The 57,671-nt window shown below is 59.7% G+C and carries 51 protein-coding genes (1 of these 51 running past the window's edge); 26 read left to right on the top strand and 25 right to left on the bottom strand.

Going from position 1 to position 57,671, the window contains the following annotated elements:
• Positions 1–234: 234 nt before the first annotated feature.
• The 3 genes from HCK86_RS15415 to HCK86_RS15425 are packed head-to-tail and all read right to left on the bottom strand — an operon-like array spanning position 235 to position 3,436.
• Entirely contained in the window at positions 235–1,059 is an 825-nt protein-coding gene (locus HCK86_RS15415) for a transglutaminase family protein (RefSeq protein WP_176085374.1), read from the bottom strand.
• Between the two features lie 37 nt (positions 1,060–1,096).
• Entirely contained in the window at positions 1,097–2,035 is a 939-nt protein-coding gene (locus HCK86_RS15420; protein ID WP_176085375.1) for an alpha-E domain-containing protein, read from the bottom strand.
• Positions 2,036–2,038: 3 nt separating this feature from the next.
• Positions 2,039–3,436, bottom strand: a complete 1,398-nt coding sequence (locus tag HCK86_RS15425) for a circularly permuted type 2 ATP-grasp protein (protein WP_246739634.1) — start codon at positions 3,434–3,436, stop codon at positions 2,039–2,041.
• A 394-nt stretch (positions 3,437–3,830) separates the two neighbouring features.
• Between HCK86_RS15425 and HCK86_RS15430 the strand changes: the two genes are divergently transcribed.
• The gene (locus HCK86_RS15430) at positions 3,831–5,009 is read left to right on the top strand and encodes a sialidase family protein (protein WP_210259926.1); all 1,179 of its coding nucleotides are present in this window, start codon (positions 3,831–3,833) and stop codon (positions 5,007–5,009) included.
• Positions 5,010–5,082: 73 nt separating this feature from the next.
• On the opposite strand, the gene HCK86_RS15435 is transcribed toward HCK86_RS15430, so the two are convergent.
• Both HCK86_RS15435 and mnmD read right to left on the bottom strand, forming a co-directional pair.
• Positions 5,083–6,495 (bottom strand): DEAD/DEAH box helicase, encoded by a 1,413-nt coding sequence (locus HCK86_RS15435; protein ID WP_176085377.1) that lies wholly within the window; start codon positions 6,493–6,495, stop codon positions 5,083–5,085.
• Between the two features lie 279 nt (positions 6,496–6,774).
• Positions 6,775–7,527, bottom strand: coding sequence for a tRNA (5-methylaminomethyl-2-thiouridine)(34)-methyltransferase MnmD (gene mnmD / locus HCK86_RS15440; RefSeq protein ID WP_176085378.1), 753 nt, complete (start codon positions 7,525–7,527; stop codon positions 6,775–6,777).
• Between the two features lie 22 nt (positions 7,528–7,549).
• Between mnmD and HCK86_RS15445 the strand changes: the two genes are divergently transcribed.
• The 9 genes from HCK86_RS15445 to HCK86_RS15485 all read left to right on the top strand — a co-directional run bounded on the left by HCK86_RS15445 (position 7,550) and on the right by HCK86_RS15485 (position 14,652).
• Positions 7,550–8,722, top strand: coding sequence for an FAD-binding oxidoreductase (locus HCK86_RS15445; RefSeq protein WP_176085379.1), 1,173 nt, complete (start codon positions 7,550–7,552; stop codon positions 8,720–8,722).
• A gap of 95 nt (positions 8,723–8,817) precedes the next feature.
• The gene (locus tag HCK86_RS15450; RefSeq protein ID WP_176085380.1) at positions 8,818–9,552 is read left to right on the top strand and encodes a DUF1045 domain-containing protein; all 735 of its coding nucleotides are present in this window, start codon (positions 8,818–8,820) and stop codon (positions 9,550–9,552) included.
• 116 nt (positions 9,553–9,668) lie between these two features.
• Positions 9,669–10,601 carry an allantoinase PuuE gene (puuE, locus tag HCK86_RS15455; protein ID WP_176085381.1) on the top strand — a complete coding sequence of 311 codons (933 nt, stop codon included), beginning with the start codon at positions 9,669–9,671 and terminating at the stop codon, positions 10,599–10,601.
• A complete protein-coding gene (uraD, locus tag HCK86_RS15460; RefSeq protein ID WP_176085382.1) occupies positions 10,601–11,098 on the top strand; it encodes a 2-oxo-4-hydroxy-4-carboxy-5-ureidoimidazoline decarboxylase in 498 nt (165 codons plus the stop codon). The genes puuE and uraD overlap by 1 nt, the downstream gene beginning before the upstream one ends.
• Complete coding sequence (gene alc, locus HCK86_RS15465; protein ID WP_176085383.1) at positions 11,099–12,130, top strand: allantoicase; 1,032 nt, start codon at positions 11,099–11,101, stop codon at positions 12,128–12,130.
• A gap of 3 nt (positions 12,131–12,133) precedes the next feature.
• Positions 12,134–12,634, top strand: a complete 501-nt coding sequence (locus HCK86_RS15470) for an ureidoglycolate lyase (protein WP_176085384.1) — start codon at positions 12,134–12,136, stop codon at positions 12,632–12,634.
• Positions 12,631–12,987 (top strand): hydroxyisourate hydrolase, encoded by a 357-nt coding sequence (uraH, locus tag HCK86_RS15475; RefSeq protein ID WP_176085385.1) that lies wholly within the window; start codon positions 12,631–12,633, stop codon positions 12,985–12,987. The genes HCK86_RS15470 and uraH overlap by 4 nt, the downstream gene beginning before the upstream one ends.
• 43 nt (positions 12,988–13,030) lie before the next feature.
• On the top strand, positions 13,031–13,771 hold the full coding sequence (locus HCK86_RS15480; RefSeq protein ID WP_176085386.1) for a metallophosphoesterase family protein: 741 nt from the start codon (positions 13,031–13,033) through the stop codon (positions 13,769–13,771).
• A 116-nt stretch (positions 13,772–13,887) separates the two neighbouring features.
• The gene (locus HCK86_RS15485) at positions 13,888–14,652 is read left to right on the top strand and encodes a hypothetical protein (RefSeq protein ID WP_176085387.1); all 765 of its coding nucleotides are present in this window, start codon (positions 13,888–13,890) and stop codon (positions 14,650–14,652) included.
• A 161-nt stretch (positions 14,653–14,813) separates the two neighbouring features.
• Here HCK86_RS15485 and HCK86_RS15490 read toward each other — a convergent pair whose 3' ends face one another.
• The 7 genes from HCK86_RS15490 to HCK86_RS15520 all read right to left on the bottom strand — a co-directional run bounded on the left by HCK86_RS15490 (position 14,814) and on the right by HCK86_RS15520 (position 24,200).
• Complete coding sequence (locus tag HCK86_RS15490) at positions 14,814–15,962, bottom strand: alpha-hydroxy acid oxidase (protein ID WP_176085388.1); 1,149 nt, start codon at positions 15,960–15,962, stop codon at positions 14,814–14,816.
• Positions 15,963–16,087: 125 nt separating this feature from the next.
• Positions 16,088–17,398: a guanine deaminase gene (guaD, locus tag HCK86_RS15495; RefSeq protein WP_176085389.1), complete on the bottom strand. Its 1,311-nt coding sequence runs from the start codon at positions 17,396–17,398 to the stop codon at positions 16,088–16,090.
• The gene (locus tag HCK86_RS15500) at positions 17,395–18,636 is read right to left on the bottom strand and encodes a urate hydroxylase PuuD (RefSeq protein ID WP_176085390.1); all 1,242 of its coding nucleotides are present in this window, start codon (positions 18,634–18,636) and stop codon (positions 17,395–17,397) included. The genes guaD and HCK86_RS15500 overlap by 4 nt, the downstream gene beginning before the upstream one ends.
• 132 nt (positions 18,637–18,768) lie before the next feature.
• Positions 18,769–19,575 carry a xanthine dehydrogenase accessory protein XdhC gene (gene xdhC / locus HCK86_RS15505; protein WP_176085391.1) on the bottom strand — a complete coding sequence of 269 codons (807 nt, stop codon included), beginning with the start codon at positions 19,573–19,575 and terminating at the stop codon, positions 18,769–18,771.
• Entirely contained in the window at positions 19,572–21,929 is a 2,358-nt protein-coding gene (gene xdhB, locus HCK86_RS15510) for a xanthine dehydrogenase molybdopterin binding subunit (RefSeq protein ID WP_176085392.1), read from the bottom strand. The genes xdhC and xdhB overlap by 4 nt, the downstream gene beginning before the upstream one ends.
• A gap of 1 nt (position 21,930) precedes the next feature.
• Positions 21,931–23,391: a xanthine dehydrogenase small subunit gene (xdhA, locus tag HCK86_RS15515; protein WP_176085393.1), complete on the bottom strand. Its 1,461-nt coding sequence runs from the start codon at positions 23,389–23,391 to the stop codon at positions 21,931–21,933.
• A 32-nt stretch (positions 23,392–23,423) separates the two neighbouring features.
• Complete coding sequence (locus HCK86_RS15520) at positions 23,424–24,200, bottom strand: 3-hydroxybutyrate dehydrogenase (RefSeq protein ID WP_176085394.1); 777 nt, start codon at positions 24,198–24,200, stop codon at positions 23,424–23,426.
• Positions 24,201–24,471: 271 nt separating this feature from the next.
• Between HCK86_RS15520 and HCK86_RS15525 the strand changes: the two genes are divergently transcribed.
• The 6 genes from HCK86_RS15525 to der all read left to right on the top strand — a co-directional run bounded on the left by HCK86_RS15525 (position 24,472) and on the right by der (position 30,930).
• Complete coding sequence (locus HCK86_RS15525) at positions 24,472–25,515, top strand: LLM class flavin-dependent oxidoreductase (RefSeq protein ID WP_176085395.1); 1,044 nt, start codon at positions 24,472–24,474, stop codon at positions 25,513–25,515.
• A gap of 40 nt (positions 25,516–25,555) precedes the next feature.
• Positions 25,556–26,314 (top strand): type I methionyl aminopeptidase, encoded by a 759-nt coding sequence (gene map / locus HCK86_RS15530; RefSeq protein ID WP_176085396.1) that lies wholly within the window; start codon positions 25,556–25,558, stop codon positions 26,312–26,314.
• A gap of 126 nt (positions 26,315–26,440) precedes the next feature.
• Positions 26,441–27,727, top strand: a complete 1,287-nt coding sequence (gene sbmA, locus HCK86_RS15535) for a peptide antibiotic transporter SbmA (protein WP_176085397.1) — start codon at positions 26,441–26,443, stop codon at positions 27,725–27,727.
• 138 nt (positions 27,728–27,865) lie between these two features.
• Positions 27,866–28,453, top strand: coding sequence for an NnrU family protein (locus HCK86_RS15540; RefSeq protein ID WP_176085398.1), 588 nt, complete (start codon positions 27,866–27,868; stop codon positions 28,451–28,453).
• 123 nt (positions 28,454–28,576) lie between these two features.
• Positions 28,577–29,359, top strand: coding sequence for a tetratricopeptide repeat protein (locus HCK86_RS15545; RefSeq protein WP_176085399.1), 783 nt, complete (start codon positions 28,577–28,579; stop codon positions 29,357–29,359).
• 143 nt (positions 29,360–29,502) lie between these two features.
• Positions 29,503–30,930 carry a ribosome biogenesis GTPase Der gene (gene der, locus HCK86_RS15550; protein ID WP_176085400.1) on the top strand — a complete coding sequence of 476 codons (1,428 nt, stop codon included), beginning with the start codon at positions 29,503–29,505 and terminating at the stop codon, positions 30,928–30,930.
• Here the strand turns inward: der and HCK86_RS15555 are convergent.
• On the bottom strand, positions 30,927–31,973 hold the full coding sequence (locus HCK86_RS15555) for a glycosyltransferase family 1 protein (RefSeq protein ID WP_176085401.1): 1,047 nt from the start codon (positions 31,971–31,973) through the stop codon (positions 30,927–30,929). The genes der and HCK86_RS15555 overlap by 4 nt on opposite strands.
• Positions 31,974–32,188: 215 nt before the next feature.
• On the opposite strand from HCK86_RS15555, the gene HCK86_RS15560 reads away from it, so the two are divergent.
• Both HCK86_RS15560 and HCK86_RS15565 read left to right on the top strand, forming a co-directional pair.
• Positions 32,189–33,835: an alpha-glucosidase family protein gene (locus HCK86_RS15560; protein WP_176085402.1), complete on the top strand. Its 1,647-nt coding sequence runs from the start codon at positions 32,189–32,191 to the stop codon at positions 33,833–33,835.
• A 75-nt stretch (positions 33,836–33,910) separates the two neighbouring features.
• Positions 33,911–35,539 carry a hypothetical protein gene (locus HCK86_RS15565; protein WP_176085403.1) on the top strand — a complete coding sequence of 543 codons (1,629 nt, stop codon included), beginning with the start codon at positions 33,911–33,913 and terminating at the stop codon, positions 35,537–35,539.
• 25 nt (positions 35,540–35,564) lie between these two features.
• Here HCK86_RS15565 and ade read toward each other — a convergent pair whose 3' ends face one another.
• From ade to HCK86_RS15605, 8 genes are all read right to left on the bottom strand, one after another.
• Positions 35,565–37,268, bottom strand: a complete 1,704-nt coding sequence (gene ade / locus HCK86_RS15570; protein ID WP_176085404.1) for an adenine deaminase — start codon at positions 37,266–37,268, stop codon at positions 35,565–35,567.
• A 92-nt stretch (positions 37,269–37,360) separates the two neighbouring features.
• Positions 37,361–38,233 (bottom strand): aldose 1-epimerase family protein, encoded by an 873-nt coding sequence (locus HCK86_RS15575; protein ID WP_176085405.1) that lies wholly within the window; start codon positions 38,231–38,233, stop codon positions 37,361–37,363.
• A 117-nt stretch (positions 38,234–38,350) separates the two neighbouring features.
• Positions 38,351–39,679: an aspartate aminotransferase family protein gene (locus HCK86_RS15580; protein ID WP_176085406.1), complete on the bottom strand. Its 1,329-nt coding sequence runs from the start codon at positions 39,677–39,679 to the stop codon at positions 38,351–38,353.
• 134 nt (positions 39,680–39,813) lie between these two features.
• Positions 39,814–40,152, bottom strand: coding sequence for a metalloregulator ArsR/SmtB family transcription factor (locus HCK86_RS15585; RefSeq protein ID WP_176085407.1), 339 nt, complete (start codon positions 40,150–40,152; stop codon positions 39,814–39,816).
• Between the two features lie 93 nt (positions 40,153–40,245).
• Positions 40,246–40,977: a pyridoxamine 5'-phosphate oxidase family protein gene (locus HCK86_RS15590; RefSeq protein WP_176085408.1), complete on the bottom strand. Its 732-nt coding sequence runs from the start codon at positions 40,975–40,977 to the stop codon at positions 40,246–40,248.
• A gap of 89 nt (positions 40,978–41,066) precedes the next feature.
• A complete protein-coding gene (gene choV / locus HCK86_RS15595; RefSeq protein ID WP_176085409.1) occupies positions 41,067–42,122 on the bottom strand; it encodes a choline ABC transporter ATP-binding protein in 1,056 nt (351 codons plus the stop codon).
• Entirely contained in the window at positions 42,119–42,964 is an 846-nt protein-coding gene (gene choW / locus HCK86_RS15600; RefSeq protein ID WP_176085410.1) for a choline ABC transporter permease subunit, read from the bottom strand. Before choW ends, choV begins: the two co-directional genes overlap by 4 nt.
• Before the next feature lie 76 nt (positions 42,965–43,040).
• Entirely contained in the window at positions 43,041–43,991 is a 951-nt protein-coding gene (locus tag HCK86_RS15605) for a choline ABC transporter substrate-binding protein (RefSeq protein ID WP_176085411.1), read from the bottom strand.
• A gap of 182 nt (positions 43,992–44,173) precedes the next feature.
• On the opposite strand from HCK86_RS15605, the gene HCK86_RS15610 reads away from it, so the two are divergent.
• Both HCK86_RS15610 and HCK86_RS15615 read left to right on the top strand, forming a co-directional pair.
• Positions 44,174–44,755: a thymidine kinase gene (locus HCK86_RS15610; protein WP_176085412.1), complete on the top strand. Its 582-nt coding sequence runs from the start codon at positions 44,174–44,176 to the stop codon at positions 44,753–44,755.
• A 35-nt stretch (positions 44,756–44,790) separates the two neighbouring features.
• Positions 44,791–45,186, top strand: coding sequence for a c-type cytochrome (locus HCK86_RS15615; RefSeq protein ID WP_176085413.1), 396 nt, complete (start codon positions 44,791–44,793; stop codon positions 45,184–45,186).
• A 75-nt stretch (positions 45,187–45,261) separates the two neighbouring features.
• Here the strand turns inward: HCK86_RS15615 and HCK86_RS15620 are convergent, their stop codons facing one another.
• Positions 45,262–47,202, bottom strand: a complete 1,941-nt coding sequence (locus HCK86_RS15620) for a hypothetical protein (RefSeq protein ID WP_176085414.1) — start codon at positions 47,200–47,202, stop codon at positions 45,262–45,264.
• Between the two features lie 356 nt (positions 47,203–47,558).
• Between HCK86_RS15620 and HCK86_RS15625 the strand changes: the two genes are divergently transcribed.
• From HCK86_RS15625 to HCK86_RS15635, 3 genes are all read left to right on the top strand, one after another.
• The gene (locus HCK86_RS15625) at positions 47,559–49,445 is read left to right on the top strand and encodes a DUF2264 domain-containing protein (RefSeq protein WP_176085415.1); all 1,887 of its coding nucleotides are present in this window, start codon (positions 47,559–47,561) and stop codon (positions 49,443–49,445) included.
• A 77-nt stretch (positions 49,446–49,522) separates the two neighbouring features.
• Entirely contained in the window at positions 49,523–50,512 is a 990-nt protein-coding gene (locus HCK86_RS15630; RefSeq protein WP_348641089.1) for a LacI family DNA-binding transcriptional regulator, read from the top strand.
• 103 nt (positions 50,513–50,615) lie between these two features.
• Entirely contained in the window at positions 50,616–51,257 is a 642-nt protein-coding gene (locus tag HCK86_RS15635) for a class I SAM-dependent methyltransferase (RefSeq protein ID WP_176085417.1), read from the top strand.
• A gap of 117 nt (positions 51,258–51,374) precedes the next feature.
• On the opposite strand, the gene HCK86_RS15640 is transcribed toward HCK86_RS15635, so the two are convergent.
• The 3 genes from HCK86_RS15640 to HCK86_RS15650 form a co-directional block, all read right to left on the bottom strand.
• A complete protein-coding gene (locus HCK86_RS15640) occupies positions 51,375–52,148 on the bottom strand; it encodes a FadR/GntR family transcriptional regulator (protein ID WP_246739630.1) in 774 nt (257 codons plus the stop codon).
• A gap of 129 nt (positions 52,149–52,277) precedes the next feature.
• Positions 52,278–53,066: a carbohydrate-binding protein gene (locus HCK86_RS15645; protein ID WP_176085419.1), complete on the bottom strand. Its 789-nt coding sequence runs from the start codon at positions 53,064–53,066 to the stop codon at positions 52,278–52,280.
• 12 nt (positions 53,067–53,078) lie between these two features.
• Positions 53,079–54,869 (bottom strand): heparinase II/III family protein, encoded by a 1,791-nt coding sequence (locus tag HCK86_RS15650; RefSeq protein WP_176085420.1) that lies wholly within the window; start codon positions 54,867–54,869, stop codon positions 53,079–53,081.
• A gap of 280 nt (positions 54,870–55,149) precedes the next feature.
• On the opposite strand from HCK86_RS15650, the gene HCK86_RS15655 reads away from it, so the two are divergent.
• The 3 genes in view from HCK86_RS15655 to HCK86_RS15665 are tightly spaced (at most 13 nt apart) and all read left to right on the top strand, a layout consistent with a single transcriptional unit that may run on beyond the window.
• Complete coding sequence (locus HCK86_RS15655; RefSeq protein WP_176085421.1) at positions 55,150–56,094, top strand: sugar ABC transporter permease; 945 nt, start codon at positions 55,150–55,152, stop codon at positions 56,092–56,094.
• A 13-nt stretch (positions 56,095–56,107) separates the two neighbouring features.
• Positions 56,108–56,944, top strand: coding sequence for a carbohydrate ABC transporter permease (locus tag HCK86_RS15660; protein ID WP_176085422.1), 837 nt, complete (start codon positions 56,108–56,110; stop codon positions 56,942–56,944).
• Positions 56,945–56,949: 5 nt separating this feature from the next.
• A protein-coding gene (locus HCK86_RS15665) for a glycoside hydrolase family 88 protein (protein ID WP_176085563.1) crosses the window boundary here: on the top strand, positions 56,950–57,671 show its 5' portion. The gene runs 454 nt beyond the window's last position; the window shows 722 of its 1,176 coding nt (coding positions 1–722); its start codon is at positions 56,950–56,952; its stop codon lies beyond the right edge, outside the window.

A 57,671-nucleotide genomic window follows, 5' to 3' on the forward strand; every position in this document is an offset into this window, starting at 1 on the left:
CAGATTGCCTGTTGGGGGCGGAATAGCCGTCCCCCCCCGTCGTCATCCCCGTGCCTGTCACGGGGATCCAGTTTCATATGGCACTGAACAGAGACGGTGACCTTCGCCGCGCGGACGCGCGTCGGCTGGATGCCTGTGACAGGCACAGGCATGACGTTGGAGAAGGGGGCAAGCTTTGTGTCAACGGTCTTCCCCCGGATCGCATGATCCGGGGCCTTTTCGTTTCTGGCTCTGTCAGCTCTGACTTTGCGACTGGCTCTGACTTTGGCTGATGACCTGCAGGTTGACTGACATCTGCCCGAGACCGCCGCCAAGCGTCATGCCGACGACGGGGGCGGCATCGGTGTAATCGAGGCCGCAGGCGATCCGCACATAGCGTTCGTCCGGGCAGACCTTGTTGGCGGCATCGAAGCCGACCCAGCCAAGCCCTTCCAGATAGATCTCTGCCCAGGCATGGCTTGCCGACTGGTCGGTGGTGCCTTCCATGAAGAGATAGCCGGAAACATACCGTGCCGGCAGTTTCATCTGCCGCGCGCAGGCAAGAACGATATGGGCATAGTCCTGGCAGACGCCGGCTTCATGGTCCAGCGCCTCTTCTGCCGTGGTCGTCGTGCTTGTCACGCCGGGCTTGAAGGTCATGCGCTCATGAAGCTTCGCCATCAGGTCATGCAGACGTGCGAGGTCGCTGTCGCCGTCCAGCGATGCCACCAGCGCGCGGGTTTGCTTGCCGATTTCCGTCAGCGGCGTTTCCCTGAGGAAGAGCCACAACGGACAATCGGATGAATGCGGGCCGTAAATACCGTCGGTATCGCGCGTTTCCACGGTGCCGGTGGCAATCAGCCGCATGGATGACTGTTCGCCATCGACGGAAACGAGCCGGACCAGGTTCTCATACTGGTCGCTATAGCTCACCTCGCTTTTGGCGCCCTCAATGGCAACGCTCCAGTCGATGACCGTTTGACCTGCCGAATTGACCGGCGTCAGCCTCAACCGCTGCAGTGAAAAGACGACCGGCTCCTCATAGCGGTATTCGGTCACATGGTTGATCTTCAAAAACATCGTCGTTTCCCGATCCCTGTTTGTGCCTGTTGCCGCTTCACTGGTAGAAACGGTAGCCGTCGCTGATCTGCTGGCTCAGCTGGTTGTTGTGGCAGACGAAATCCTCAAGAAATTCGTGCAGGCCATTATCCATGATCGTCTTGATCTTCTGGCTGCGCAGCTTGTTGCGGATCGCGTGCGCCGTGTCATGGGCGGGAAGCCTGCTGCCATAGTCATTGGCCAGATAGTCGAGATTGGTGACGATCTTTTCGTAGCAATAGGCGAGCGATCGCGGCAACTGGACATCGAGGATCAGGAAATCGGCGATCTGGCTCGGGATATATTCGCCATTATAGACCCAGCCATAGGCCCGGTGCGCCGAGACCGAACGCAGGATCGATTCCCATTGCAGATTGTCGAGCGAAGAGCCGACATGATGCACGGATGGCAGCAGGACATAATATTTCACGTCGAGAATGCGGCTGGTATTGTCAGCACGTTCGATGAATGTGCCGATATGGGCAAAATTATAGATCTCGTTGCGCAGCATGGATCCATGAAACGTGCCGCGAATGAGGGCCGTGCGGTGCTTGATCGAATCGATCACCTGCGGCAGATCGGCGGCCTTGACCTTGCCGGACAAGATCCGCGTCACCTCGATCCAGCATTCATTGGTCGCTTCCCATATTTCGCGGGTCAGGGCCGTGCGGACCAGGCGGGCATTGTTGCGTCCCGCGTCGATGCATGAGAGCACGCTTGACGGGTTGCGCCGGTCGCGCAGCAGAAAATCGACAGCGTTGTCTGCCGTCAGTTCGTCATAGGCATCCTTGAAGGTGTCGGCGACGCCTGCACTTTGCAGAATCCCGTCCCAGTCATCCGCCCCCTTGGAGCGGGTCAGCGAGACGCGTTGACCGGCATCGATCAGGCGCGCGATATTCTCGGCCCGCTCGATGTAGCGGAACATCCAGAAGAGGCCGTTTGCGGTTTTTCCCAGCATCGATCAGTCCTCCAGAACCCAGGTGTCCTTGGTGCCGCCGCCCTGGGAGGAGTTGACGACGAGCGACCCCTCCTTGAGCGCAACACGGGTCAGTCCGCCCGGCATGATGCGGACGCGATCCGAGACAAGGACATAGGGGCGCAGATCGACATGGCGGGGGGCGATACCCTTCTTCACCATGATCGGAACGGTCGACAGCGACAGCGTCGGCTGGGCGATGTAGTTGGCGGGCTTTGCCTTCAGCTTGTCGGCAAATGCCTCGCGTTCCTTCTTGCTGGCGGTCGGGCCGACCAGCATGCCGTAGCCGCCGGAGCCATGCACTTCCTTGACAACCAGATCGGCCAGATTGTCGAGCACATAGGCAAGGCTCTCCGGCTCCGAACAGCGCCATGTCGGAACATTTTCCAGCATCGGCTTGGCACCTGTGTAGAATTCGACGATCTCAGGCATGTAGGAATAGATCGCCTTGTCATCGGCAATGCCGGTGCCCGGCGCATTGGCAATGGTGATGTGCCCGGCGCGGTAGACATCCATGATGCCGGGAATGCCAAGCGCGGAATCCGGGCGGAATGTCAGCGGATCGAGGAAGGCATCGTCAACACGGCGATAAAGCACGTCAATTGCCTCATAGCCGCGCGTGGTGCGCATCTTGACCTTGCCGTCGATGACACGCAGGTCAGATCCCTCGACCAGTTCCGCACCCATCATGTCGGCAAGGAAGGAGTGTTCATAATAGGCGGAGTTGAATATGCCTGGCGTCAGCACGCCGATGCGCGGCCGCGTGCCGGTGAAGCCAGGCGGGGCGAGCGTCGCAAGGCTCTGGCGCAGCGCCAGCGGATAGTCTTCGACGCGGCGAACCCGGTTCTGGTAAAAAAGCTCCGGGAACATCTGCATCATGGTTTCACGGTTTTCCAGCATGTAGGAGACGCCGGACGGTGTGCGGACATTGTCTTCCAGCACATAGAACTGGTCTTCGCCGGTCCGCACGATATCCGTACCGCAGATATGCGTGTAGACCCCGCCGGGCGGTTCAAAGCCAATCATCTGCGGCAGGAAGGCGTCGTTTTCTTCGATCAACCGGCGCGGCACGCGGCCGGCCTTGATGATTTCCTGCTTGTGATAGATGTCCTGCAGAAAGGCGTTGAGTGCGATCACGCGCTGTTCGATGCCGGCGGCAAGTCTGCGCCATTCCTTGCCGGAAATAATGCGCGGGATGATGTCAAAAGGGATCAGTTTCTCAGACGAATCCGCATGTCCGTAAACGGCGAAGGTGATGCCTGTTTTTCTGAAAATATTCTCTGCCTCGCGGGATTTCGCCAGCAGATGTTGTGGATTTTGTTGGGAATACCAGTCGTAATAATCTTTATATGGCTCACGTGGTGCTGAGCCGTCGCCCATCATTTCATCGAAGGTCAAAGCGTTCTTCCCCCGTTTGTTATTTTTGTATAGAAATACAACATCAGCACCAATGCAAGCACCATGCCTGATTGAAAATCGCTTTCTGTTCAAGTTTACCCAGCACCAAAGGTTCTGAAAAAAAGGCATTTTTCGAAATTCGCCAAACAATTGGGCAAAGTGGGGTGCAGGTCGGGCGCGCGGCGAATGAACGTGGCGACCGATGGTTGAGACTTTTCGTGTTGGCTTTCGATAATTTGCAGCGCGATTGCGCCCACGCCGCCGGCGGTTGCGCCGCCTTGGCCTCTTTGCGCTTGTCTGATCTCTGATCATATCAGTTGTTGAATATGTGCTCATGTCTGCTTTATGATCAGTATGCATGTATCTGGGAGGACTACATATGCTTTCGACATTTCGGATGACGCTGGCTGCTGCCGGCGCCGTTGTTGTTGCCGCGTCCGCGCCAGCGCTGGCGGGCGAGATGCCCTTCACCGTGAAGGACGGACTTTTCGATCTTGCCAATCAGGATACGCTCGGGCTTTCAAAGCCAGAGGGGGTTGAAACCGTAACGGTGTTCGCGCCGGGGGATGATGACTGGCAATTCGTAAACGGCATTGTGCTCATTCCCTTCAAGGGAAAGCTCTATGCACAGTGGCAAAGTTCGAAAAAGGATGAGGATGCCACCGAAACCGTGGTGGTTTATGCGGTCAGCGATGACGGTAAAACCTGGTCGAAACCGGTGGCGCTGACGGCGCCGTGGAATGAAGGCTATCACAGCAATGGCGGCTGGATCACTGATGGCGACACACTGGTTGCCTTCATCAACACATGGCCGGATGCGGTCAGTCCGCGCGGCGGCCACGCAGAATATATGACCAGCACCGATGGCGAGACCTGGAGTGCGGCTCAGCCGGTGATGATGGCAGATGGAACGCCGATGCCGGGGATTTTCGAACAGGATCCGCATCGGCTACCGTCCGGCCGCATCATCAATGCCGCGCATATGCAGCCGGGTCTGACCGCCAAGCCGATCTATACCGATGATCCGCTCGGCCTGTCGGGCTGGCATATCGGCAAAATGGATAATCTTCCCCATGAGGGAGACATCACCCGTGAGCTGGAGCCAAGCTCCTATCTGCGTGGTGACGGCGCCGTGGTGATGATTTTCCGCGATCAGGGCGATACGTTCCTGAAGCTTGCCTCCGTCAGCACCGATAACGGCGAAACCTGGAGCCTGCCGGTTGAAACCGCCATGCCGGATGCCCGCACCAAGCAGAGCGCCGGCAATCTGCCGGACGGCACGGTCTATTTCGCCGGCAGTCCGACGGGCCACAAGGGGCGTTTCCCCCTGGCGCTGGTCACATCGTCAGACGGTACGGATTTTGATCAGGCCTATCTGCTGCGCGCGCAAAGCGACATGCAGGCCCAGCGTGGTGAGGGCAAGGCCAAGCGGCCGGGCTATCATTACACCAAAAGCATCGTCTGGAATGACAGCCTATGCGTCAGCTACGCCACCAACAAGGAAGATGTTGACGTGACCTGCGTGCCGCTTTCGGCGATCAGCCGCAACGGCCAGTAAAAGCGAAAGATGCAAGCAAAAGGCCCGCCGGCAGATATGCCAGCGGGCCTTTTCATTCATTGATCAATCCGCTTCAGGCCGAATGGCGGGCCTGACGGCCATTGCCGGAAAAGCGGCGCTTCTGGCCCTGACCGGGCTTGCGCGGCCGCTCGCTGCGGTTTTCGTTGCGACGGCCAGCGGCGTGATGCTCGCCGCCATTGCCGCGTTCGCCATTGTTGCGCTCTCCATGGCTGCGCTCGGAATGGCTGCGTTCGCCATTATTGCGCTCGCCGGCAAAGCGGGAAGGCTTGCGCGGGCCACGGCCATTGCCGCCGCCGCCGCGGCGCTTCTGCTGCACCGGACGATCTGCGCCGGCATGCGGCTCGCCGCTGGCAACGGCAATCTCGACACCGGTCAGCTTCTGGATGTCGCGCAGCAGACGGGCTTCGTCAGGGGCGCAGAAGGCGACTGCGATACCGGCCTTGCCGGCGCGTGCGGTCCGGCCGATGCGGTGAACATAGGCGTCCGGCACTTCCGGCAGGTCATAGTTATAGACATGGGTCACGCCGGGCACATCAATGCCGCGGGCGGCAACATCGGTTGCGACGAGCACGTTGACATCACCCTCGCGGAAGGCCTTCAAGGCGCGTTCGCGCTGCCCCTGGCTCTTGTTGCCATGGATCGAGGCCGTGGCGAAGCCGCGCGAATCGAGGAATTTCATCAGCTTTTCGGCACCATGCTTGGTGCGCAGGAACACGATGGCGCGGCCATCGGGATGTTCCGACAGTGCGGTCTTCAGCACTTCGGTCTTTTCGGCCTTGCCGGCGACGAAATGGACATACTGATCGACACGGTCAGCCGTCTTGCCGGGCGGGGTTACCTCGACGCGGGCGGGCGACGACAGGAAGCGGCTGGCGAGGTCCGAAATCGATTTCGGCATGGTGGCCGAAAACAGCAAGGTCTGGCGCTGATCGGGGACCAGACTGGCGATCTTCTTCAGATCGTGAATAAAGCCGAGGTCCAGCATCTGGTCGGCTTCGTCGAGCACGAGATGTTCGACGGTGTCGAGGCGCACGGCGCGGCGGTCGATAAGGTCAAGCAGACGGCCGGGCGTGGCGACCAGGATATCGGTGCCGCGCTGCAGCTGGAAGGACTGGCGGTTGATCGAGGCACCGCCAACGACCAGCGTGACCTTCAGCGGTGTCTTGCGGGCAAAAAGCTTCAGATTTTCAGCGATCTGGTTCACCAGTTCGCGGGTCGGGGCGAGAATCAGTGCCCGCACGGTCGTGGGCGCAGGCTTGTGCCCGCCACGCAGCAGCATGTCGATCAGCGGCAGGCCGAAAGCGGCCGTCTTGCCGGTGCCGGTCTGCGCCAGGCCCATAAGGTCGCGGCCTTCGAGAACGAGGGGAATGGCCTTTTCCTGGATCGGGGTCGGCTTTTCGTAACCTTCGTTAGCGATACGGTCGGAAAGCTTGGCGGAGAGGCCGAGCTCGGAGAAATTTGTCAAAACAAAGCGCCTTTCAAGGCAAAACCAATCGACCCGGACGAGGTCGTCAGACCTTCCGGTATCGTCTGGTTTCAAGAACCCCGCGTGAAGTGGGAACTTGTCGGGTGAAAACGGCTTTCCCGCGCGCCGGAAGACCGGCCTTACGTCAGTTGCGCTTGTCCCAGACCTGCCGGCGATTCCGATGAAGGAAAATTCTGTCCGGCCGGCATGCTCACGCGGCATGCGGAAAAGGAGGAAAGCTGCGGCCTAGATGCGTGTGAACCTTCAAAATGTCAAGTTTTATTTCGGCATGGTTGCATTGCATCGCCGCCCCGCCAGCATCTCGCGCTTGCCGGCAAAGCCCGCTCGGCGTTCGACATTGAACCCTGCAGCAGCGAGATTGCGCCGGACGAAGCCGGCGGCGGTATAGGTGCCGAAGGTTCCGCCATCAGCGGTCAGGCGGAAGACGTGCTGCAGCAGTTCGCGTGACCACATTTCGGGATTTTTCGACGGCGCGAAGCCATCGAGAAACCAGGCGTCAAAGGTCTGATCAAGCCGGGACAGGCATTCCAGCGCATCACCGCAGTGAAGGGTGAGGCTGGTCTGGCCATCGACAGGCAGCGAGAACGTTCCGGACGGTTGCTTCGGCCAGAGCGAGACAAGCGTCGCACGCTCGCCGTCGATTTCGGGCCAGCGGCGAAGTGCCCGGTCAATCGCGTCAGCATTGATCGGGAAGCGCTCGAAGGAGCTGAAATCAAGCCGGGCGCCGGGCGGGCGGCAGCGCTTCCACTGCCGGAAGGTTTCGCAGAAATTCAGCCCGGTGCCGAAACCGAGTTCGCCGATGCTGATCGTGCCAGCGGCGGCAAACCGGTCCGGCAGGGCATTGGCATTGATGAAGACATGACCGCATTCGGCGCGGCCGTCATGGGTCGAAAAAAAATGATCGCCAAAACCCTTGGAAAACGGCAGTCCATCCTCATCCCAGGACAGGGAGAGAATGTCACCATCGGTTTTTCTTGCATCGCTCGCTTGTTTGTGGTCCGCATCGCTCATGATTGATGGCGATAAATCCGGAATGGCCGCCGGTCAAACGGCTTCTTCGAAAATAACGGCCGATCTGGTGATTGTCGGCGGTGGCGTTATGGGGCTTTGGGCGGCGTATCACGCCGAGAAAGCGGGTATCGAAACGCTGCTTGTCGATGCCGGCATGCCGGGCCAGGGGGCCAGCAATGGGCTTGTCGGCGTGCTGATGGCCTATATGCCGGATCTCTGGGACGAGAAGAAGCGCTTCCAGTTCGACGCGCTTTTGCGGCTGGAAGGCGATCTGGCCAGGCTTTCCGCCGAAACCGGGGTCGAAACCAGCTATCGGCGCAGCGGCCGTATCATGCCGATCAATAGCGAGCGCCAGCGCAACACCGCGCTCGCCCGTCAGCAGGAGGCCCGTATCAACTGGAAAGCGGGCGATCGCCAGTTTCGCTTCGACGTGCTGGAGGATACACCGGTTGTTGGCTGGCCGGCTGCACGAACGGACCGGTTCGGCTATATTTTCGATGATCTGGCGGCTCACGTCTTTCCGCGCGATGTGGTTGCAGCGCTTCTGGCGTTCCTGGCTGGTGCCCGACATGTGCGGATCATGCCGGGAATTCGGGTTTCAGCAATCGATGCGGCAGGTCACGCCATCCGGCTGAACGATGGCGGAACAATCGGTTTCGGGTCCGTGATCATTGCCGCTGGCACAGGGGCTTTCCCGTTGATGCAGCCGCATCTGGCGCCTGAGGGCCGGAGTCTCGGGCGTGGTGTGAAGGGGCAGGCGGCGTTGATGGCCGCTGATCTCGATCCGGCGCTGCCGATCCTTTACGACGAAGGACTTTATGTCGTTGCCCATTCCGGCGGGCGCGTTGCCATTGGCTCGACCAGCGAGGACCGCTTCGATGACCCGTCATCGACCGATATGCAGCTGGAGGCACTGATCGCGGCCGCCCGGCTGATCGTTCCGCAGCTCGCCGAGGCTCCGGTGGTGGAGCGCTGGGCCGGCCTTCGGCCGCGGGCAATCGCGCGTGATCCGGTCGTGGGTGCCTTACCCGGTCTTGATCACGTGATTGCGCTTGCCGGCGGCTTCAAAACCTCTTTCGGGCTTGCGCATGTGCTCGCCGAATATGCCGTGCTTGCCGCAACGGGTAATGTTTCGGTTGCGTTACCATTGAAATTCCATCCGCAAATCCATCACAACTGGGCGATGAAAAAGTAAAGTTGAAGTATTTCTCCGGTTTCTGTCGTCTTGCTGTCACCCAAATCACCTATTTCGGGCGCGAGGGAAGGCACTCTATTTGAAAGCTGACGACAATGGCCGAGGCCCGGCGCTATGCGATTTGTTTTTCGCCCGCACCTGATGCTGCATTAACCGGCGTCGCAGCCAGCTGGCTCGGGCGCAATCCCTATTCCGGTGCGCTGATCGATCCACCGCTGCTCCCGGGCATCGGCATGCACGAAATCGCCTATCATACGGCGCTGCCGCGCCGCTACGGTTTTCATGCTGCGCTCAAGTCCTCCTTCATGATTGCGAGTGATGAAGACGAACAGCAGCTCTTGCGGGCACTGATGCATTTTGCCTTCATCTCCGATCCTTTCGTTCTGCCGCCGCTGACTGTTGCGGCCATCGGCGATCTCCTGGTGCTTGTCCCCGCTGCAGATTGTCCGCAGGTCAATGCACTGGCAGCAGACATCGTTGCCCGCTTCGATCACTTTCGTGCGCCTCTTTCCGAAGCCGATATCGAGCGGCGCGATCCTGATGGCCTGTCGCCGCAGCAATTTGCCAATCTGCACCGCTGGGGCGAGCCGAATGTGATGGAAGCCTTCCGATTTCACATGGCGCTGACGGGGCCGCTTTCAGCGCGCGATCTCGCCCGCTTTAAGACTGCAGCCAGCGGGTTTTTCGCGCCGGTTCTGACCGATCCGGTGACCGTCGACAATATTGCGCTCTTTGTCGAGGAAGAACCGGGCGCGCCCTTCCGGGTTCATTCGCTCCATCCCATGGGGCCGGTTCGCACCCGGCGCAGCGGCCGGCGGCGTGTTGCCTAATCGCGACTGGCCTGCGCCCTTTTTTGCTGCGATATGCAGGCTGATTGGTCCGCTGTGGCGCTTCCCCTTGGGCGGGAAAGGCACTAACCTCGCCCTACGTTAACATGGGTGAATCGATGAGCGACTATCTTTCCAACTATCCCCGCGATCTTGTCGGCTTCGGCAGGACCACGCCGGATCCCAAATGGCCGGGTGACGCACGTGTTGCCGTTCAATTCGTCATCAACTACGAAGAAGGCGGCGAAAGCACCATCATGGATGGCGATCCGGCGTCGGAATCGCTTCTTTCGGAGATCGTCGGTGCCGCGCCCTGGCCCGGGCAGCGCAATCTGAACATCGAATCGCTCTATGAATATGGTTCGCGCGCCGGCTTCTGGCGGCTGTGGCGGCTGTTCACCAGCCTGAAAGTGCCGGCAACCGTCTATGGCGTGACCATGGCCATGGCCCGCAATCCGGAAGCCGTCGCGGCAATGAAAGAGGCTGGCTGGGAGATCGCCAGCCACGGCTATCGCTGGCTGGAATACAAGGATTTCGACATCGAGGCCGAGCGCAGGCATATTCAGGAAGCGGTTCGTCTTCACACGGAAATCACGGGGGAGAGGCCGCTCGGCATCTATCAGGGCAAGCCGTCTGACAATACGCTGAAACTGGTGATGGAAGAGGGCGGTTTTGTCTATTCCGCCGACAGCTATGCCGATGATCTGCCCTATTGGGTCAAAACGCCGGAGGGCAAGCCCTTCCTGATCGTGCCCTATACGCTCGACACCAATGATATGCGCTTTGCCACGCCGCAGGGTTTCAACTCTGGCGACCAGTTCTTCACCTATCTGAAGGATGCGTTCGACACGCTTTATGAGGAAGGCCGGGAAGGCCATGCCAAGATGCTGTCGATCGGGCTTCACTGCCGGCTCGTCGGGCGCCCGGCGCGTGTCGCTGCGTTGCGCCGTTTCATGGAATATGTGCTGTCTTTCGACAAGGTCTGGGTGCCGCGCCGCATTGATATCGCCCGCCACTGGCACGATAACCATTATCCGGAGATTGCGCCCTGATGATTGCCCGTGACGTCTTCGTCAGCCGCTTCGGCGGCGTTTTCGAGCATTCTTCCTTCATTGCAGAACGCGCCTATGATCAGGGGCTTGTTGCAGAACCGTTGACCGTCAAAAGCGTTCATCAGGCCTTGTGCACGGTGTTTCGTGCGGCCTCCGGCGCCGAACGGCTGGATGTGCTGCGCAAGCATCCCGATCTCGCCGGAAAGCTCGCCACGGCGGGCAATCTGACCATGGAAAGCCATCGTGAACAGTCCGGTGCCGGCCTTGACCGGCTGACCCCCGAAGAGCACGTAGAGTTTACGAAACTCAATTCCGCCTATATAGAGAAATTCCAATTCCCTTTCATTATTGCAGTCACGGGGCTCAATAAGGACGATATTCTTGCTGCGTTCAAACAGCGGGTCGCAAATGACACCGAGGTTGAACTGGCGACTGCCTGCCTGCAGGTGGAGAAGATCGCCGGCATCCGGCTGCAGTTCCTGCTGCCGGAGTCGTAAATGTCCGATCAAGAAATGAGTGTGTCCCTGCCGGATTTCGCCGTTGGTGCGATCAATCTGGCATCGGCCAGACTTGGCGCGCGCGCGCTTTATGCAACTGACCAGTTCTTCGCGCCGCTGTCGCGCATGCTGAAAGATGATGCGGCCGTTTTCCTGCCGGGTGAATATGATGAACACGGCAAGTGGATGGATGGCTGGGAAAGCCGCCGCAAGCGCGTACCCGGCCATGACTGGGCTGTGATCAAGCTGGCCATGCCCGGCCGGATCCGCGGCTTTGATGTCGATACCAGCCACTTCACCGGCAATTTCCCGCCGCAGTGTTCGATCGAAGGCTGCTATCTGGAAAAGGGCGACCCGGACGACAATTCCGACTGGCAGGAGGTGCTCGACCGCACGAACCTGAAGGGCAACAGCCACCATTATTTCGAGATGGATCAGGAGACGCGGCAGAAGGTCTTCACCCATCTGCGGCTGCATATCTATCCCGATGGCGGCATTGCGCGTCTGCGCGCCTATGGCTCTGCCTATTTCAACTGGGACAAGGTGGGTGACGGCGAAGAGGTCGATCTCGCCTATATCTTTGGCGGCACCCATGCGCTGCACTGGTCCGATGCCCATTTCGGCCATCCCGACCGCATGTTTGCGCCTGGCCGCGGCATCAATATGGGCGATGGCTGGGAAACAGCCCGCCGTCGCGGTCCCGGCCATGACTGGGTGATCATGAAGCTTGGCCATCCGGGCATCATTCGCCGTGTCGTCGTCGACACCGCCCATTTCAAGGGGAATTTCCCCGATAGCTGTGCGCTGTTCGGTGCCTATCTGCCGGATCAGGCCGATGTTTTCACGGCCGAGGAGATCGCGGCTTCGGAAAACTGGCAGCCGATCCTGGAACAGACCAAGCTTTCAGCCGATCATATTCATGAGTTCGGATCGGATCAGGTCAGAAATATCGGCCCGGTCACCCATGTTCGGGTCGCCAATTACCCCGATGGCGGTATCAGCCGGCTTCGTCTTTACGGCGTGAAGGGATAAGCCATGAGCATTCCGGTCAGGGTCGAGCCGCTGACGCCAGAGGCATTTGCTCCGTTCGGATCGGTGATCTTCGCTGATCCGTCCACCATCCGGATGATCAATGGCGGCACGACGACCCGGTTTCATGGTCTGGCAAAAGCCGAGGCCAGGGGACTGGATGCGGAGGTGATCATCAGCATCTTTCGCGGTGAGGCACGCAGTTTTCCCTATCATGTCGACCTGATGGAACGCCATCCCGACGGCAGTCAGAGCTTCTCGCCGCTGTCAGGCCGGCCCTTTCTGGTGATCGTCGCCGAGGATATGGGTGGAACGCCGGGCAAGCCGCGCGCCTTTCTGGCGCGGCCGGGCGAGGGGGTGAACTACCGCGCCAATGTCTGGCATCATCCGCTGATGGCACTTTACGAAACCAGCGATTTTCTGGTTGTGGATCGTGCCGGGCCGGGTAACAATCTGGAAGAGTATTTCTATCCCGCTCTGTTCGTGATTGAGGAGGAGCCCAAGTGACCGGCCTGACGACACATGTTCTTGACACCGCGCTCGGCCAGCCGGCGGATGCGCTCAAGATCGATCTTTACCGCATCGGCAAGGATGGCCGCCAGTTCCTCAAGACCGTCTATACCAATGATGACGGCCGTATCGACGGCGGCCCGATCCTCAGCATTCACGAGATCGAGACCGGACAGTATGAACTGGTCTTTCATGTCGGTGATTATCTGCGCCGTACCGGGGCCGCCATGTCGGAACCGGCCTTCCTGGAAGATATCCCGATCCGCTTTGCGATCGCCGACGTGACGGCGCATTATCATGTGCCGCTGCTCCTCTCGGCCCATGGCTACTCGACCTATCGCGGTAGCTGACCTCTGTTCTTTTAACCGCACTGACAAGACAAGGAGCGTGACCATGCGGATAGCTGTCATCGCCGATATTCACGGCAATTGCGATGCCCTGGAGGCCGTTCTGGACGATATCGCCCGGCGCGACGCCGACCTCATCGTCAATCTCGGTGATTGCCTGTCTGGTCCGCTGCAGGCCGGCGCGACCGCTGAACGGCTGATGACGCTTGATCTGCCGACTGTGCGTGGCAATCATGACCGGGCGCTGATCGACCGTGCTTTCGAAGAGATGGGTGACTGGGAGGAGCCGGCCTTCCGCCAGCTTTCTCCCGAGCAGCTCGACTGGGTGCGGAGCCTGCCGGTGACGCGGGTGGTGGCAGACGAAGTCTTCATGTGCCATGCGACACCCGGCGATGACAATATCATGTGGACCGAGGCGCTGCATGAGAGCGGCTCCTTCACACTGCGACCGCGCGCTGAAATCGAGGCCTATGCACAAGGCACAGACTATCCGCTGATGCTGTGCGGTCATTCACACATTGCCCGCTCCGTGATGCTCGCCGACGGCCGGCTGATCGTCAATCCCGGCAGCGTTGGCTGTCCCGGTTTCGACTACGACGTCCCCTTCTATCACAAGCTTGAAACGGCAACGCCGTTCGCCTGCTATGCGATCATCGAGAAACGGGTGTCGGGATGGATGCCGAGTTTTTACCAAGTGCGCTACGATACCACGCGCGTGGTGGCGCTGGCGACAGAGAGCGGGCTTCAGGACTGGCCATCGGCTCTGGCGACGGGGTTCGTGGCATAGGCTGTTGGCTCCGCAGCCTGCGCCGGTTCGGCACTGTTATCGATTTTTCTGAATTTGTAACGCAGCTTTCCTGATCTAGCTTCCTTACGTGTTCTCAGAAAGAAGGGGGAGGCTGCATGCCTGTTGATCCAGCCCGGATATCCGTCGATGGTTCCCGCGCGGTGCCGGCGCAGAGTGAATCTGCGCCGCATTCGCAAACACGCAAGCGCGGTAAATCTTCAGCGTCCGTGAGGAAAACCGTCAGAGTGGACACGCCCGCGCCTTACCCTAACCCCTCGGCCTTGCATGCGGATCGCGATGACCGGCGGCAGGTGTTTGCAGGCCAGCGCGATCCAGGGCGCGCAGAATCTCAGGCGCAAAGCCTGCGCGAGACTGATGTCGAACGCGACTTGCACGACCATATCGATAGGACGTTCTGGCGCACGGGCAAAAAGGTCTTTATTCGCGAATGCCAGAAAACTGGCAGCGGGCACGTTCTGACCGTAATGCAGAATTTGGATGAGCAGGGGATCATGGCTGAATGCAAGCGGCAACTGAATTGGCTCAAATGGATACGGGGTGCGCGGGAAAGGCAGGCCCGGGCCGGCAGCAGCAATCCCGGTCCGTCCGCGACGGTCGCGAGCCAAGGCGCTGCTGTGCCATTGCCGACTCCCGCGCAACCGGGACCATCCAGGGGAACCGATGCTCCGCCCACTTACGAGCAGGCGATGATGCAAATGTACGGGACCGTGCCCGACCAATTTGCCGGGCATATGCACGTCGGAATGCTCTATTCAGACGTCGGCCTTGCGCCTCAGCAGTACCACTCCGGAACAGGTCCGGCGGACAATGTGCCTCCAGCGCCTGCAGCTGCAATTCAGCCATGGCCCACGGGAATGTAAGACTTGTCCAAAGCGCGGTGCATCCATTCGGTTGCACCGCGCTTTGGATCATCGGGCGCTTCATCTGAAGCGTCCGATGATCCAGCCTTTTCCAATTCCGCTTCGTGTCATCGAAAGACCGGCAACCCGCTTTTCGCCCGATGTTCCAATCGACTGATTTCTCAGAAATCCAGCTTCGCAATAATATCGCGGTCGATCGTTTCGATGTCACGCTTGCCGCACAGCGCCATGGTGATGTCGAGTTCCTTGCGAATGATGTCCAGAGCCTTGGTGACGCCGGGCTTGCCCATGGCACCGAGTCCATAAAGGAAAGGGCGGCCGATGAAGACACCTTGCGCGCCAAGCGCGCGGGCCTTCAGCACATCCTGGCCGGAGCGAATGCCGCCATCCATATGGATTTCAATCTCGCCGCCGACGGCATCGACAATTTCAGGCAGGACGGAGATCGAGGAACGCGCGCCATCGAGCTGGCGGCCACCATGATTGGAAACGATGATGGCATCGGCGCCGGTCTTTGCCGCCATTTTCGCGTCCTCGGCATCGAGAATGCCCTTGAGGATCAGCTTGCCGCCCCAGCGTTCCTTGATCCAGTCGACATCGGCCCAGGAGAGCTTGGGGTCGAACTGTTCCGAGGTCCAGGCCGAGAGCGAGGAAAGATCTGAGACGCCCTTTGCGTGGCCGGCAATATTGCGGAAGGTCCGGCGTTTGGTCTGGAGCATTTCCAGCGCCCAGAAGGGCCGCGTGCCGACCTGCCAGAGATGTTTCGGCGTGAATTTCGGCGGTGTCGAAAGACCGTTGAGAATATCCTTGTGACGCTGGCCGAGGATCTGCAGATCGAGCGTGAGCACGAGCGCGGAACATTTGGCGGCCTTGGCCCGGTCGATCAGGCTGGCAATGAAATCGCGGTCCTTCATCACATAGAGCTGGAACCAGAAAGGCTTAGTCGTATTTTCCGCCACATCCTCGATCGAGCAGACACTCATGGTCGAAAGGGTGAAGGGAATGCCGAATTCTTCCGCTGCCTGAGCCGCAAGGATTTCGCCATCGGCATGCTGCATGCCGCAAAGCCCGGTCGGTGCAATGGCAACCGGCATCGACACATTCTCGCCGATCATGGTCGAGGCCAGCGACCGATTGGTCATGTCCACCAGAACGCGCTGGCGCAGCTTGATCTTTGAAAAATCGCTCTCATTGGCCCGGTAGGTGCTTTCCGTCCAGGCGCCGCTGTCGGCATAGTCGAAGAACATCTTCGGCACACGCCATTTTGCCCGGCGTTTCAGGTCTGCAATTGTCAGCGGCTCGGAAAACATGATGATCTCTCCTCCAAATATAAATAGCCTTATCACATATGGGTGAAAAGATGCCAAGTAGGATCACATCCCCGGCCATTCGCCTGTGGTCGGGGATTGATATTCGTCATGCGCCCTTCGGATAGCTAAAGCAAGGACTTGGCCGGTTCACCGGCAATATAGGTCTCGGCGATGGCGCGATCATCGCCAAGCGTCTGCAGCAGGAACAGCTCCTCGGCCAATGTCGAGACAACCTCGTGTTTCAGGGCCATGGCGGGTGTTGCCCTTGCGTCAAGCACCACGAGATCGGCATCAAGACCGGGATCAAGCGCACCGATCCGGTCCGACAGCGACAGTGCTTCGGCATTGCCGCGGGTCAGGTAATAGAAACTGGTCAGCGGATCGAGGCGCTGCGATCTGAGCTGCTGTATCTTGTAAGCCTCATCCATGGTCTGCAGCATGGAATAGGAGGAGCCGCCGCCGACATCGGTGGCAACGGCAATGCGAAGCGGCTTGGCCCGGTCTTCGCATGCGCGGAAGGCAAACAGGCCCGAGCCGAGGAACAGGTTCGATGTCGGGCAGTGAACGGCAACGGCACCCGCTTCCGAAATCGCGTCACGTTCGCGTTCGCTCAAATGAATGGCGTGGCCGAGCAGGGTCTTTTCCCCGAGCAGGCCATAGCGGGCATAGATGTCGGTATAATCGACCGCTTCGGGGTAGAGCGAGCAGGCGAAATCAATTTCGGCCAGATTTTCCGAAAGATGGGTCTGGATGTGAAGATGAGGGTGCTCGGCGGCGAGCGTCCTTGCGGCTTCCATCTGCTCTGGCGTCGAGGTGATGGCAAAGCGCGGCGAGATGACGACATGGTTGCGCCCCTTGCCGTGCCAGCCGGCGATGACCTCTTTCGTCTCGTCATAGCCCTGCTGCGCCGTGTCGGTCAGCGCATCCGGGGCATTGCGGTCCATCATCACCTTGCCGCCCAGTGCCAGGACATTCCGCTTTGCCGCTTCGGCAAAATAGGCATCGGCGGAGACCTTGTGGACCGAGCAGTAGGCTACCGGCGTGGTGGTGCCATGGCGCACCATCTCATCGAAGAAATGCGTGGCGATGCGGGCGGCATGCGCTTCATCGGCAAAGCGCTGTTCTTCCACGAATGTATAGGTGTTGAGCCATTCCAGAAGATTGGCAGCGTAGGAGCCGATCACCTGCATCTGCGGGAAATGCAGATGGGCGTCGATGAAACCGGGCATGATCAGATGCGGACGGTGATCGATGATCTCCGGATCGCCGGATGCCTCTTGCCGCACCGTTTCAAAAGGTCCGGCAGCAAGAATACGGCCTCCCTGAATGAGGAGGCCGCCATCTTCTTCGTAGAAATAGGCATCTGTGTCGGCGAGCGTTTCCGGCCGGCGGTGGAAGGACAAGAGCCGGCCGCGCAGAAGGCGTGTTTTCGTCATTCTTTTGATTTCGCTCCGATGCTTGATTGGTACCAGGCGACCAGTGTGGCACGCTCTTGTGGCGTCATGTCGGTCACATTGCCCGGAGGCATGGCATGGCTGCGCCCGGCCTGCAAGTAGATCTGGCTGGCGCGTGCTGCGATCTCCGCATCATTTTCCAGCTGAACATTGAGCGGCGGGCGGTGGATGCCTTCCCAGACCGGTTCGGCCGCATGGCACATGGAGCAGCGCGACGAGACGATTTCCTTGGCGTCGGCAAAGTGCGGATCAACCGCAAATTTCTCGAAAGCCGGTGCCACTGCCATGTTCGGGTCTTCCGGCTTCAAGATGCGTGGCGACGTCGACAGCCACATGATGGCGATGAAGATGATCGCCGTCAGCGCCCAGGTCCAGTTTGGCTGGCCCTTGCGGGCATGCATGGTGTTGAAATAATGCCGGATGGTCACGCCCATCAGGAAGACCAGCGAAGCAATCACCCAGTTGAACGAGGTCGCAAAAGCCAGCGGATAGTGATTCGACAGCATGAAGAACAGCACCGGCAGGGTGAGGTAATTATTATGCGTCGAGCGCTGCTTGGCGATCTTGCCATATTTCGGATCGGGCGTACGTCCGGCGCGCAGGTCGGCGACGACGATCTTCTGGTTCGGGATGATGATGAAGAACACATTCGCGGTCATGATGGTCGCGGTGAAGGCGCCCATATGCAGGAAGGCGGCACGGCCGGTGAAGATATGGGTGTAGCCATAGGCCATGCAGACCAGCAGCACATAGAGCAGCAGCATCAGCCCGACCGTATGCTTGCCGATCGGCGACTTGCACAACTGGTCGTAGACCAGCCAGCCGATTGACAGCGAGGCCAGCGAAATCAGGATCGAGACCGGCGCGGAAACATCGAGAGCCTCGCGATTGACCAGAAAGAGGTCGGCGCCGCCATAGTAGAGAAGGCAGAGCATCAGGAAGCCCGATACCCAGGTCATGTAGCTTTCCCACTTGAACCAGATCAGATGATCCGGCATGTGCTCGGGCGCGACATTGTATTTCTGGATATGGTAGAAGCCGCCGGCATGGACCTGCCATTCCTCGCCGGATACCGCCGGTGGATGATACGGGCGCTTTACCAGCCCCAGATCCAGAGCAATGAAGTAGAAGGACGAGCCGATCCAAGCAATGGCGGTGATGACATGCAGCCATCGCACCGCAAATTGCGCCCACTCCCAGATGATCGCCAGTTCAAACATTCAATCGTTCCCCCGAATATGAACTTATTGTGATCTTGCGCAATTTCGTCGGAGAAAAAAAGCTCTGTTTTACGTTGGCCTGCAATTGACGGAAGTGGAGCGCGTGAATGCCTTGTCTTCGGGCAGAATGCCTCAGGAAGCTGCAGAAAAAACTGTCAAAAGTTCAGCCGCGACCATGGCGGCGATCACCTCCGGCCGCTTGTCCCTGACGACGGCGCCGCCGATTGGCAGCACCAGATTTGCGACAGAAGCGTCGGACAGGCCCGCCTCCCGGGCGTGGCTCACAAAGGTGGCGCGCTTGGTTTTCGAGCCGACCATGCCGCAATAGGCAAGATCACCGCGTTTGAGGGCTTCAACCGCAATCAGAAAATCCAGCGCATGGTCATGGGTGAGGATGACGACGGCGCTGCCGGGGGGCAGGGCAGCAATCTCGGCCTCCGGCACGGCAACGAGACGTGGCGTTACCGCATCAGGCAGGCCCTTCAGTGTTTCCGCACGGGTTTCGACGAGGCGGACATTCATCGGCAGCGGCGCCAGCGCTGTGGCAAGGGCTGCACCGACATGGCCGCCGCCGAAAATGGCCACATGCGGATTGCCAGCTGTTTCGGCCCGTGCCTGTGCGACAAGGCTGTTGATGGCCGCCTCATCGACAGCGGCAAAGGAAAGCGCAATCCGTCCGCCGCAGCACTGGCCGATCTCGGGCCCGAGCGGAATATCGAGCAGGTGCTCTGCATCCGCCCCGCCCAGCAGCTTGCGGGCGTGGTCGATGGCGAGAAACTCCAGCTGGCCGCCGCCGATCGTGCCGAAAAGCCCGGTTTCCGACACCAGCATATAGGCGCCCTGTTCGCGCGGGGACGAGCCTTTCACACCGGCGATGCTGACCATCATCGCCGGCGCTTCACGCGCAATCCAGGCCGTAAGGCCATCGACGGTGATCATTGTCCGCTCCGGACCGCCTTCATCCGTTCAACCGCCATCAGCACGCGCTCCGGCGTTGCCGGGGCGTCAAGCCGCGGGCAGGCGGCATAATCCGCCACCGAGGCGACGGCCATATCCAGCGCCTCGAGCGCGGAGATTGCCAGCATGAAGGGCGGTTCGCCGACGGCCTTGGAGCGGCCGATGGTTTCCTCGATATTGGGCGAGAAATCGGTGAGCGCGACGTTGAAGACCTTCGGCCGGTCCGAGGCCAGCGGGATCTTGTAGGTGGAGGGCGCATGGGTTCTGAGCCGGCCCTTATTGTCCCACCACAATTCTTCCGTCGTCAGCCAGCCGAGACCCTGAATATAGCCGCCTTCGATCTGGCCGATATCGATTGCCGGATTGAGCGAGCGGCCGACATCGTGAAGGATATCGGCACGTTCCATCAGATATTCGCCGGTCAGCGTGTCGATCGAAACTTCGGTGCAGGAGGCGCCGTAAGCATAGTAGAAGAACGGGCGTCCGCGACCGGCCGCGCGGTCCCAGTGGATCTTCGGCGTCTTGTAAAAGCCCGCTGCCGAGAGCTGCACCCGGCCGCCATAGGCGCGTTTGGCAAGTTCACCGAAGGGGATTTCCTCATCGCCAATGCGCACCCGGTTCGGCAGGAATTCCACCTCTTCCGGCTTCACCTTGAAGGTCTCGGCGGCAAAGGCGATCAGCCGGTCCTTGATCTGGGTTGCGGCGTTGAAGGCGGCAGCCCCATTGAGATCGGCGCCGGACGAGGCCGCAGTCGGTGCGGTGTTTGGCACCTTGCCGGTGGTGGTGGCGGTGATCTTCACCCGTTCGAGGTCGATCTGGAACACATCAGCGACCACCTGGGCGACCTTGATGTACAGTCCCTGACCCATTTCCGTGCCGCCATGATTGAGCTGCACGGAGCCATCCTGATAGACATGCACCAGCGCGCCGGCCTGGTTGGATGAGGTCAGCGTGAAGGAAATGCCGAATTTGACCGGGGTGAGGGCAATGCCCTTCTTGATCACCCTGCTTTTCTTGTTGAAATCGATGATTGCCTGACGGCGGGCGCGGTAATCGCTTGAGCGTTCCAGCTCCTCGACCACGCGCAGGATGATGTTGTCCTCCACCGTCTGGTAGTACGGCGTCACATCCCGGCCGGAACCCGGCTGGCCGTAGAAATTGGCCTTGCGGATATCGAGCGGATCCTTGCCGAGCGCATAGGCGATTTCTTCCACCAGCCTTTCGCCAAGCACCATGCCCTGCGGTCCGCCAAAGCCGCGATAGGCGGTGTTGGAGCAGGTATGGGTTTTCAGCGGCCGGGAGACCAGATGCACATTCGGCAGATAATAGGACGAATCCGCATGAAACAGCGACCGGTCCGTGACCGGTCCGGACAGATCGGCGGAAAAGCCGCAGCGGGCGGCAAAGGTCGCATCCACCGCTTCGATCATGCCGTTTTCGTCAAAGCCGATATCATAGGATGTCACGAAGTCGTGGCGCTTGCCGGTGATCGCCATGTCTTCATCGCGATCCGGGCGGATCTTGACGGCGCGGTTGAGCTTTTTGGCAGCCAGCGCTGCAATCGCGGCAAAGGCGTTGCCCTGCGTTTCCTTGCCGCCGAAGCCACCGCCCATGCGGCGCTGAAACACGGTCACGGCATGGGAGGGAATGTGCAGGATATGGCCGACAATATGCTGGATCTCGCTTGGATGCTGGGTTGAGGCCCAGACGGAAACCTCGTCGTCTTCGCCGGGGATGGCCATGGAGATCTGGCTCTCCAGGTAGAAATGTTCCTGGCCGCCAATTTCCATTTCTGCCGTGATGCGGTGCTTTGCGCGGGCAAGCGCCTCTTTCACATCGCCGCGCTGCAGCGTCATCGGCGTGCAGACATTGGGCGCATCGGCAGCAATCGCGTCGCGCACATTGGTCCAGAAGGGCAGATCGCGATAGGTGATCTTCGCCAGCCGTGCTGCCGAACGCGCGAGTGCACGGGTCTCGGCGACAACCGCAAAGATGATCTGGCTGTGATATTCCACTTTCGTGTCGGCAAACAGCGGCTCATCGCCGATCCCGGCAGACGAGATATCGTTGACGCCCGGCAGGTCCTTCGCCGTCAGGACACAGACGACACCCTGTGCCTTTTCAACGGCGGAAAGATCCATGTCGATGATCTCGGCATGCGGCCGGTCCGAAAGGCCGAGGCCGACATGGAGCAGCCCCTGGGGTTCGGGGATGTCGTCGATATATTCGGCGGCGCCGGCCACATGCTTGTGGGCCGAATCATGCCGGCGCGGATCATGCATGGCGCCACTGATGCGGGTCTTGCTGACGATCATGTCATTGGCGGACTTGTCCATTTCACACCTCCGCGGTTTCAAAGCGGACGAGTTCCTGGCGCTCGCCTGTGGTTTCGAGGAAGAAACGGGTCAGAAGGTTCTTCGCCGTCAGCATCCGATAGGCCGATGTGGCGCGCCAGTCGGAGAGCGGACTGAAGTCGCTTTCAAAGGCGGCGCGCACGGTCTCGATCATCTCCTCGGTCCATGGCTTGCCGGCAAGGGCAGCCTCGACATGGCTCGCCCGCTTCGGCGTTCCGGCCATGCCGCCAAAGGCGATGCGGGCCTCTTTCACCGTTTTGTCGTCGGCAAGGCTGACGAAGAAGGCACCGCAAAGGGCGGAAATATCCTCCTCCCTGCGCTTGGAAAGCTTGTAGACCGCATAGTGACTGCCGGTTGCGGGCTTCGGCACGGTGATCGCCTCAACGAATTCGCCGGCGGCGCGGTCCTGCTTGCCGTATTCGATGAAGAAATCTTCAAGCGGCAATGTGCGGCGGCCTTCGGTCGATGCCAGCGTCACCGTTGCACCAAGCGCGATGAGGGCAGGCGGGGTGTCGCCGATCGGCGAACCATTGGCAATATTGCCGCCGATCGTGCCCATATTGCGCACCTGCTGGCCGCCGATCCGGTCGATCAGCCTGCCAAGTGCCGGGATTGCCTTGGCCAGAACCGGGAAGGCTTCAGAATAGGTGACGCCAGCGCCGATGGTGATCTCCGCATCGCTGTCGCTGATTGTCTGCAGCGCGTCGATATGATTGATGAACACCACCGGATCGAGCGGCCGCATCTGCTTGGTGACCCAAAGTCCGACATCGGTGGAACCGGCGACGATGGTGGCCGCCGGCTCACGGGCGAGCACTGCGGCAAGATCGTCCGGTGTTGCCGGAAGGATGGCGCGGCTCTTGCCATCGCCGATGGTGATGGTTTCGTGCTGCTTCAGCGCTTCAAGCGCGGTGATCACGCTGTCACGCTCGCGGGCAATCGCATCGAATGCCGCGTCCGGCCGGGTGGCTGCGGCGCGCTCCGCTGCCTTGACGATGGGCTCATAGCCGGTGCAGCGACAGAGATTGCCCTGCAAAGCCTTCTCGATGGCTGCCCGCGAGGGGTTTTCGTTTTCCATCCACAGCGCATAAAGCGACATGACGATGCCCGGCGTGCAGAAGCCGCATTGGGAGCCATGCATGTCAACCATGGCCTGTTGCACGGGATGCAATGTACCGCCTGTCGCCAGATGCTCCACCGTCACCACATGGGTGGCGTTGAGCGAGGCGACAAAGCGGATGCAGGAATTGACCGTCTCATAGACCAGCCTGCCGCCCGAAAGCCGGCCGACAAGTACGGTGCAGGCACCGCAATCGCCCTCCGCGCAGCCTTCCTTGGAGCCGGTCATGCGCTTTTTCAGCCGGAGAAAGTCGAGTAGCGTCTCGGTTGGAGACAGGGTCTCCAGCGCTATGGCTTCGTCATTGAGTATGAAACGGATCGTCATCAAAACTTCCTGCTTAAGGGTGGTCGGGCGGCCTATTGGGCCGTCCAGCCTCCGTCGATCGAAATATGCGTGCCTGTGATCTGTTTTGCGTCGTCACTGGCGAGAAACAGCGCAGCGGCTGCAATCTCCTGCGTGGTGACGAATTCCTTGGTCGGCTGGGCGGCCAGCAGCACATTCTGCTTGACCTCTTCCTCGGTGATGCCGCGCGCCTTGGCCGTATCGGGGATCTGCTTTTCGACCAGCGGCGTCAGCACATAGCCGGGGCAGATCGAATTGCAGGTGATGCCGAAGGTCGCCAGTTCCAGCGCCACCGTCTTGCTCAGTCCCATCACGCCATGCTTGGCCGCGACATAGGCCGATTTGAAGGGCGAGGCGACAAGGCCATGCGCGGAAACCAGATTGATGATCCGTCCCTTGCCGGCCTTCTTCATGATCGGCACGGCATGGTGGATCGTGTGGAACGAACTCGACAGGTTGATGGCAATGATCTGATCCCACTTTTCCGTCGGGAAATCCTCAACCGGGCTGACAAATTGAATGCCGGCATTGTTGACCAGCACATCAAGGCCGCCAAACGTGCGCTCCGCTGTTGCGATCAGGTCGGCAATCTCTTCCGGCTTGGTCATGTCGGCCGGATGGTAGATCACCGCGCCATCGCCGAGACTGCCGACGCGGGCGACCGCCTGATTGATATCCTCCTCCTTACCAAAGCCGTTCAGCACGACATTATCGCCGGCCTTGGCAAAGCCTTCGGCGATGCCCAGCCCGATGCCGCTTGTCGAACCTGTAATCACTACACTGCGTGCCATTCAGAATGTCTCCTCAATCCATTCTCCGCTCTCTCACAGAAGCGTATCACTTCCACGTTAAGCGCATTGTGCGGCGCTTTCAATCTGCGATGCGACAGTCATATGCCAAGTTTCAAGCGCTATTTTGCTGGCAGTGTGCGCGCTTTTCGGCATCGCAACCGACCGTCTGCGTGAAAACAGTGTTCACTGATCGGGCACGATCTGCCTCTTCTATTCCGTCAGTCATGAACGATATTGTGGTGCAAGAGAAATACTATTCTGCGGAGCCAGCATGGAACTTGGAATTTTCACCTTTGCCGATGTCGATCCCGCCGACGGCATTGATCGCGGACAGGAAGCAGAACGGCGGATGAAGAACCTGCTGTCTGAGATCAGGCTTGCGGACGAACTCGGCCTTGATGTCTTCGGTGTCGGCGAACATCACCGGGTTGATTATCTCGTGTCGTCACCGGCAACGGTGCTGGCGGCCGCTGCGGCCACGACGACAAAGATCAGGCTCACCAGCGCGGTCACCATCCTGTCTTCCGACGATCCTGTTCGGGTGTTCCAGCAGTTTTCCTCCGTCGATCTGATCTCCGGCGGCCGGGCCGAAATCATGGCCGGGCGCGGTTCCTTCATCGAATCCTTTCCGCTCTTCGGCCATGCGCTGGAAGATTACGATCAGCTTTATGCCGAAAAACTCGATCTGCTGCTGAAGATCCGCGACAATGAACATGTCACCTGGTCCGGTCAAACGCGGCCGCCCCTGACCGGGCAGGGCATCTATCCGCGTCCGGTTCAGAACCCGCTGCCGGTCTGGATTGCGGCTGGCGGCACGCCGCAATCCATGGCGCGGGCTGGTTTTCTCGGCCTGCCGCTGATCATCGCCATCCTCGGCGGCCAGCCACGCCGGTTTGCGCCACTTTTCGATCTTTACGCCCGGGCTGCCGAACAGGCGGGCCATGATCAAAAGAGCCTGAAGCGCGGGATCTCGGTTCATGGCTTCGTCGCTGAAACCGCGGACAGGGCGCGTGACATTTTCTACGCACCACAGGCCGCCGTGATGAACAGGCTCGGCCGCGAGCGTGGCTGGGGGCCGACATCGCGCGCCCAATTCGATGCCTCGACCGGGCCAGAGGGTGCGCTCTTTGTCGGGGATCCGGAAGGTCTGGCGAAAAAGATCGTCGCCCATGCCCGGATTTTCGGGCTTGACCGTTTCATGCTGCAGATGGCAGTCGGTCTCGTGCCGCATGACGAACTGATGCGGGCGATCGAGCTTTTCGCCACCAAGACCGCGCCCATGGTGCGCGACATGCTGGCGGACGACAAGGCATAGGGCCTGGCGAATCCTTTTGCCGGGTTTGGAAAGGGCTGAAATGATTGTAGAAACCGAAGCAGAACTGGCGGCACTGAAGGAGATCGGGCAGATCTGCGCGCTGGCTGTGAAAACCATGGCAGAGGCGCTGGAACCCGGCATCACCACGCGTGAACTCGATCTGATCGGCCGCAAGGTGCTGGAAGATCACGATGCACGCTCGGCGCCTGAGGTCTGCTATGCCTTTCCTGGCGCGACCTGCATTTCGGTAAACGAGGAAGTCGCCCACGGAATTCCGGGTGATCGCGTGATCGGCGCTGGCGATCTCGTCAATCTCGACGTTTCGGGCGAAAAGAACGGCTTCTTTGGCGATACGGGCTCGTCTTTTGCCGTTCCTCCGGTTTCCTCGCGGGTCTCCAAGCTCTGCCGGGATGGCAGGCGAGCCATGTGGGTCGGTATCAATCAGGTCAAGCCGGGTGCCCGTTTCGGCGCGATCGGCGACGCGATCGGCAAATTTGCCAGCAAAAACCACTATACGCTGATTCAGAACCTTGCCAGCCACGGTATCGGCCGCTCGCTGCATGAGGAGCCGTCGGAGCTGTCGACCTGGCCGGATCGCAGCGACCGGCGCCAGATCTCCGAGGGTCAGGTCTTCACCATCGAACCCTTCCTGTCGCTCGGGGCGGAATGGGCGGAGGAAGAGGACGAAGAGTGGATCCTCTACAGCCAGCCGCGGGCCTTGACCGTGCAATACGAGCACACGCTGGTTGCGACACGGAACGGGCCGCTGATCCTGACGCTGGCCGACGGTCAGCGCTGAGGGTGGCAGGCTCTGCCGAAACCACCATTTCGAAATATTAATGTTTACCTACTACTTCTTGCCTGAATTACTGGTTCAGTTGCGTATAATCGCGCCCTGCACGCAGCATTTTCAGAAGGTGTTTTCTTGTTCCAGTCGTTCTTTCCGAAACCGCATCTGCTTTTTTCATCGGCCGTTATCTGGGCGCTGATCGGCGTCGTCTCATGGTACACGATCGGCCAGCAGGTCGGCATCAATCTCGGTTTCGCGCTCTCGCCAGCCGACCAGAACCGTGCAGGGCTCGGCTATTTCGTGACCGCGGATTTTGTCTGGTTCTACCTCTATTATGCGTTCTTCACGCTGACATTCGGTGCCGCATGGTGGTTCATGGGCGGCAATCACCGCTGGCAGCTCTGGTCGATCTGGGGCTCGTCGCTGATTATCTTCATCACCTATTTTTCCGTCCAGGTTTCCGTCGCGCTCAACAACTGGAACCGGCTTTACGGTGACATGCTGCAGAAGGCCTTTGAGGGCAAGCAAGGTGTGACTGTCGGTGATTTCTATTCGCTGTTCGTGATTTTTGCCGAGATCGCCGCCGTTGCCATCACCGTCTTTGCCTTCCAGCGCTTTTTCGTCAGCCATTATGTGTTTCGCTGGCGCACGGCGATGAATGACTATTATGTCAGCCTGTGGCCCAAGGTTCGCCATATCGAAGGCGCTTCCCAGCGTATCCAGGAAGACACGATGCGTTTCGCCACCATCATGGAAGGACTGGGCGTGTCGATGATCAATGCGGTCATGACGCTGATCGCCTTCCTGCCGGTGCTGTTTGCCCTTTCAAGCTACGTGAAGGTGCTGCCGATCGTCGGCTCCATACCCGCGCCACTCTTCACCGCGGCAATCATCTGGTCACTGTTCGGTACGGTGTTTCTGGCCGCCGTCGGGATCAAGCTCCCGGGTCTTGAATTCCGCAACCAGCGCGTCGAGGCCGCCTATCGTAAGGAGCTGGTGCTGGGCGAGGACTATGAGAACCGCGCCGATCCGCCGACGCTGAAAGAGCTGTTCACCAATGTCCGGAAAAATTATTTCCGGCTCTATTTCCACTACACCTATTTCAATCTCGCCCGGTCGTTCTTCATCAACGCCGATAATATCTTTTCAACCGCGATCCTGGTGCCGACCATCGTCAGCGGCACGATCACGCTCGGCATCTTCAACCAGATTTCCACCGCCTTCGGGCAGGTTTCGAATTCCTTCCAGTATCTGGTGAATTCCTGGACAACGATCGTCGAACTTCTGTCGATCCACAAACGTCTGCGATCCTTCGAGGCCGCCATTGAAGGCATTGATCTGCCCGAGATCGAGCAGGAGCAATACATGGCCCCCCGTCAGGATCCGGCCAGTTCGGTGACGAGAACCCGGCCCGGTCCCTGATATCGTATCAGGCGGCTTTTAAACCGGCGCTTCGCCCTAGCCGCTCTGCCCATGGCGTTTCCGGAAACCGATTTCGATTTTCGGGACATTGCGATAGGGTGAGCGCCAGATATCCGGTCCTTGGAAGAGGGGTTCTCCATGGCAATGCTCGTCGTTGCAGTTCTGATTTTCACGCTTCTGCATCTCATTCATGCCTTCGCACCGGCTTTTCGCCAGCAGATGATCGACCGGCTTGGCGAGAAGGGCTGGCGCGGGGTTTTCTCGATCGCCGCACTGGCCGCCTTTGTCTTCATGGTCTGGTCGTTCGGTCAGGCCCGGCAGGTCACCGGCGTTCTCTATGCGCCGCCGTTCTGGATGGCGCATATCACCATCCTTCTGATGCTGATTGCGATGATCTGTCTGTCGGCCAGCTTCTTTCCGCCCGGGCATATTGCCCGTGTGATGAAGCATCCGATGGTGGTCTCGGTCAAAGTCTGGGCGTTCGCGCATCTGCTCGCCAATGGCGAAACGGCGTCGGTGATCCTGTTTGCCGGCATCCTGATCTGGGCCGTCATCCTGCGGATTGCCCTTGCCCGGCGTGAACGGGCGGGGCTCTTGACGCGCAAGCCCTTCGTGTCCGCACGTTACGATCTTTATGCCATCGTGCTCGGTCTGGTGCTGTGGGGGCTGTTCATCTGGAAGCTGCATCTCTGGCTGATTGGCCTGCCGATCAGCTTTGCGGCTTGAAAAATACATCAAATTGCCGGGACATTCCGTCCCGTTCCGGCATTTTGTCCTTACAACAGCCGAAAAATAGGCTAGAAGGCCCGGCACTGGAACATGATTTATCAGTGCCGGAGTAGGTAGAATATGGCCAACCAGAACGACAGCTTTATCCGCGAAGTCAATGAGGAACTGCGCTCCGACCGGATGCGCGATGCCTGGCGTCGCTATGGCCGCTATCTCATTGCGCTCGCCGTTCTGGCCGTTGTCGGCACGGCTGCCTGGCGCGGTTACGAATATTGGCAGGACCGCAAGGCGGCAAGCTCCGGCGATATTTTCATGACGGCGCTGAACCAGATCAAGGCTGGCGAGAACGACGCTGCCAAGAAGACGCTGGCCGAACTTGAAGCCTCCGGTCATGGCGACTATCCGGTGCTGGCCAAGCTGCGTGCGGCAACGCTTCTGGAGCAGAACAGCGATACCGCCGCTGCCATTTCGGCATTCTCCGCCATCGGCAAGGATCGCGCGGTTCCCGAGGCGCTTCGTCAGGCTGCAAAGCTGCGTGCCGGCTGGCTGCTGGTGGATACCGGCACCTATGATCAGGTGTCGTCCGAGGTTGAGGAACTGGCCGTCGACGGCAATCCGTTCCGCTTCTCGGCGCGGGAAATCCTCGGCCTTTCCGCCTTCCGCAACGGTGATTATGATGAAGCCAAGCAGCTTTTCGATGAAATTACCGGCGACAGCCAGGCGCCGGTGAATATCCTCAACCGTGCCCAGATCGTGCTTGATGTGATGGCCGCCGACGGTGACACCAAGCCGGATGCTGCCCCGGCTGCAGACGATCAGACGCCGGCTGCCGCAGACGATGCCCAGTCCAGTGACGAGCAGCCTGCCGGTGATGATGCCAAGGCAGACAGCGACACCAATTAAGCCTGCATTGCCAGAGCTTTAGGCGCAATTCCGGAAAAGCGGCCACCACGCTCTTTACTCGGAATTGCGTAAGACAAAGAGTTAGCGCATTTTCGCTTTTCAGGGAAAAGCGAAAATGTTTGCGTTTTAAGGGAAGAACCATCATGAGCTTCAAGGTTGCCATCGTCGGGCGTCCGAATGTCGGCAAGTCGACGCTGTTCAACCGGCTCGTCGGGCAGAAGATTGCCATTGTCGACGATACGCCGGGTGTGACCCGCGACCGTCGTCCGGGCGAAGCCAAGCTCTACGATCTCCGCTTCACCATCATCGATACGGCCGGTCTTGAAGAGGCGGGTGCTGACACATTGCCGGGGCGCATGCGTGCGCAGACGGAAGCAGCGATTGACGAAGCCGACCTGTCGCTGTTCATCGTTGACGCGAAGATGGGGCTGACGCCGGCCGACAGCACGCTGGCCGACATGCTGCGCCGTCGCGGCAAGCCGGTTGTGCTGGTTGCCAACAAGTCTGAAGCGCGCGGTTCCGATGCCGGTTTCTACGATGCCTTCACGCTGGGCCTTGGTGAACCCTGCCCGATTTCGGCTGAGCATGGCCAGGGCATGACCGATCTGCGCGACGCGATCATTGCGGCGATCGGCAAGGAGCGTGCCTTTCCCAAGGAAGAGCCGGTCGATGAGGCGCTGACCGATGTCATGCTGACCAAGGAAGAGGCCGACGATCCGGATGCAGCGCCTGCCTATGATGACAATAAGCCGCTGCGGGTTGCCATTGTCGGTCGCCCCAATGCCGGCAAATCGACGCTGATCAACCGCTATCTCGGCGAAGACCGGCTGTTGACCGGGCCTGAGGCCGGGATTACCCGCGATTCGATTTCGGTCGAATGGGAGTGGCGCGGCCGGCCGATCAAGCTCTTCGATACCGCCGGCATGCGCCGCAAGGCGCGCGTGATCGAAAAACTCGAAAAGTTGTCGGTTGCCGATACGCTTCGCGCCATCCGCTTTGCCGAATGTGTTGTCATTGTCTTCGACGCGACGATTCCGTTTGAAAAACAGGATCTGCAGATCGTCGATCTGGTGATCCGCGAGGGCCGCGCCGCCGTGCTGGCCTTCAACAAATGGGATCTGATCGAGGATCAGCAGGCGCTTTTGAGCGAGCTCAGGGAGAAGACCGAGCGTCTTCTGCCGCAGGCGCGCGGTATCCGTGCCGTCACGGTTTCGGGAGAGCGCGGAACCGGGCTGGACAAGCTGATGCAGGCAATCGCCGATACTGACCGGGTCTGGAACAGCCGCATCTCGACGGCCAGGCTCAATCGCTGGCTCGATGGTCAGCAGGTCTCGCATCCGCCACCGGCCGTCTCCGGCCGTCGCCTGAAGATGAAGTACATGACGCAGATGAAGACCCGTCCGCCGGGCTTCATGATTTCCTGCACCCGTCCCGATGCGGTGCCGGAAAGCTATATCCGCTATCTGATCAACGGCCTGCGCAATGATTTCAACATGCCCGGCGTGCCGATCCGGCTCTATTTCCGTGCCGGGGACAATCCGTTTGAGCACAAGCGGCGCAAAAAACGCTAAGCGTCGAGATCACGATGAGCGCTGCGGATGTTGTCGTAAAACTGTGCCGCAGACGCCTGCCAGGAATAATGATGCGAGAGGGCAATTGCCGCCTCTCGTGAACAATCCATTGCCCGAAGGGCGGCGGCGGCGAGGTCATCATCAAGCGCGCCGGCGTCTGCATGACCGCCGAGAATGTCGAGCGGCCCGGTGACCGGATAGGCGGCCACAGGAACGCCGCTTGCCAGTGCTTCAATGATGGTGTTGCCGAAAGTGTCTGTCCTGGACGGAAAGACGAACACATCGGCCTGCGCATAAGCCTTCGCCAGCGCCTCGCCATGCAGCATGCCGGTGAAATGGACTGCCGGATGAGCGTTCTGGAGCGCCTCGCGCGCCGGCCCGTCGCCGACCACAACCTTGGTGCCTGGCAGATCGAGATCGAGAAAGGCAGGCAGGTTCTTTTCCACGGCCACGCGCGACACTGTCATGAAGATCGGGCGTTCAAGGCCGAAAGGCTGTTCTTCACGCGATCGCGGGTGAAACAGCGTGTGGTCGATGCCACGGCTCCAGCGCATCAGGTTTTTCAGGCCGCGTGCTTCAAGCTCTCTGGCCAGACTGTCGGTTGCCACCATGCAGCCGTTACCGGAATTGTGAAACCAGCGCATGAAGCGGTAAAGCAGGCCGATCGGCACCGGAAAGCGTGCCGAGACATATTCCGGAAAACGGGTGTGATAGCTGGTGGTGAATTGGATGCCGTTTTTCAGGCACCAGCGCCGGGCCTTCAGGCCGAGCGGACCTTCTGTGGCGATGTGTACATAGTCGGGCCTTGTCGCGCTGATCGCCGCACTGACGCGGCGGTAACTTGCCAGCGCCAGGCGGATCTCCGGATAGGTCGGCATCGGCATGCTGCGAAACAGTTGCGGCGTAATCATCGACACGGCAATACCGCGCTTTTCAAGCTCCGTATTGGTGTTCTCGATTGAACGGACGACACCATTGACCTGCGGATGCCATGCATCGGAGATGATGGTCAGTCGGCTTGGCGCATCGCTCTTATTCGTCATTCGGGCTTTCCGATTCGGGAACGGGGCTGCCAGTCTTGGCGGTCACGCCGTGTTATCTGCGAATGATGATGGTTTTATTACATAAGGTTGCGCCGGCGATATGCTGCGCGCCGGCATGCACCATGCTGCGCAGCAGCATCTTTGGCAATCGACACATTTACGACGCGCTGTGCCGGCTATAGTCTGTGGCGCAAACAGGCAATCGGGGACAGGGCATGAACAAGCAAAAGGGTGGCAAACGCCTCTGGTGGCGCGGCGGGGTGATCTACCAGATCTATCCGCGTTCGTTTCAGGACACGAGCGGTGATGGCATTGGCGATCTGAACGGCATTACCCGCAGGCTCGCTTATGTTGCCGAGCTTGGCGTTGACGCGATCTGGCTGTCACCTTTCTTCAGGTCGCCCATGGCCGATATGGGCTATGACGTCTCCGACTACTGCGATGTCGACCCGATGTTCGGCACGCTTGCGGATTTCGATGCGCTGGTCGCTGAAGCGCACCGGCTCGGGCTGAAGGTGATCATCGATCAGGTTCTCTCGCACACATCCGACAAGCATCCCTGGTTTACCGAGAGCCGGTCTTCGAAGGACAATGACAGGGCGGACTGGTTTGTCTGGGCAGATGCCAAGCCGGATGGCACGGCACCCAATAACTGGATGTCCGTTTTCGGCGGGCCGGCCTGGGAGTGGGACGGCGTCCGCAAGCAGTATTACATGCACAATTTCCTGGCATCACAACCGGACCTGAATTTCCATTGTCAGGCGGTGCAGGATGCGCTGCTTGAAACGGTGCGCTTCTGGCTGGAACGCGGTGTTGATGGCTTCCGGCTCGACACGGTGAATTATTATTTCTGCGATGCGGAGCTGCGCGACAACCCTGCCGTCGATGGTGAACTCGGTCCCTCGGGGCTCGATGCGCCGGATGTGAACCCCTATGGTTTCCAGCAGCATCTTTTTGACAAGACGCGTCCGGAGAATATCGCCTTTCTCAGGCGGTTCCGGGCTTTGCTTGATGAATATGACGACCGTTCTTCTGTCGGCGAGGTGGGCGATGGTGCGCGTTCGCTGAAGACGGTGGCCGACTACACGTCGGGCGGCGACAAGCTGCATATGTGCTACACCTTCGATTTCCTCGGGCCGCATTTCTCGCCCGCTCATATTCGCGATTGCGTGACGGACTTCTTTGACGTCGTGGCCGATGGCTGGGTCTGCTGGGCCTTTTCCAACCATGATGTTGACCGTCATGTCTCCCGCTTTGCCAGGAATGATGCCGAAAGGGCGCCGGTCGCCAGGCTGGCACTTTCGGTCATCACATCGCTCAAAGGTTCGGTCTGCCTTTATCAGGGCGAGGAGCTTGGACTGCCTCAGGCAGAACTGGCGTTTGAGGATCTGCGTGACCCCTATGGCATTCGCTTCTGGCCGGCTTTCAAGGGAAGGGACGGATGTCGCACGCCGATGGTCTGGAATGGGCAGCAGCCAAATGCCGGCTTTTCGTCTGCCAAACCGTGGCTGCCTGTGCCGGAAACGCATGTCTCGCTCGCTGCGGCAAGCCAGGCGGTCCAACCGGACAGTGTCTACATGCATTATCGGGCGATGCTGGATTTTCGGCGTGAGCACGATGCCATGTTTGACGGCGAGATCGCCTTCATCGATTGCGCTGACGAGGATATTCTGGCCTTCACGCGTGAGGCCGATGGCGAGCAGCTTCTGTTTGTCTATAATTTTGCTGACGAGCCGCGACGTTTCACGCTTGAAACCACGCTTGAGGGGTTGAAGCCGCTCGATCTTCCCGGCATGCATGCGGAACTGAACGGCGCGACGGTTGATCTTGGTGCCTTTGACGGCTTCTGTGCCCGTGTCTGACGGGAGACGCGGGGCCAAGCGGGAGCTTTATTCTGTTGTTGGCCGAAGGCGGCGAGGGGGCAGACTTCCGTAGAATTGATTTCAAGTTCACAGGACTTTGGCCCAATTTTTCCTGTAAGCCCTATTACAGGAGAATTGCTTATGGTTGTCGTCAACCCTGCTTCGCCAGCCAATCCTTCGGGTATCAGGCAGGCTCTGCCTGAGCGTGGAGAGGCAAATGAGGGCACAGGCGGTTCCGCACGGCAGGGCCATTCGGAAGCCTCGAACGAGCGGCTTGCAACGCTTCTCAATGCCTGTTCAACGCAGATCATCAAGTCTCTTGAAGCCCGAGATATCACCAACTTCGTCAAGGCGCTGCCGTCGATGAAAAGTGATGAGCAGCTGGCTTATGCCGCGCGGGATTTTCGCAAGGCATTTGGGTATCACGCGGTCAAGGGCATGCTGCTGGGCGCCAATGCTGATGGCTATGACCTCCGGTTCGGCGAAGAGCGCTATCAGGAGCGATTGCATGACGTGATCAAGCAGGGGCTTGGGCGAATTGATACCGGCCTGTCTGGCGCGCATTTTCATACCGCCCTGACAGAGGTGCAGAAAAGCCGGCTTCTCGGCGATTTCAGCCTCGACACCGCGCCGGAAGAGCACCGGCAGGCGCTTTTCGATCGCGCTCTTGGCCTGGCCGAGCAAATTCGCAGCGGTACAGCGGTCCATCGCCATGACGATATCGCGATCTATAAAGGACTGGCGCAGGGTCTTGAACTTCTGCCTCTGGAAAGCCGGGCAAGCTGCTATGACCGCATCGCCGCAGCGATTGAGCGCGGGCCATCGCCCCGCGATCATGAGCGCGTCCATCTGTGGGGCATGCTTCATGCACTCGAAAACAGCGATGACATCATCGAAAGGCTGCAGGATGCCCTCGACAATGCCGAGCCATGTCTGAAGGATCCGAAACTTGCTAAGCTCTTTGGGCAAAACGTCGGGACGGCGTTTGCGGCCCTGGCTGCAGCAGAACCGCCTCTGGCGCGCGATTTGGATCACGCTCTGTTTTCCCGCTTTGCCGGCCTTTGCCTTCAGATTGACGATGACACGGTCCGCCAGACGCTTCTGAGGGACAATCTGCGTGAAAATCTACGTCCGGTACGGATCCATAATTTCGCTTTCGAGCGTCTGAACATTCTGATGAACACCGCTGTATCGTTGTCGCAACCGCGCCTTGGCAGCGCTGTGGAGGCTATTCGGGAAAGACTCCTGCTGTCTCCCCGCCTCAGCAACGACCAGCGGCGAGATGCCTATGGCAAGTTGCTGACGCTGACGAACCATCTGGACAGGGATGGCAAAGCAGATGTGTGCCATCGGCTTGCCAAGGAGTCTCTCTTATACTGCGACGAAGCCGTAAGGCCGGCCTTGTTTGATTTGCTGGTCGAAAACTGCCCTCCTTTCTCCGATATCAAGAAGGCAGATGAGCGCAAATGGCTTAAGGTTACCACTACCCTTGCCGCGAAGATTGTCACTCGCTATCGCGATGACCCTGTAAATTTTGATGTGACCCGAACAAAGCTTGTCAATCACATCCTTCGTCACCCGCTTCCCTCAAAGCGCAAACTCCTTCGAGTCCTGGCCAGGCAGCTTGCCGGGGAGCCGGAGCTTGCCAATTTCGCACGGGAGGTCCGGGATCTGCAGGAGCAGGCTCAACGATCGGAGCGGTGAGCCGAACGCCCGAGGGGCGAAAGGATCAGAGCCCCTGATCGAGCAGGCGGAAATTGTCAACGTCAACCATGCCGCGGTCTGAGATCTTCAGATGCGGGATGACCGGCAGTGGCAGAAAGGCGACCTGAAGGAAGGGTTCTTCAAGCGTTGTTCCGAGGTCGTAGGCGGCCTGACGCAGGCTGACGAGATTATCGCGGACGACTTCATACGGGTCCAGACTCATCAGACCGGCAATCGGCAGGGCGATCTCGCCTTTGATCTTGCCGCCTTCGGCGACGACAAAGCCGCCGCGGATCTGCTTCAGCCGGTTGACGGCCAGCGCCATGTCGTCTGCATCGACACCGACAACGCAGATATTGTGGCTGTCATGGCCGACCGTTGAGGCAATGGCACCGCGCTTCAGGCCGAAGCCCTGCACGAAGCCATTGGCGTGATTGCCATTCTTGCCATGCCGTTCGATCACGGCCACCTTGATGATGTCGTTGTCGAGGTCAACGCTGGCTTCGTTGCCGGATTTCGGCAGATGGTAGCGGCGATGCTCGGTGATGATCCTGCTGGGCACGACGCCGATGACGGGCCAGTCCGTGTCGCGTGCTGCCACGGAAAAATCGGCAGGCGCAACCGCTTTGGCCTTGACGCTGTCGAGGCCGACGGCGTCAACAGGCTGGCGCGTATCAAACAGAGCCTCGTTCACCAGTCGGCCGCCAGAAAACACCATCTCGGCACGGCAGTCCTCAAGGCTGTCAATCACCACCAGATCGGCGCGCTTCCCCGGAGCAACAAGGCCGCGATCGAAAAGGCCGAAAGCCTTGGCGGCAGAAATCGAGGCGGCGCGATAGACCGCCAGCGGCGATGCACCTGCGGAAATGGCTGTGCGGATCATGTAGTCCAGATGGCCATGCTCAGCAATATCAAGCGGATTCCGGTCGTCGGTACACAAGGCGATATAAGGTGACAGCCGCTCGGTGATGAGCGGTGTCAGGGCGGCGAGATCCTTGGATACCGATCCCTCGCGGATCAGGATATGCATGCCCTTGCGGATCTTCTCCAGCGCTTCCTCAGCCGTCGTCGCTTCATGCTCGGTTGAAATCCCGGCCGAGATATAAGCATTGAGATCGCGTCCGGACAGAAGCGGCGCATGGCCATCGATGTGACCGCCGGCAAAGGCCTTCAATTTTGCCATGGCGACGGGGTCCTTGTGGACGACGCCGGGAAAATTCATGAATTCTGCCAGGCCGATCACCTTTGGATGGTCGCGGAATGGCAAAAGGGCTTCCACCGGCAGGTCGGCGCCGGATGTCTCCAGATGCGTTGCCGGCACACAGGAAGACAGCTGCACGCGGATATCCATGATCGTCTCGAGGGCGGATTCGAGAAAGAAGCGGATCCCCTCGGCGCCGATGACATTGGCAATCTCATGCGGATCGCAGATCACCGTCGTGACGCCGCAGGGCAGGACACAGCGGTCGAATTCATGCGGGGTGACGAGCGAGGATTCGATGTGGAGATGGGTATCGATAAAACCCGGAACGACAATACGGCCGGAAATATCGATCTCGCGAGCGCCGGCATAATTCTCGGTCGTGCCGATAATCATGTCGCCGCAAATGGCGATGTCCGATGCCACAAGTTCGCCGGTGACCAGATCGAAAAACTGTCCGCCCTTGAGGACGATGTCGGCCTTTTTGCGCCCTGTCGCCTGGTCAATTCTGTCTTCAAGCGTTGCCATGGAGCCTCCGAGAGCCACAGATGATTCTGTCGACAATAACGGTTGGCGTCCGGCTTGGAAATGGGGCGGGGCGAGACGCCGCCGCCGCGCGCTCAGCCTTCAACGGCTACGGTAAAGGAGAATTCCACCGCTTCTCCCGGCGGCAGGATTTTGGTCGAGGGCCGGTTCAGGATATCCGATCCCTTGCCATGGGCTTCGGCCATGCCGTGCCAGGGTTCGATGCAGATATAGGGCGCACCGGGCTTGGTCCACAGCGCCAGATTGGGCAGGTTCTCAAAGGTGAAGGCGAGCGAGGGGCCGTTTTCAGCACTCAGGGTCAGCTGGTCGCCCGCGCCTTCGGGAAAGATCATTGCATCGTCGATGAAATAGTCATGATCCAGTGCCAGCAGGCCTTCGGAGAACGGGGAGGGCAGCGGCGTCAGGTCGATCAGGCCATCGCGCAGACGCACGAGTGGCGGTTCCGCCCGGTTTTCCAGCGCGACGTGATGGACGCTTCCCTTGGTCATGCCGGGCATCGGCCAGCAGAAGGCCGGGTGGAAGCCAAAGCCGAAGGGCATTGCGACCTTGTCATGGTTCTCGACGCGCGCCGTCACCTTCAGGCTTCGGCCTTCAACGGCGTGGGTGATGGAGAGCAGAAAGTCAAAGGGGTAGGCGGCGCGGGTCTCATCGGAGGGGCCAAGCTCCATGCGGCACAGGCTGTCGGTCTTTTCCGCCACGCTGAAGCGCGCGCGCCGCGCAAATCCATGCTGCTTCATCGGCATGCGCACGCCGTCGATCTCGATCATGTCATTGGCCGCCTTGCCGACGATCGGAAACAGGATCGGGGCGCGTCCGGCCCAGAACGCCGGATCGCCGCTCCACAGCCATGAACGGCCATCGGACGTATCGAGTGACTGGGTTTCCGCGCCGAGTGTTGCGACGGTGACGACAAGGTCGTCATTGGCAATGCGAATGGTCTCGGACATGGAATCTCCTCGTTTCTGCCGGCCACATCTGGCAGGCATTTCAGTCCATTTCTGTGCGGGCTGCAATGAAAAACGCCGCGTTTTTTGAGGACGCGGCGTTTCAGGTTCTCGCAAGTGTCAGGCGGTCGCCATTAGCACCTTGCGCAGCTTTTCGAACAATTCGTCGATCTCCGACTTGGAGATGATCAGCGGCGGCGACAGGGCGATGATGTCGCCGGTGGTGCGGATCAGCAGGCCGTCTTCATAGGCCTTGAGGAAGGCGTTGAAGGCCCGCTTGGTCGGCTCGCCTGCAAGCGGCGACAGCTCGATCGCGCCAATCAGGCCGATATTGCGAATGTCGATGACGTGCGGGCAGTCACGCAGGCTGTGCAGCTGTTCTTCCCAGTAGGGGCCGATTTCGGCGCCACGGGTCAGAAGGCCTTCTTCCTGATAGGTTTCAATGGTGGCCAGGCCGGCGGCCGAAGCGATCGGGTTGCCGGAATAGGTGTAGCCATGCATGAATTCGATGGCATGATCCGGCCCGTTCATGAAGGCATCATGGATTTCGTCACGCACAAAGACGGCACCCATCGGGACGACGCCGTTGGTGAGGCCCTTGGCGGTCGTCATGATATCGGGAACGACGCCGAAATACTCCGATGCGAAGGCGGCACCCAGGCGGCCATAACCGGTGATGACTTCGTCGAAGATCAGCAGGATGCCATGCTTGGTGCAGATGTCGCGCAGGCGCTTCAGATAGCCCTTCGGCGGAATGAGAACGCCGGTGGAGCCCGAAACCGGCTCGACGATGACGGCGGCAATGCTCGAGGCATCATGCAGGCCGATGATGCGTTCCAGATAATCGGCCAGTTCCACGCCATGCTCCGGCTCACCCTTGGTGAAGGCGTTCTTTTCCGGCATGTGGGTGTGGGGCATGAAATCAACGCCGGGCAGCATCGGGCCGAAGGTCTTGCGGTCCGCGACAATGCCGCAGACCGAGGTGCCACCGATGTTGATGCCGTGATAGGCGCGCTCGCGGGCGACGAACATGTAGCGCGAACCTTCGCCGCGCACCTGATGATAGGCGCGGGCAATCTTCAGCGCGGTATCGACCGATTCCGAGCCGGAATTGGTGAAGAATACATGGTTCATGCCTTCGGGCGAAATATCCGTCAGACGGTTTGCAAGTTCGAACGCCTTGGGATGGCCGAGCTGAAAGGCTGGTGCATAGTCAAGCTCTGCGGCCTGGGCCTGGATCGCTTCGGTGATCTTCGGGCGGCAATGGCCGGCATTGTTGCACCACAGGCCCGCCGTACCGTCGAGAACCTTGCGACCGTCATGGGTCGTGTAATACATGTCCTTTGCTGCGACAAACAGGCGCGGTTCCTGCTTGAACTGCCGGTTGGCGGTAAAGGGCATCCAGAAAGCCCGCATATCGTTCGGGGTGATATTGCGTCGATCAGACATCAACTGCTCCACTGAAAAAAGCCCGCTCAGCGGGCTGACTGTTCTTGGTATTTTTGTGGCCGCAAATTAGCAGGGTAAAGCGATGCGTCAAGCACGAACGATGTGAGACCAAAGATCGCGCCGCGACAACGCTGTCATGGCATGCTGGGCTGAACAGCGGAATGCTGGGGCCACTCGGCTTCCTGGCCGTAGATATCTTCCAGTGCACCAAGCAATTTGAGGACCGGATCGGCATTGCTGGTGTAGAAAATCGTCTGAGCCTCACGACGCGTGGTCACAAGATTATGAGCGCGAAGTTTGGACAGATGCTGGGAAAGCGCCGACTGGCTGAGGCCGACGCGATTTGCCAGAACGCCGACCGGCAGTTCACATTCAACCAGCGCACAAAGAATTTCCAAACGTTTTGCATTGGCCATTGCGGAAAGGACACCTGCAACGTTTGTGGAGCGCTCGGAAAGGGTTTTCGTGTTCATTCTAGTGTTCCGGTTTTCGCATTTTCGCGGTTCTCGCCGCTTCAGCTACTTTTGTCTGTTTTGCATAAATAAAATTGACGCCTGCGTATACTGTCAAATCTTGGATATTCGCTGTTTTTGTCGAGGAAAGGGCATTCTCGGCACATATTCCGTCATTCCCAGCGTACGTAACGCGATGCGCGACAAGGTTGCGCCATCGAAGAGGTCAAATCCGAGAGGGTCGGCGCCGACGCATTTCATCCCGGCAAAAGCGGGAAGCCCGCCATTTTCGATCTGGTCTGTAACGATCCGGATCATTTCCATATCGTCAAAGCCCTCGGCGGGATCTTCGGCACCGCGCGGCATCAGGTCTTCTGCCGAAAGCGCGAAGGCCTGTCCGAAACCGCCATTGAGGCTGGCCGACAGCGGCTCAAGGCGGAAAAAGGCGAAATCGGGAAAATCGATGTAGAGCGCGGATTTTGGATGCCGGAGCAGAAAACGCGTGCGCAAACGGTCATGATCGGCGCTGTCACGTCGGACAATCGCCGCATGGCATTTCAGGGTCATGCGTGCGTGGGCAAGCGGATCGCCTTTGCCCGGCTCGCCAACGAGGAGCGAGATGCGAGCGTCTGCCTCGATCGCCTGACGATGGGGGGCGAGCCGCGACAAAAGCAATGCAGGCGTGCCGTCGGCGCAAAAGCCGATCAGAACGCGACTGACCAGCGGAAAGCCCGTTTCCGGCTCAAGCGTTGCCAGAGCCGCAAAACGCGCTTCATGCAGCAGACGCTCAGCCAGCAGCCGTGCGTCATCATCTGTCGCACGCAGGATTTTCGTCGCTTCCGCCATGATCGACTCTGATTGGTTAACTAGGGCGAACTTATCATATTATCTGCGAAAAACCATGATGTTTTCGAAGGATGTGCGGGGAACTGCTGTCAGCCACCGTCCTGTTTGCGGTGGACGGTGAGGCCCGAGACGATGTCGCGCGCACCAATCGTGCCGATGATGCGGCCGTGATCGACGACCCCGATACTGCCTTCACTGCCGGCGATGACATCAAGGATATCGAGCAATGGCGTATCCGGCCGCGCCGTGCCCGCGACACTGGCTCGCAGGCCCTCGGCTACCGTGCTCGGCTGCATCACATCGGCGGCGGTCAGCATGTTGATCGGGTTCATGTTCTGGACGAAGTCGAACACGTAGCTGTTGGCTGGCCGGCTTACGATCTCGCGCGGTGTGCCGCACTGGATAATGCGCCCGCCTTCCATGATGGCGATGCGGTTGCCGAGCTTGAAGGCCTCATCGAGATCGTGGCTGACGAAAAGAATGGTCTTTTTCAGCCGGCGCTGGATATCCAGAAGTTCATCCTGAAGATGCGAGCGGATCAGCGGATCAAGCGCGGAGAAAGGCTCATCCATCAGCAGGATCGGTGCGCCGGTGGCAAAGGCGCGGGCAAGTCCGACACGCTGCTGCATGCCGCCGGACAGGGCGGCGACCGGATGATTGGCCCATTGCGACAGATTGACCAGTTCCAGCTGCTGCTCGACCCGACGCTTGCGCTCGGCTGCCTTCACGCCGGCCAGCTCCAGCCCGAAGCCGACATTTTCCGCAACACTGCGCCAGGGCAGCAGTGCGAACTGCTGAAACACCATCGAGACGGTGTGCATGCGCAGATCCCGCAGCACCTTTGCCGGCGTGTGATAGGGATCGACCGGACCGTGACTGGTTTCCACAACCACCCGGCCGCGGGTGACGGGGGCAAGGCCGTTGACGGCGCGCATCAATGTCGACTTGCCGGAGCCCGACAGTCCCATCAGAACCAGGATTTCGCCTTCTTCAACGGCAAGCGATGCATCGGCGACACCGACGACATTATCGGTTTTCCTGGCGATCTCGTCGCGGCTGTGGCCGGCGTCGATCAGCGGCAGTGCCTGCTCTGGCTTGTGGCCGAAGACGATATCGACATTTTCAAACAGGACCGCAGCACTCATTTCTTGTCTCCCGCGCCGTCAACCTTGAACATGCGGTCGAGAATGATCGCCAGAATAACGATACAGAGTCCCGCTTCAAAGCCCTTGGCGACATTCACGGTGTTGAGCGCGCGCAAAACCGGCACGCCAAGTCCGTCAGCCCCCACGAGCGCGGCGATAACCACCATGGACAGCGACAGCATGATGGTCTGCGTCAGTCCGGCCATGATCTGGGCCGTGGCATAGGGCAGTTCGACCTTCACCAGCACCTGCCATGAGGTGGCGCCGAAGGATTGCGCCGCTTCCACCAGCGGGGCGGGCGTCGAGACGATGCCGAGGCGTGTCAGGCGGATCGGTGCGGGAATGGCGAAGATGACGGTGGCGATCAACCCCGGCACCATGCCGAGGCCGAACAGAATAAGGGCCGGGATCAGATAGACGAAGGTCGGGATGGTCTGCATCAGATCGAGCAGCGGACGCAGCACCGTGTAGAACCATTGCCGGCGCGCGGCGATGATGCCAAGCGGGACACCGACCAGCATGGAAACGGCGCTTGCGGCGAGCACCAGCGACAGCGTCTCGGTGGTTTCCTTCCAGTAGCCCTGATTGATGATCAGCAGAAAGCCGAGGATCGTGCCGATGGCGACCGTGACTGACCGGCGGAGCGCAAAGGCGATCAGCGCGATAACGGCCACCACGGCGAGCGGCGGCGGCGCTTGCAGCAGATAGAGAAGACCATCGATGACGGCCGACATCAGATTGGCAAGCGCATCGAAGAAGCCGGCGCCATGATCAGTCAGCCAGTCGACGGCGAGCTTGGCCCACCGGCCGAGGGGAATTGGGTGTTCAGTCAGCCAGTCCACGTTTTTCGTCCCGGATTGACGCATTCAGGGGAGGGAACGACGGCCAGTCTCAGGCCGCCGCTCCGGTATGAAAGGCTCAGTTGATGCCAAGCGCGGTCTTGACGGCAGGCAGTGCATCGCCAGAGCCGTCAAAGGTGGTGACGCCCTCAAGCCACGGGCCAAGCGTATCCGGATTGGCCTTCAGCCAGGCTGTTGCTGCCTTTTCCGGATCCGTGCCATCATCGAGGATGGCACCCATGATCTCGTTTTCCATGGGCAGCGAGAATTTCAGGTTCTTCAGGAAGGCACCGACATTGGGGCACTCATCGAGATAGCCTGCGCGGACATTGGTGTAGACGGTCGCGCCGCCAAAATCGGGCCCGAAGATGTCATCGCCGCCGGAAAGATAGGTCAGGTCAAACTTCGCGTTCATCGGATGCGGTGCCCAGCCGAGGAAGATGATCGGCTTCTTGGCCTTGTCGAGGCGGGCGACCTGGGCGAGCATGCCCTGTTCGGAGGATTCGACGATCTGGAAATCACCAAGGCCGAAATCGTTCTTGTCGATCATGTCGATGATCAGGCGATTGCCGTCATTGCCCGGCTCGATGCCGTAGATCTTGCCGTCGAGCTCATCCTTGTGCGCAGCGATATCGGCGAAATCCTTGATGCCAAGGTCCGCGCCATATTCATTGGTGGCAAGCGTGTATTTCGCACCTTCGAGATTTTCGCGAACGGTTTCAACCGAGCCATCGTCGCGATAGGGGCCGATATCGCCTTCCATGGTTGGCATCCAGTTGCCAAGGAAGACATCGATATCCTTGTTCTTCAGCGCGGTATAGGTCACCGGAACCGAGAGGACCTTGGTGTCGGGCTCATAACCGATGGCTTTCAGAATAACGCTGGTGGTGGCCGTTGTCGCAGTGATGTCGGTCCATCCGACATCGGAAAAGCGGACGGTCTTGCAGCTGTCCGGATCGGCGGCCAGCGCCCCTGTCGAAAGAATTGCCGTGATCGCCAGAGCAAGGGCCGATCGTTTCAGTTCCATCATGACGTCTCCATCTGTTCCCGTTTGCCAATTGTCTGTTTTGTAGCGGCTGTGGCAGCTCAACTCAACCGTTGCGCAGGGTGCCCGGCGGGGAACCGCGTGCGCTTTTCTGTGGCTAGTCGCATTTTGGGCTTTTTCGTGACCGCCGGCAGCGGCATTTAGAGGCAACACCGAAAGACAGGACCATGGCCAAGCTACATTTCCACTATGCCACTATGAACGCAGGCAAGTCGACACTCCTGCTTCAGGCCGCCTATAACTATCGTGAACGCGGCATGCATGCCGTTATTCTGGCTGCTGCCTTTGATGACCGGGCCGGAACCGGCATTGTCGCCTCGCGCATCGGGCTCAAGGCCGAAGCCGAGGTTTTTGATGCCGACACCGATCTCTTTGAGATGGTCGTGCGGCTGAATGCCGAAAGACCGATCGACTGCATCTTTGTCGACGAGGCGCATTTCATGACAGCGGCCCATGTCTGGCAGCTGGCCCGCGTTGTCGATGAAGCAAAGCTGGCGGTGATGGCCTATGGGCTGAGAACCGATTTCAAGGGCGCACTCTTCCCGGCAACGGCGGAGCTTTTCGCCCTTGCCGACGAAGTGCGTGAGGTGCGCACCATCTGCCATTGCGGCCGCAAGGCGACGATGGTGGCGCGGCTTGATTCCAGTGGCAATGCCCTGATAGACGGACCTCAGATCGAGGTCGGCGGCAACGAGCGCTACGTCTCCTATTGCCGGATGCACTGGAAGGAAAAGACCGGGCGACGCTGAGTGCGGATGACCCTGGCCAATCGGGATAAAGGTTCATGCATGTCGTTCGCCATATCATTGCCGCTGTAACGGCCCTGCTGCTTGCCGCAGCGCCCGCGCTCGCCGCTGGCGATGCGGCAAAGGGGCAGGCCCTGTTCAACCGCTACTGCAAGGCCTGTCATACGGTCGAGGGGACCCAAAACCGGGTCGGCCCCTATCTCGCCGGTGTGACCGGTCGCCCGGTGGCGACTGCTGAGAACTATCATTACACGCCAGCGATGCGGGCCTTCGCAGACACGCATCCTGAATGGACGCCGGATCTGCTGGCCGGCTACCTGGCCAATCCGCGCGCGCAGGTTCCCGGCACCCGCATGGCCTATGCCGGCACGCGCGATCAGCAGGCTGCGGCCGACCTTGCCGCCTATCTGAAGAGCCTGCCGGCAGCGCAGTAGGCCTGTTGCCGCCGAACGTCTCCATCATTCCTGTTGGCCAACCTCATCAGGAGATCGGCGTTTGCTGGTCCATTGTCAAAGATGAGGCGCATTCGCCGCATCAGACGCCGATTTTGCAGGGTCCAGACGTGCATTCAGCGCTGAAGCTGCGCCGTCTTGGGTGACGATGTCCCACAGGCTCCGTTCTCCCGCGCCCGCTTCGCTGATCATCCGGCACTGCTTGAGGGCCTGGATCTTGCCGCTGTCGGAGAGGATATCGAGGGTTTCGGGGCAGCAATCCGTCATGAGCATCCTGATGAGATCGTCGCGTGGCGGCGATAGTTTCAGAAGGCTTGCTCGGGTGCGGGGTAGCAGCATCCTGGTGAAGATTTCACCGGCGCGGGGCATGTCGCAGAGTGTGTCGAGCGTCGAGCCGGGGTTCGTCTGCGCATCCGCCGAGAAGGTCGTCCTCCTGTGGTCTGGGACAAGGCCCATGTCATCCAGCAGGAATTCGAGGGCCTTGTCCTTGAAGGCGTCTTTGTCTGTGGGGCGGCGGCTCGAACGATCCACAGTTCTTGCAGCCTCCAGAATCGCATCGTTCAGCGTTCTTCGCGTCCCATTCTGCAGCCGTCTATATCGAATGGCGATCGAGCCGGCTTTTGTTCCGTCATCAATCAACATGACACGCTGCTGTCTCGGGTGAGGCCTGCGTTCGCCTTCAGTCATCGGAGCGTTAAGGCCGCCCGGCACCAATTTCTCCAGTTGGGCAAACGCATCCCTCTGCTCGAAAATTGCGATCATGCGCGCGTTGATCTTGCCATCGTCGTCAAGGAGCCCGTTCTTCTTCCATGTCCGGTCATGTTGCGGCTGCTCCAGCAGTAGCCAGAGCAGTGCGTTTGTGCATGGCTGGTTCTGGACGATCTTCAGTGCGGCATTGCCTTCGCTGAGGCCTATGGCATCGCGACGCTGCTCAAGATCAGGGTTCACAAGGCGGAAAATACCTTTGAGGCTCGGTAACGATAGCAGGGCCTCTGTGAGGCGGGATGTAGCCTCCCCATCCTTTTCGGCCAGTTTCATCTTTTGCAGATTAGCCAGAGTCCCGGGGCTTGTGAAAACCTGCAGCATCAGATGTGTCGGTTCATCCGTGATGATGCGTGAAATGTGTCTATTTGCTTTGCCGGCAGCGTTGATCAGGCCCAGTTTTACAAGGGGGGCCCGTCTGTCTGGGTCAATCAGCAGGTCGAGTGTCTCGCAGGCAAAATGTTTTTTGACGGTCTCCCGGAAAGTCTCGGGGGGAAGTTCCAGTTCCAGGAGTGCGGCCTGATTCTTCTTCTTCAGCAAGAAGTCGAGTTTGGATTTAGCATCCCATGGATCGGCCGCGCAGAAGCTATCGAGAAAAGGGGGCTTTGAGGGAGCAGTGGCCGCGTCTTCGTGAAGCCCGATCTTGTGAAACAGATATTCCAGGCACTCCCGTCTGAACGCTTCATTCTGTTCGAGGGCAAACAACGTGCTTTTCTGGGCGTCAATTTTCCGGTCTTGCGTTTCCTGTGCGATCATCGTGTCAATCAGCGTTTGCGTACGACGGTTCAGTTTTGAAAATATCTGCTCGGCCGACGGCGCTGATGATGCCCGGTCCATCCCCTCGGCGCGCTCCGCTTTGCGGACAATACCGGATTCGTCGGCGCAGTTCGGACGTTTGAAGCCCCGGCGCGCCACTGGCTGGCTCCGGGCTGCGAAAAGCGCTGACATGCCGGCAGCGTTTGTCTCGGCGTTGGAGGTTCCGGCCTCCTGCCGGTCTGCATGGATGTCAGAATGGCTTCCGGAGGGTTCTCCGTCTGCCCGGTCATCACGGCGTTGATCTGTCGTCCCCGCTGGCAATGCCTGGGGCAGGCCCTGCGGTCCGAGTGGCCGCTCGTTGCGGCTGCCAGCATCTGGTTCCGGGCCATGTGGTGGTGCCGGAGGATGGTTGCCCGGCTGCGGCGTGACCGGCCTGTCGTGGTGTGCAAATGAACCGCGTTCAGAAATGGATCTGGCCATGTCAATGTCCTGAATACTGTGCCTTGTCTTTAGAGATTGGATTTGTTCTATCTTTTGATTGGACTAAATGAAATTCGCAGAATCAAAATTATATCAATATGATAATTTTAGCTGGCAGCACCGAATTCAATGAATTTTATTCTTGCTGGCGGGGCTCGCGTGATGGGGCGGTTGCTTTGGCGCGGCATCCGCACAGCTGAACTGAACGCAGCACGAAGATGCTGCTGATGGCGTCATCAATGCAAAAAATTTACGTCGTTTGCAAAGTTTTCAGCGCGCGGAATCGGGGGTAGATTGCGCGACAAACATGTGTTGCGGCCGTTGCGCTATGGCCGCCAGCGATCCGGGAGGTCATGATGTCGCGTGAAAGAGAATTTGCCTGGGACAGGCTGCCGATCATCCAGAAGATGGCGGCGAACAATCCGATGAACGGTAATCCGCTCAAGATCCGTGATGACATGGCGGTCGCTGTTTCCCGACTCTTTGCGCCGCTGAAAGACCATTTCTCGACCGGCAATGCCCGTATCGAGCTTTCGGCGGGGGCTGCGCATTATGATGACGGTGCGACGGCGATGGAGGCCTTCGTGCGGCCGCTCTGGGGCATGGCACCGCTGGTTGCCGGCGGCTATGCCTTTGACGAGGCCTGGCGCTATGTCGAGGGGCTTGCCAATGGCATGGACCCGGAACATCCCGAATATTGGGGTGACATCGCCCCCTTTGATCAGCGCCTGGTCGAGATGGCCGGTATTGCGCTGGCGCTGCTGGTCGCGCCGAAAATCTTCTGGGAGCCGATGCCTGACGCCGCGAAGAAGAAGGCGGTCAGCTATCTTCTGAAGATCAACACCTATGATGTCGCCGACAATAACTGGCTGTTCTTTCGCGTGCTCACCAATCTGGCGCTGCGCAATGTCGGCGAGGAATGGTCGGAGGCGGCCGTGCGCGCTGCGCTGGAGCGGATCGAGAGTTTCTATATCGCCGATGGCTATTATCTTGACGGCAAGTGGCGCCAGCGTGACTATTATTCGCCGATGGCGCTGCATTTCTACGGTCTGGTCGTTGCCAAGGTGGCGGGCGATCTCTTCCCCGACTATGCTGCGCGCTATCGCGAACGTGCGCGCCTTTTCGCGCAGGATTTCCAGCACTGGTTCGCCGACGATGGCGCCGCCATTCCCTATGGCCGGTCGCTGACCTATCGCTTTGCCGAGGGCGCCTTCTGGGCCGGCTGTGCCTTTGCCGATGAGGAGGTGTTGCCCTGGGGGCGGATCAAGGGGCTGTTGTTGCGGCATCTGCGCTGGTGGTCGGATCGGCCGATCACCGATCGCGATGGTATTCTGAATATCGGTTATGCCTATCCGAACCTTTTCATGTCGGAGAGCTATAATGCGCCGGGTTCACCCTATTGGGCGCTGAAAAGCTTTCTCGTGCTCTGCCTTGAAAAGGATCACCCCTTCTGGGCGGCCGAGGAGGAGGCGCCGGAAGCGCTGCCGGGCGGGCGTGTGATTGCGCCGGCCGCGGGCTTCATCGTGCGGCGGGCTGAAGGCGATACAGTGATGCTGACCGGCGGCCAGGATGGCCACGAACATCGCGGTTTCGATGCCAAATACAGCCGCTTTGCCTATTCCTCAGCCTTTGCCTTCTCGGTGAAATGCGACATGGTTTCGCCCGAGCAGCCGGACAAGAGCGCCGTTGACTGCGGCATGATGATTTCGCGCGATGGCAGGACCTTCATCTCGCGGGCCGAAGTGCTTGAAGAGGGGATCGACCAGAATATGGCCTTCGGGCGCTGGCGGCCGGATGAGCGGATCACCATTGAGAGCTGGCTCGATTTCGCCAGCGAAGGCTGGCATGTCCGGATCCACCGGATCGTCACCGAGGATGCCCTGGTGATTGCCGAAAGCGGCTTCTCGCTCGACCGGACCGGCGAAAATGCACCCGGCTTTGCCGAGGGACTGAAGACCGAGCCAGGGCTTGCCATGATCCGCACCGGCTTTGCCACCTCGGCGATCCGCGACCTCACCGGCGACCGTATGGCGACGAATGTCCGCGCAGCGCCCAACACCAATCTGCGCTTTCCCCGCACGCTGTTTCCGCGCATCGAAGGCCGTGTCGGGCCGGGCGAGACCTATCTGGTCAGCGCCGCCTTTGGCGTGACGCGGCCGATGGAGGCCTTGCCGCCCATCGCGGTGCCGGAAACGGTCGCCAGCTTCTGCGCCGCGCGTGGTATCGTGCTCAACGCATTCTGACGGCCAAGGGGAGGACGGGCACTCTGGTTGAGATTGGAGAACTGACGCGGAACCGGCGACGGGTCAAGCTGCGTGAAATTGCCGATGAGGCGGGGGTGTCGATTGCCACCGCCTCGCGGGCGCTTTCGGGGGCCGACGGTATTTCCGCCGCCGTCCGCGCCCGCGTGGCGCAGGTGGCCGCCCGGCTTGATTATGTCGGTCAGGGGCCGGCGCCGGAGGTGATTGTTCACTCGGCGCTCGATATGGGCATGTCGGGCCTTCCAGCCTTTCAGCAGGAGCTTTTTGCCGGCATTGAAGAGGCGGCGCTGGCGCTTGGTGTCGGTCTCACCGTGCGTGTTCACCGGCCCGGCGAAGGGCTGGAGGATGCTGACCTCTCGGCCGGGCGCGGTGCGCGCGGCCATATCCTGATGTCGGTTCAGGACGAAGTGCTGATTGGCGGATTTGTCACCCATGATCTGCCGGCGATCATCGTCAATGGCTTTGATCCGCTGATGCGGCTGGATACGGTGGCGGCGGGAAACCGGGCCGGGGGCTATGCCACGGCACGCCATCTGATCGGGCTCGGACATCACCGCGTCCTGATGCTGGAGCACCGGGCGCGTCTGCCGGTGATGGACCGGTTCGACGGCGCCCGTTTCGCGCTTGCCGAAGCCGGGCTGCTGCATGATCCGGGGCTTTGTTCCGACATGTCGGTGATGAATCCCGATATTGCCTATGATCTGATTGTCAGGCGCTTGGCGGATCATGGCGGCCGGCCTGATTTCACCGCCGTGCAATGCCCGAATGATGCCGCCGCCTTCGGGGTCATGGCCGCCCTTGGCGATGCCGGCTTTTCCATCCCCGACGATGTTTCGGTGGTTGGTTTCGATGATATTCCCATGGCTGCCAGTGCCAGTCCGCCGCTGACGACGGTCGCCGTTCCCAGGCATGAAATCGGCGCTCACGGGTTGCGTCGGCTGATCGCGCGCATCCGTGAACCGGCGATGACGGCGGTCTATGCCGAGCTTGCCGGACGGCTGGTCATTCGCAGCTCCACCGGGGCAATATGTCGCCGCCATGCCGATTGAATTGCGCGCGCAGATAGAAAATCTTCATATCTCTGTTACGGTTCTGGCGCGAAATCCGGGTTGAGCGTTTTGCGGCAGGATCGGTTTCTTGGGGGGGGTGAAAGTGAATATCAATGCGGATATCGGCTTCTGGGACAGGCTCGCTGCCAGATACGCAAAATCTCCGGTTGCGGATCAGGGCGGCTATGAGCGGACGTTGGAACGGACAAGGTCTCATCTGAAGCGGACGGATCAGGTTGGCGAGCTTGGGTGCGGAACGGGAAGCACGGCACTTCTGCTTGCCGCGCATGCCGAGACATATCTGGCGACGGATTTTTCCGGAGAAATGATCCTGATCGCCAGACACAAGCAGCAACAGGGCGAACAGCAGTCCGGACTGGACTTTCGCTGTGCGACGGCAGACGATCTGGCCAGGGAGGGCGCGCGGTTCGACGTGGTTCTCGGTTTCAACTATCTTCACGTTGTCCGTGACCTGCCCGCAACGCTGCAGGCAATCCATGCCATGCTGAAGCCTGGCGGGCTGTTCATTTCGAAAACCCCCTGTCTGCGGGAGATGAACCCCTTGATCAGGCTGGTGGCGCTGCCTGTCATGCAGCTGTTCGGCAAGGCGCCGCATGTCACGTCATTCAGTGCCAGAGCGCTGGATCAGGCCCTTGGCGATGCCGGCTTCAACGTCATTGTCACCGAATACCATGCCAGCAAGGGGGCGGATCCGCGCCCCTTCATCGTCGCTGCGCGCGTGTGAAGGCGGCTCGGCATCTGATCTGCGAAAACAGTTCGTGCCGGTTGCAGACGGGTGACTGCCCGCTGATCCGGCTTTTTCTCATTCCGGATCGGGTTTTCGAAAAGAACGCACGGCGCTTTAGCCGCGGCGCTGAAGTCTTGCGGCCTGACGCAGGCGCTCGTCACGCATCAGGTTGCGATACCGTTCCTGGCTGCCCTTGAGATGATCGCGCATGGCGTCACGCGCACCCTGTTCATCGCCGCTCGAAATGGCGACAACGATCCGCTCGTGCTCCCTGATCAGCAGATTGCGGTAGGCGATCTCATCGCCATCATCCTCTTCGATACGCTGACCGGTCTGAGGAATGACGGCCTTGCCCTGCATTTCGAGAAAGGTCGAGAACAGCGGGTTGTTTGTTGCACGTGCGATGGCAAGGTGCAGTGCAATATCGGCATCTGCCCAGCGCGGACCGTCGTCGCGGGCGGCAATCGCGTCGGCATGGGCAACGAAGATCGCTTCTTCCTGGGCCGGTGAACGGCGCAGGGCTGCAAGGCCGGCGGCCTCGATTTCAAGCGGTGTGCGGGCTTCGAGAATTTCCAGTGAAGAATAGAGCCGTTCACGGTCAACACTGGGATGGGTGCGGTTGAAGGCAAAGCCGATCGGGTCGAGGACAAAGACGCCAGCCCCCTGTCTCGCTTCGACAAGGCCGTCGGAACGCAATGCCGCGACGGCCTCGCGCACGACGGTGCGCGATACGCCATGCGCCTGGGTCAGCTGCGCTTCGCTCGGCAGCTTCTGGCCGGGTTGATAGGTGCCGTCGAGGATGGCGCCGCGCAGGGCATCGCTGACGCGGGAAACGAGCGTGCCCGTACCCGCTGTGCTGCGGCTTGCCGATTGAGTGGCCAATTGCATCCCCTTCCAAGCATCCGCCATTTTTGGGCGGTGCAACATGTCTGTTTGGTGCCGCAGTTGCAGCAAATCATCACCTAATTGTATGACAAGCTGAATTATTTGGCAACAAATGAATGATAAGTGCTCCGTCTAGGCCTCTGTTCCCCAGGCCTCGATCTGGGTCAGTGCCGGGAAGGGGGAGGGGTCATCGGCCTTGATCAGCTGGTCGATTCGGATCCATTCGGTGATGCGTGGTTCGATGGCATGGCGTTGCGGACCATCAACCTTGCCAAGTGGCAGATCGGTGCTCCATCCATCGCTCAGGGTCATGCGGGCCCGTTGCCACCAGGCGTCATGCGGAAAATCGGCGCGGCTGAACAGAGCCACTTCGCTAAGCCTGACGGGCCGGCCGAAATGAATGGTGATGGCAGCATCGGGATCGGAGTTGATGCCCCAGCTCGTATAGGGCCAGAAGCCGTGATTGTCGGCGGCGGTCTCGCCATCAATGGCATTGCGGGCGGCGAAGGCTGCTTCGCCGCGGGTTTCCACCGTCGCTGTCGCATGCGGGAAGATGCTGTGATTGTCGGCGTGGTCCAGGATGTTGACCGCGAGATTGCGCTCAGCCGCGATTTCCGCAGGCCGCGCTTGGCGCGCCATGATCCGGTGCCGCGTGCCTGAAAAGGCTTGCGGCGGATAGATCATCGTCTGTTCGCCAAAGGGAACGGAGAAGGAAAAGCGCCGCTCTTTCATGAAGATGATCGCCGGGGCGAGCGCGGCATCCACGGCGAGGCTGAGGAAGCAGGGAAACTGATCTGTCTCGATGACGATCTGCTCGCCGGGATGATAGCTGCCCTCGTGAACCAGATAGGCATTGTCGCCAGCGGTCCTTTCCCTCAGTCGCGCGCCGTCCTTGTCCTCAATCGCGATTGTGATGGTCATGGTCGTCTCCCCTCAACGGATGGCAAGCCTGAGCGTGTTTCCGCTCAGGGGCAGAAGGACGCGGAAAAGGCGCGCCGGCCAGGCTGCGCGCAGCCGGGAATCAGTGATGTCGAGCGGCTCGAGCCGCATGGCGCTGGCGCCGGAAATGGCAATTTCGCCAAGGCCGGGCAGGGTGATGAGAGCATCACCGAGCTGCGGTTCACTGGCGAACAGCAATGACAGGACAGCCGGACGGTCACCGTCGAAGCGGTCTTCGATGTCAATCCCCTGGCCCTTGTGAAACAGGACGGCGCGGTGATAGCTGCGCAGCTGTGCCGTATCCGGCCAGGCGCCGGCAAGCTCCATCGCGATGGCTGCCAGATCATCCTTCAGGGTGACGGCAACATCGCTGGCGGCGTATTCCACTCCGTCCTTCTGGTCGATGCCGTCAAAGGCCGGGAGATTGTGGAAGCCGGACTGCATGGTCCAGATCTCATAACGCCGTGCCGAGAAGGTTTTGGCGGTGTAGTTTTCAACGCCGATATCGATCAGAAACGGCTTGTTGTCCTTGTAAAGCGTGAAGCTGCCGACATCGTTGTGATTATGGCTGTCGCCATTGTCGCCCGCCTTCACGGCGAGTGCGAAATGCTGGTCGCGCGCCACCAGCAGGCCGAGGCTTTCGAAGAAATGATCCGGGATCGCCGGCATTTCAGGCGGCGTATCCGGCAGGTCGATGGCGGTCATGGCCGTCTGTAGCCGGTAGAACAGGTTGATTTCTTCCGGCAGGTCGGGGGCTTCGCTCAAGGCGATGTCGCGGGCGGCAAACTGCATCAATCGGCTGGAGCCGACGGCCTTGCCGAACAGATATTCCCGCGCACCGCAACGCCCCGCCCGGGCGGAGGAGTCGTTGAAATTGAAATAGCGCTCGCCATCGACATGCATGAAGAGAATGAATTCCGCGATATTGCGGATTTTCGTATTCTGCCAGAGCGGCGCGAAGGCCTCGGGCGCCACGGCGCTCAGAATGTTGAGGGCGTTGAAGAGACAGAGGCCGGCATGGCGATAATAGAGCACGCCTTCTTCACATGCGCCGTCCTCGCCATATTCCTTGAGGAAGCAGTCAAGACTGTAGGCCGCTTTCTTCACCACGGCGCGACGGACGTCAGCCGGTGTTGCGCTGGTGAAGGTCGCGAGCAGCACATTCTGGGTGCACCAGGCCGTCCAGTTGTTCATCGGCTCATCGCCGTTGCCCATCCACCAGAAATGCGCGTTGAGGTATGGGGTGATGATGCGGCGTTCGATCTCATCTTGGATCCGCGCCGCAATGAAGGGGCTGACACGATCGAATTCTGCTGCAAACAGCCAGTTGAGGGTCGCAAGCTGCGCTCCGGTCTCGGCGGCGAAGAGGTCGATCACCGGCCTCCTGGCATCGGGCAGCGGCAGGCATGGCGTGTCGCGGATATAGGTGTTGTGGGCAGGAAGCTGCCAGCCGCTTTCCTCACACAGAAGCAGGGCGCCATCGATGATCCGGTCGATGTGGCGGCCTTTGCCTTCGCTGCATTCTGCCAGCGCATAGGCGTTCAGCATGCGCCGCCGTTCCATGAACTTGGCTTCGAAACGGGTTCTGTTGCCGTTCCGGGTGAATTCCAGATAGTCGCTGGCCGTCAACAGTGGCCAGTCCGTTCCGGCAGTCTGTGCACGCTCTGCCAAAAGCTGCTTCCAGCGGTCGGGCAAAGATGTCCACCGGTCACGATCGCCATAGGCTGCTGCAGGCGAAAAATCGCCGAGTGTTTCGGGCAGCCGGTCAAGGCATTCGAAAAACATCATTCCTCCCATGCGCCGCACCTGTCACATGATTCCTGTCCCGGCGCCTTTGCGCAGCGGTTATCAGGAAGCTCATGAGCCTTCCACCGCTCGCGTCGTTCATTAGATATCATACAAGTTGATGAGATTTCAAACGCCAAAAAACATTTTTTCGAATACTTGTCGTATGATTTTTTTGAATGTAGTATGAGACGAAATCAGGGCATGGTCTTATTGCCCGGCAAACAATGCCTGCTCGGGTCTGGTGTGATCGGGCGGTGTTCAGACTTGGGAGGAACAAGTGGCTGTGAGCAGCTTGGAACCTGCGGGCGGAGCCACGGTTCGGCGGAAACGGAAGGTGTTGTCGAAACGGCAGCAGAAGCTTCGTGCCGGACTGGTCGCCTATTCATTCATTGCGCCGAACTTTCTCGGCTTTGCGATTTTCACGCTTGGGCCGATCATCTTCGCCTTCGCGCTTGCCTTCATGCACTGGGATGGATCGAACCCGATCCAGTTTGCCGGTCTTTCGAATTTCTTCGCGCTGTTTCACGACAGCGCCTTCATCGCCGCCTTCTGGAATACCATCATCTACACGGTCTTTTCCGTGCCGCTGACCATGGCCTGCTCGCTCGGGCTGGCGCTTCTGTTGAACCAGAAGATCTTCGGCCGGGACTTCTTCCGCGCGGCGATGTTCTTTCCCTATGTCGCCTCGCTGGTGGCCGCTGCCGTTGTCTGGAACATGCTGTTCAACCCGGCCATGGGCCCGGTCAACATGATCCTCTATACGCTCGGCGTCGATCCGAAGAACCTGCCGGGCTGGGCTGCCGACAAGGACTGGGCGATGGTCACCATCATCCTGTTCGGCATCTGGAAGCAGGCCGGCTATTTCATGGTGATCTATCTGGCCGGGCTTCAGGGCGTGAACCGCGAGCTCTACGAGGCTGCCGATCTCGATGGTGCCAATGCCTGGCAGAAGTTCTGGAACGTCACCATTCCGCAGCTGGCGCCGACCACATTCTTCGTCTCGGTCATGCTGACGATCAACTCCTTCAAGGTGTTCGACCAGGTCTACATGATCACGCAAGGGGGCCCCGGAACCTCGACGCTGGTGCTGGTCTACCACATCTACAACGAGGCCTTCATCTCCTGGGATCTCGGCTATTCCAGCATGGTCGCGCTGGTGCTGTTCGCGCTCGTCCTCACGGTCACGCTGGTTCAGTTCCGCTATTCGCGCAGTCTGGACTAGGGGAGGGCAAATCATGCGTATTTTCGGTCATAAAATCAAACTCAGCCGCATCCTCGTCTATGTGCTGATCATTGCCATCACGGCGATCATGCTGCTGCCCTTCGTCTGGATGCTGTCGGCATCGCTGAAGCTGAACCGCGAAGTGTTCGAATTCCCGATCCACTGGATCCCGCAGCATCCGCGCTGGCAGAACTATGTCGATATCTGGACCAAGATCCCGCTCGGCCTGTTCGTCTTCAACACCGCCAAGATCACCTTCATGGTGACGATCCTGCAGCTGTTCACCTCATCCTTTGCGGCTTACGCCTTTGCCAAGCTGAAGTTTCCCTATCGCGACGTGCTGTTCCTTGGCTACATCGCCACCATCGCCATGCCCTGGCAGGTCTATATGGTGCCGCAGTTCATCCTGATGCGTGAATTCGGCCTCTATAACACCCACTGGGCGCTGATCGCGCTGCAGGCCTTCACCGCATTCGGCGTGTTCCTGATGAAGCAGTTCTACATGTCGATCCCGGATGAGCTCTGCGAGGCGGCCCGTGTCGACGGCATGAACGAATATCAGATCTGGTGGAAGATCATGCTGCCGCTATCGAAGCCGGCCCTGTCGACGCTGACGATCTTCACCTTCGTCTTCGCCTGGAACGACTTCCTCGGGCCGATGATCTATCTGACCAAGACGGATCTCAAGACGATCCAGATCGGCCTTCGCATGTTCATCAGCCAGTATTCGGCTGAATACGGACTGATCATGGCGGCCTCGGTTGTCGCGATCATTCCGGTGCTGATCGTCTTCCTCGCATTGCAGCGCTTCTTTGTTGAGGGTGTTGCCTCTTCCGGACTGAAAGGCTGATGACGATGACCATTCAACAAAAGGCCTTTCCTGTCGCGCCGATCACCGACGCAGAGATTGCCGGGGCGATTGAGATTGCCGTTGCCCAGGTGCGGCGCAACCTGCCGGATTTCACCTTCCGCATGCAGAACCATTCGAGCGTCGACAATTTCTATCCCGCCGTCGACAATAATCAGTGGACCTGCGGTTTCTGGCCGGGCGAGGTCTGGCTTTCCTACGAGCTGACCGGTGACAAGGTGTTCCGCCATGTCGGCCAGATCCATGTGCAGGATTTCCTGCACCGGATCGAGAACCGCATCGCCACCGATCACCACGATATGGGCTTCCTCTATTCGCCGACCTGTATTGCCGCTTACATGCTGGTTGGCGATGAGGATGGCCGGAAGGCGGCGATCATGGCCGCCGATCAGCTGATCGAGCGCTACCAGCCGGTCGGGCGTTTCATTCAGGCCTGGGGCGAGATGGGGGCGGCCGACAATTACCGCTACATCATCGACTGCCTCCTGAACCTGCCGCTGCTCTATTGGGCAAGCCGCGAGACCGGCGATGAGAAATATCGCGACATCGCCCGCATTCATGCGGCAACGACGCTTGCCAATTCCTTCCGTCCGGATGGCTCGACCTTCCATACCTTCTTCATGGATCCGGTCACCGGCGGTCCGGTGCGCGGCGCGACGCAACAGGGTTACCGCGATGACAGCAACTGGGCCCGCGGTCAGGCCTGGGC

Origin of the sequence: Martelella sp. HB161492, from assembly GCF_013184775.1 — a bacterium.
Classification (GTDB): domain Bacteria; phylum Pseudomonadota; class Alphaproteobacteria; order Rhizobiales; family Rhizobiaceae; genus Martelella.

Bases quoted from the DNA above. Each gene is read 5' to 3' on its own strand.
- HCK86_RS15415 (WP_176085374.1), bottom strand. From the start codon at position 1,059: ATGTTTTTGAAGATCAACCATGTGACCGAATACCGCTATGAGGAGCCG.
- HCK86_RS15420 (WP_176085375.1), bottom strand. From the start codon at position 2,035: ATGCTGGGAAAAACCGCAAACGGCCTCTTCTGGATGTTCCGCTACATC.
- HCK86_RS15425 (WP_246739634.1), bottom strand. From the start codon at position 3,436: ATGATGGGCGACGGCTCAGCACCACGTGAGCCATATAAAGATTATTAC.
- HCK86_RS15430 (WP_210259926.1), top strand. From the start codon at position 3,831: ATGCTTTCGACATTTCGGATGACGCTGGCTGCTGCCGGCGCCGTTGTT.
- mnmD (WP_176085378.1), bottom strand. From the start codon at position 7,527: ATGAGCGATGCGGACCACAAACAAGCGAGCGATGCAAGAAAAACCGAT.
- HCK86_RS15445 (WP_176085379.1), top strand. From the start codon at position 7,550: ATGGCCGCCGGTCAAACGGCTTCTTCGAAAATAACGGCCGATCTGGTG.
- HCK86_RS15450 (WP_176085380.1), top strand. From the start codon at position 8,818: ATGGCCGAGGCCCGGCGCTATGCGATTTGTTTTTCGCCCGCACCTGAT.
- puuE (WP_176085381.1), top strand. From the start codon at position 9,669: ATGAGCGACTATCTTTCCAACTATCCCCGCGATCTTGTCGGCTTCGGC.
- uraD (WP_176085382.1), top strand. From the start codon at position 10,601: ATGATTGCCCGTGACGTCTTCGTCAGCCGCTTCGGCGGCGTTTTCGAG.
- alc (WP_176085383.1), top strand. From the start codon at position 11,099: ATGTCCGATCAAGAAATGAGTGTGTCCCTGCCGGATTTCGCCGTTGGT.
- HCK86_RS15470 (WP_176085384.1), top strand. From the start codon at position 12,134: ATGAGCATTCCGGTCAGGGTCGAGCCGCTGACGCCAGAGGCATTTGCT.
- HCK86_RS15480 (WP_176085386.1), top strand. From the start codon at position 13,031: ATGCGGATAGCTGTCATCGCCGATATTCACGGCAATTGCGATGCCCTG.
- HCK86_RS15485 (WP_176085387.1), top strand. From the start codon at position 13,888: ATGCCTGTTGATCCAGCCCGGATATCCGTCGATGGTTCCCGCGCGGTG.
- HCK86_RS15490 (WP_176085388.1), bottom strand. From the start codon at position 15,962: ATGTTTTCCGAGCCGCTGACAATTGCAGACCTGAAACGCCGGGCAAAA.
- guaD (WP_176085389.1), bottom strand. From the start codon at position 17,398: ATGACGAAAACACGCCTTCTGCGCGGCCGGCTCTTGTCCTTCCACCGC.
- HCK86_RS15500 (WP_176085390.1), bottom strand. From the start codon at position 18,636: ATGTTTGAACTGGCGATCATCTGGGAGTGGGCGCAATTTGCGGTGCGA.
- xdhC (WP_176085391.1), bottom strand. From the start codon at position 19,575: ATGATCACCGTCGATGGCCTTACGGCCTGGATTGCGCGTGAAGCGCCG.
- xdhB (WP_176085392.1), bottom strand. From the start codon at position 21,929: ATGGACAAGTCCGCCAATGACATGATCGTCAGCAAGACCCGCATCAGT.
- xdhA (WP_176085393.1), bottom strand. From the start codon at position 23,391: ATGACGATCCGTTTCATACTCAATGACGAAGCCATAGCGCTGGAGACC.
- HCK86_RS15520 (WP_176085394.1), bottom strand. From the start codon at position 24,200: ATGGCACGCAGTGTAGTGATTACAGGTTCGACAAGCGGCATCGGGCTG.
- HCK86_RS15525 (WP_176085395.1), top strand. From the start codon at position 24,472: ATGGAACTTGGAATTTTCACCTTTGCCGATGTCGATCCCGCCGACGGC.
- map (WP_176085396.1), top strand. From the start codon at position 25,556: ATGATTGTAGAAACCGAAGCAGAACTGGCGGCACTGAAGGAGATCGGG.
- HCK86_RS15540 (WP_176085398.1), top strand. From the start codon at position 27,866: ATGGCAATGCTCGTCGTTGCAGTTCTGATTTTCACGCTTCTGCATCTC.
- HCK86_RS15545 (WP_176085399.1), top strand. From the start codon at position 28,577: ATGGCCAACCAGAACGACAGCTTTATCCGCGAAGTCAATGAGGAACTG.
- der (WP_176085400.1), top strand. From the start codon at position 29,503: ATGAGCTTCAAGGTTGCCATCGTCGGGCGTCCGAATGTCGGCAAGTCG.
- HCK86_RS15555 (WP_176085401.1), bottom strand. From the start codon at position 31,973: ATGACGAATAAGAGCGATGCGCCAAGCCGACTGACCATCATCTCCGAT.
- HCK86_RS15560 (WP_176085402.1), top strand. From the start codon at position 32,189: ATGAACAAGCAAAAGGGTGGCAAACGCCTCTGGTGGCGCGGCGGGGTG.
- ade (WP_176085404.1), bottom strand. From the start codon at position 37,268: ATGGCAACGCTTGAAGACAGAATTGACCAGGCGACAGGGCGCAAAAAG.
- HCK86_RS15575 (WP_176085405.1), bottom strand. From the start codon at position 38,233: ATGTCCGAGACCATTCGCATTGCCAATGACGACCTTGTCGTCACCGTC.
- HCK86_RS15580 (WP_176085406.1), bottom strand. From the start codon at position 39,679: ATGTCTGATCGACGCAATATCACCCCGAACGATATGCGGGCTTTCTGG.
- HCK86_RS15585 (WP_176085407.1), bottom strand. From the start codon at position 40,152: ATGAACACGAAAACCCTTTCCGAGCGCTCCACAAACGTTGCAGGTGTC.
- HCK86_RS15590 (WP_176085408.1), bottom strand. From the start codon at position 40,977: ATGGCGGAAGCGACGAAAATCCTGCGTGCGACAGATGATGACGCACGG.
- choV (WP_176085409.1), bottom strand. From the start codon at position 42,122: ATGAGTGCTGCGGTCCTGTTTGAAAATGTCGATATCGTCTTCGGCCAC.
- HCK86_RS15605 (WP_176085411.1), bottom strand. From the start codon at position 43,991: ATGATGGAACTGAAACGATCGGCCCTTGCTCTGGCGATCACGGCAATT.
- HCK86_RS15610 (WP_176085412.1), top strand. From the start codon at position 44,174: ATGGCCAAGCTACATTTCCACTATGCCACTATGAACGCAGGCAAGTCG.
- HCK86_RS15615 (WP_176085413.1), top strand. From the start codon at position 44,791: ATGCATGTCGTTCGCCATATCATTGCCGCTGTAACGGCCCTGCTGCTT.
- HCK86_RS15620 (WP_176085414.1), bottom strand. From the start codon at position 47,202: ATGGCCAGATCCATTTCTGAACGCGGTTCATTTGCACACCACGACAGG.
- HCK86_RS15625 (WP_176085415.1), top strand. From the start codon at position 47,559: ATGTCGCGTGAAAGAGAATTTGCCTGGGACAGGCTGCCGATCATCCAG.
- HCK86_RS15640 (WP_246739630.1), bottom strand. From the start codon at position 52,148: ATGCAATTGGCCACTCAATCGGCAAGCCGCAGCACAGCGGGTACGGGC.
- HCK86_RS15645 (WP_176085419.1), bottom strand. From the start codon at position 53,066: ATGACCATCACAATCGCGATTGAGGACAAGGACGGCGCGCGACTGAGG.
- HCK86_RS15650 (WP_176085420.1), bottom strand. From the start codon at position 54,869: ATGTTTTTCGAATGCCTTGACCGGCTGCCCGAAACACTCGGCGATTTT.
- HCK86_RS15660 (WP_176085422.1), top strand. From the start codon at position 56,108: ATGCGTATTTTCGGTCATAAAATCAAACTCAGCCGCATCCTCGTCTAT.